Source organism: Escherichia sp. E10V10 (genome assembly GCF_004211985.1).
Lineage (GTDB): Bacteria > Pseudomonadota > Gammaproteobacteria > Enterobacterales > Enterobacteriaceae > Escherichia.
Map to the genome: position 1 here is coordinate 57,672 of NZ_RHJO01000007.1, position 57,671 is coordinate 115,342.

The 57,671-nt window shown below is 53.9% G+C and carries 51 protein-coding genes and 1 pseudogene (2 of these 52 cut by a window edge); 24 read left to right on the top strand and 28 right to left on the bottom strand.

Going from position 1 to position 57,671, the window contains the following annotated elements; genetic code table 11:
* The 7 genes from D9736_RS12855 to D9736_RS12890 form a co-directional block, all read left to right on the top strand.
* On the top strand, positions 1–953 hold the 3' portion of the coding sequence (locus D9736_RS12855) for a LacI family DNA-binding transcriptional regulator (RefSeq protein ID WP_130205808.1). It extends 82 nt beyond the left edge of the window; 953 of the gene's 1,035 nt are visible here — the last part of the coding sequence; its start codon lies beyond the left edge, outside the window; it ends in the stop codon at positions 951–953.
* A 71-nt stretch (positions 954–1,024) separates the two neighbouring features.
* Positions 1,025–2,440: a replicative DNA helicase gene (gene dnaB, locus D9736_RS12860; protein WP_130205810.1), complete on the top strand. Its 1,416-nt coding sequence runs from the start codon at positions 1,025–1,027 to the stop codon at positions 2,438–2,440.
* Between the two features lie 52 nt (positions 2,441–2,492).
* Positions 2,493–3,572: an alanine racemase gene (gene alr / locus D9736_RS12865; protein WP_130258459.1), complete on the top strand. Its 1,080-nt coding sequence runs from the start codon at positions 2,493–2,495 to the stop codon at positions 3,570–3,572.
* Positions 3,573–3,825: 253 nt separating this feature from the next.
* Positions 3,826–5,019, top strand: coding sequence for an aromatic amino acid transaminase (tyrB, locus tag D9736_RS12870; protein ID WP_130224288.1), 1,194 nt, complete (start codon positions 3,826–3,828; stop codon positions 5,017–5,019).
* 339 nt (positions 5,020–5,358) lie between these two features.
* On the top strand, positions 5,359–6,072 hold the full coding sequence (aphA, locus tag D9736_RS12880; RefSeq protein ID WP_130205816.1) for an acid phosphatase AphA: 714 nt from the start codon (positions 5,359–5,361) through the stop codon (positions 6,070–6,072).
* Between the two features lie 110 nt (positions 6,073–6,182).
* Positions 6,183–6,599, top strand: coding sequence for a secondary thiamine-phosphate synthase enzyme YjbQ (locus D9736_RS12885; protein ID WP_130205818.1), 417 nt, complete (start codon positions 6,183–6,185; stop codon positions 6,597–6,599).
* 3 nt (positions 6,600–6,602) lie between these two features.
* Positions 6,603–6,959: an MmcQ/YjbR family DNA-binding protein gene (locus D9736_RS12890; protein WP_130218565.1), complete on the top strand. Its 357-nt coding sequence runs from the start codon at positions 6,603–6,605 to the stop codon at positions 6,957–6,959.
* A 51-nt stretch (positions 6,960–7,010) separates the two neighbouring features.
* Here the strand turns inward: D9736_RS12890 and D9736_RS23755 are convergent.
* Together D9736_RS23755 and uvrA are read right to left on the bottom strand one after the other, a co-directional pair.
* Positions 7,011–7,118 (bottom strand): annotated as a pseudogene (locus D9736_RS23755) (hypothetical protein); the annotation flags it as partial.
* A 48-nt stretch (positions 7,119–7,166) separates the two neighbouring features.
* Complete coding sequence (uvrA, locus tag D9736_RS12895) at positions 7,167–9,989, bottom strand: excinuclease ABC subunit UvrA (RefSeq protein ID WP_130205822.1); 2,823 nt, start codon at positions 9,987–9,989, stop codon at positions 7,167–7,169.
* Between the two features lie 252 nt (positions 9,990–10,241).
* Between uvrA and ssb1 the strand changes: the two genes are divergently transcribed.
* Positions 10,242–10,778 carry a single-stranded DNA-binding protein SSB1 gene (gene ssb1 / locus D9736_RS12900; RefSeq protein WP_000168309.1) on the top strand — a complete coding sequence of 179 codons (537 nt, stop codon included), beginning with the start codon at positions 10,242–10,244 and terminating at the stop codon, positions 10,776–10,778.
* A gap of 98 nt (positions 10,779–10,876) precedes the next feature.
* Here ssb1 and D9736_RS12905 read toward each other — a convergent pair whose 3' ends face one another.
* The gene (locus D9736_RS12905) at positions 10,877–11,158 is read right to left on the bottom strand and encodes a YjcB family protein (protein WP_130258460.1); all 282 of its coding nucleotides are present in this window, start codon (positions 11,156–11,158) and stop codon (positions 10,877–10,879) included.
* 439 nt (positions 11,159–11,597) lie between these two features.
* On the opposite strand from D9736_RS12905, the gene D9736_RS12910 reads away from it, so the two are divergent.
* Positions 11,598–13,184, top strand: coding sequence for an EAL domain-containing protein (locus D9736_RS12910; protein WP_130258461.1), 1,587 nt, complete (start codon positions 11,598–11,600; stop codon positions 13,182–13,184).
* A gap of 2 nt (positions 13,185–13,186) precedes the next feature.
* Here the strand turns inward: D9736_RS12910 and soxS are convergent, their stop codons facing one another.
* A complete protein-coding gene (gene soxS, locus D9736_RS12915; protein ID WP_000019357.1) occupies positions 13,187–13,510 on the bottom strand; it encodes a superoxide response transcriptional regulator SoxS in 324 nt (107 codons plus the stop codon).
* 85 nt (positions 13,511–13,595) lie between these two features.
* On the opposite strand from soxS, the gene soxR reads away from it, so the two are divergent.
* The 3 genes from soxR to D9736_RS12930 all read left to right on the top strand — a co-directional run bounded on the left by soxR (position 13,596) and on the right by D9736_RS12930 (position 17,753).
* On the top strand, positions 13,596–14,060 hold the full coding sequence (soxR, locus tag D9736_RS12920) for a redox-sensitive transcriptional activator SoxR (protein ID WP_000412428.1): 465 nt from the start codon (positions 13,596–13,598) through the stop codon (positions 14,058–14,060).
* 544 nt (positions 14,061–14,604) lie between these two features.
* Entirely contained in the window at positions 14,605–15,954 is a 1,350-nt protein-coding gene (ghxP, locus tag D9736_RS12925) for a guanine/hypoxanthine transporter GhxP (RefSeq protein WP_130205830.1), read from the top strand.
* 149 nt (positions 15,955–16,103) lie between these two features.
* Positions 16,104–17,753, top strand: coding sequence for a Na+/H+ antiporter (locus D9736_RS12930; RefSeq protein WP_130205832.1), 1,650 nt, complete (start codon positions 16,104–16,106; stop codon positions 17,751–17,753).
* A gap of 82 nt (positions 17,754–17,835) precedes the next feature.
* On the opposite strand, the gene actP is transcribed toward D9736_RS12930, so the two are convergent.
* The 3 genes from actP to acs form a co-directional block, all read right to left on the bottom strand.
* Positions 17,836–19,485 (bottom strand): cation/acetate symporter ActP, encoded by a 1,650-nt coding sequence (gene actP / locus D9736_RS12935; protein WP_000832550.1) that lies wholly within the window; start codon positions 19,483–19,485, stop codon positions 17,836–17,838.
* Entirely contained in the window at positions 19,482–19,796 is a 315-nt protein-coding gene (locus D9736_RS12940; RefSeq protein ID WP_001337746.1) for a DUF485 domain-containing protein, read from the bottom strand. The genes actP and D9736_RS12940 overlap by 4 nt, the downstream gene beginning before the upstream one ends.
* A gap of 562 nt (positions 19,797–20,358) precedes the next feature.
* Positions 20,359–22,317 carry an acetate--CoA ligase gene (acs, locus tag D9736_RS12945; protein WP_130258462.1) on the bottom strand — a complete coding sequence of 653 codons (1,959 nt, stop codon included), beginning with the start codon at positions 22,315–22,317 and terminating at the stop codon, positions 20,359–20,361.
* Between the two features lie 393 nt (positions 22,318–22,710).
* On the opposite strand from acs, the gene nrfA reads away from it, so the two are divergent.
* The 8 genes from nrfA to gltP all read left to right on the top strand — a co-directional run bounded on the left by nrfA (position 22,711) and on the right by gltP (position 30,741).
* Complete coding sequence (nrfA, locus tag D9736_RS12955; protein ID WP_000196875.1) at positions 22,711–24,147, top strand: ammonia-forming nitrite reductase cytochrome c552 subunit; 1,437 nt, start codon at positions 22,711–22,713, stop codon at positions 24,145–24,147.
* A gap of 44 nt (positions 24,148–24,191) precedes the next feature.
* A complete protein-coding gene (nrfB, locus tag D9736_RS12960; protein WP_001296647.1) occupies positions 24,192–24,758 on the top strand; it encodes a cytochrome c nitrite reductase pentaheme subunit in 567 nt (188 codons plus the stop codon).
* Positions 24,755–25,426, top strand: a complete 672-nt coding sequence (gene nrfC / locus D9736_RS12965; protein WP_000220281.1) for a cytochrome c nitrite reductase Fe-S protein — start codon at positions 24,755–24,757, stop codon at positions 25,424–25,426. The genes nrfB and nrfC overlap by 4 nt, the downstream gene beginning before the upstream one ends.
* Positions 25,423–26,379, top strand: coding sequence for a cytochrome c nitrite reductase subunit NrfD (gene nrfD / locus D9736_RS12970; RefSeq protein ID WP_130258463.1), 957 nt, complete (start codon positions 25,423–25,425; stop codon positions 26,377–26,379). Before nrfC ends, nrfD begins: the two co-directional genes overlap by 4 nt.
* Positions 26,380–26,398: 19 nt before the next feature.
* Positions 26,399–28,117 carry a heme lyase CcmF/NrfE family subunit gene (locus D9736_RS12975; protein WP_130258464.1) on the top strand — a complete coding sequence of 573 codons (1,719 nt, stop codon included), beginning with the start codon at positions 26,399–26,401 and terminating at the stop codon, positions 28,115–28,117.
* The gene (gene nrfF / locus D9736_RS12980; protein WP_001032547.1) at positions 28,110–28,493 is read left to right on the top strand and encodes a heme lyase NrfEFG subunit NrfF; all 384 of its coding nucleotides are present in this window, start codon (positions 28,110–28,112) and stop codon (positions 28,491–28,493) included. The genes D9736_RS12975 and nrfF overlap by 8 nt, the downstream gene beginning before the upstream one ends.
* Complete coding sequence (nrfG, locus tag D9736_RS12985; protein WP_130258465.1) at positions 28,490–29,086, top strand: heme lyase NrfEFG subunit NrfG; 597 nt, start codon at positions 28,490–28,492, stop codon at positions 29,084–29,086. The genes nrfF and nrfG overlap by 4 nt, the downstream gene beginning before the upstream one ends.
* Before the next feature lie 341 nt (positions 29,087–29,427).
* Positions 29,428–30,741, top strand: a complete 1,314-nt coding sequence (gene gltP / locus D9736_RS12990) for a glutamate/aspartate:proton symporter GltP (protein WP_130218549.1) — start codon at positions 29,428–29,430, stop codon at positions 30,739–30,741.
* A gap of 755 nt (positions 30,742–31,496) precedes the next feature.
* On the opposite strand, the gene yjcO is transcribed toward gltP, so the two are convergent.
* From yjcO to yjcS, 7 genes are all read right to left on the bottom strand, one after another.
* Positions 31,497–32,186, bottom strand: a complete 690-nt coding sequence (yjcO, locus tag D9736_RS12995) for a Sel1 family TPR-like repeat protein YjcO (RefSeq protein ID WP_064525643.1) — start codon at positions 32,184–32,186, stop codon at positions 31,497–31,499.
* A 93-nt stretch (positions 32,187–32,279) separates the two neighbouring features.
* On the bottom strand, positions 32,280–34,427 hold the full coding sequence (fdhF, locus tag D9736_RS13000; protein WP_077629246.1) for a formate dehydrogenase subunit alpha: 2,148 nt from the start codon (positions 34,425–34,427) through the stop codon (positions 32,280–32,282).
* Positions 34,428–34,624: 197 nt separating this feature from the next.
* Positions 34,625–36,091 carry a multidrug efflux transporter outer membrane subunit MdtP gene (gene mdtP, locus D9736_RS13005; protein ID WP_130258466.1) on the bottom strand — a complete coding sequence of 489 codons (1,467 nt, stop codon included), beginning with the start codon at positions 36,089–36,091 and terminating at the stop codon, positions 34,625–34,627.
* Positions 36,088–38,139 (bottom strand): multidrug efflux transporter permease subunit MdtO, encoded by a 2,052-nt coding sequence (mdtO, locus tag D9736_RS13010; RefSeq protein WP_130258467.1) that lies wholly within the window; start codon positions 38,137–38,139, stop codon positions 36,088–36,090. The genes mdtP and mdtO overlap by 4 nt, the downstream gene beginning before the upstream one ends.
* Entirely contained in the window at positions 38,139–39,170 is a 1,032-nt protein-coding gene (gene mdtN / locus D9736_RS13015; RefSeq protein ID WP_000446360.1) for a multidrug efflux transporter periplasmic adaptor subunit MdtN, read from the bottom strand. Before mdtN ends, mdtO begins: the two co-directional genes overlap by 1 nt.
* 18 nt (positions 39,171–39,188) lie before the next feature.
* Complete coding sequence (locus D9736_RS13020) at positions 39,189–39,464, bottom strand: YtcA family lipoprotein (RefSeq protein ID WP_130258468.1); 276 nt, start codon at positions 39,462–39,464, stop codon at positions 39,189–39,191.
* A 208-nt stretch (positions 39,465–39,672) separates the two neighbouring features.
* On the bottom strand, positions 39,673–41,658 hold the full coding sequence (yjcS, locus tag D9736_RS13025) for an alkyl sulfatase YjcS (protein ID WP_130258469.1): 1,986 nt from the start codon (positions 41,656–41,658) through the stop codon (positions 39,673–39,675).
* 290 nt (positions 41,659–41,948) lie between these two features.
* On the opposite strand from yjcS, the gene D9736_RS13030 reads away from it, so the two are divergent.
* On the top strand, positions 41,949–42,656 hold the full coding sequence (locus D9736_RS13030) for a response regulator transcription factor (protein WP_130224323.1): 708 nt from the start codon (positions 41,949–41,951) through the stop codon (positions 42,654–42,656).
* Here the strand turns inward: D9736_RS13030 and D9736_RS13035 are convergent.
* The 6 genes from D9736_RS13035 to D9736_RS13060 are packed head-to-tail and all read right to left on the bottom strand — an operon-like array spanning position 42,653 to position 48,727.
* Positions 42,653–43,654, bottom strand: a complete 1,002-nt coding sequence (locus tag D9736_RS13035) for a carbohydrate kinase family protein (protein WP_130258470.1) — start codon at positions 43,652–43,654, stop codon at positions 42,653–42,655. The two genes, D9736_RS13030 and D9736_RS13035, sit on opposite strands and share 4 nt — an antisense overlap.
* Positions 43,651–44,511: a ketose 1,6-bisphosphate aldolase gene (locus D9736_RS13040; RefSeq protein ID WP_130258471.1), complete on the bottom strand. Its 861-nt coding sequence runs from the start codon at positions 44,509–44,511 to the stop codon at positions 43,651–43,653. Before D9736_RS13040 ends, D9736_RS13035 begins: the two co-directional genes overlap by 4 nt.
* A gap of 14 nt (positions 44,512–44,525) precedes the next feature.
* Positions 44,526–45,209 carry a D-lyxose/D-mannose family sugar isomerase gene (locus D9736_RS13045; protein ID WP_130215628.1) on the bottom strand — a complete coding sequence of 228 codons (684 nt, stop codon included), beginning with the start codon at positions 45,207–45,209 and terminating at the stop codon, positions 44,526–44,528.
* Between the two features lie 54 nt (positions 45,210–45,263).
* Positions 45,264–46,205, bottom strand: a complete 942-nt coding sequence (locus D9736_RS13050) for an ABC transporter substrate-binding protein (protein ID WP_130205867.1) — start codon at positions 46,203–46,205, stop codon at positions 45,264–45,266.
* Between the two features lie 30 nt (positions 46,206–46,235).
* Positions 46,236–47,210 carry a ribose ABC transporter permease gene (locus tag D9736_RS13055; protein WP_130224331.1) on the bottom strand — a complete coding sequence of 325 codons (975 nt, stop codon included), beginning with the start codon at positions 47,208–47,210 and terminating at the stop codon, positions 46,236–46,238.
* Positions 47,207–48,727, bottom strand: coding sequence for a sugar ABC transporter ATP-binding protein (locus tag D9736_RS13060; protein WP_130215632.1), 1,521 nt, complete (start codon positions 48,725–48,727; stop codon positions 47,207–47,209). Before D9736_RS13060 ends, D9736_RS13055 begins: the two co-directional genes overlap by 4 nt.
* A 113-nt stretch (positions 48,728–48,840) precedes the next feature.
* Between D9736_RS13060 and D9736_RS13070 the strand changes: the two genes are divergently transcribed.
* The 3 genes from D9736_RS13070 to yjdP all read left to right on the top strand — a co-directional run bounded on the left by D9736_RS13070 (position 48,841) and on the right by yjdP (position 52,216).
* Positions 48,841–51,105: a hybrid sensor histidine kinase/response regulator gene (locus D9736_RS13070; protein WP_130258472.1), complete on the top strand. Its 2,265-nt coding sequence runs from the start codon at positions 48,841–48,843 to the stop codon at positions 51,103–51,105.
* 80 nt (positions 51,106–51,185) lie between these two features.
* A complete protein-coding gene (locus D9736_RS13075) occupies positions 51,186–51,818 on the top strand; it encodes a GNAT family N-acetyltransferase (protein WP_130258473.1) in 633 nt (210 codons plus the stop codon).
* 68 nt (positions 51,819–51,886) lie between these two features.
* Positions 51,887–52,216 carry a DDRRRQL repeat protein YjdP gene (gene yjdP, locus D9736_RS13080; RefSeq protein ID WP_130215636.1) on the top strand — a complete coding sequence of 110 codons (330 nt, stop codon included), beginning with the start codon at positions 51,887–51,889 and terminating at the stop codon, positions 52,214–52,216.
* Between the two features lie 29 nt (positions 52,217–52,245).
* On the opposite strand, the gene phnP is transcribed toward yjdP, so the two are convergent.
* From phnP to phnI, 8 genes are all read right to left on the bottom strand, one after another.
* Positions 52,246–53,004, bottom strand: coding sequence for a phosphonate metabolism protein PhnP (gene phnP / locus D9736_RS13085; RefSeq protein WP_130258474.1), 759 nt, complete (start codon positions 53,002–53,004; stop codon positions 52,246–52,248).
* A gap of 1 nt (position 53,005) precedes the next feature.
* Positions 53,006–53,440, bottom strand: coding sequence for an aminoalkylphosphonate N-acetyltransferase (phnO, locus tag D9736_RS13090; protein ID WP_001110508.1), 435 nt, complete (start codon positions 53,438–53,440; stop codon positions 53,006–53,008).
* Complete coding sequence (phnN, locus tag D9736_RS13095; RefSeq protein WP_130258475.1) at positions 53,427–53,984, bottom strand: ribose 1,5-bisphosphokinase; 558 nt, start codon at positions 53,982–53,984, stop codon at positions 53,427–53,429. Before phnN ends, phnO begins: the two co-directional genes overlap by 14 nt.
* A complete protein-coding gene (gene phnM, locus D9736_RS13100) occupies positions 53,984–55,120 on the bottom strand; it encodes an alpha-D-ribose 1-methylphosphonate 5-triphosphate diphosphatase (RefSeq protein ID WP_130258476.1) in 1,137 nt (378 codons plus the stop codon). The genes phnN and phnM overlap by 1 nt, the downstream gene beginning before the upstream one ends.
* On the bottom strand, positions 55,117–55,797 hold the full coding sequence (phnL, locus tag D9736_RS13105) for a phosphonate C-P lyase system protein PhnL (RefSeq protein WP_130258477.1): 681 nt from the start codon (positions 55,795–55,797) through the stop codon (positions 55,117–55,119). Before phnL ends, phnM begins: the two co-directional genes overlap by 4 nt.
* 99 nt (positions 55,798–55,896) lie before the next feature.
* Positions 55,897–56,655, bottom strand: coding sequence for a phosphonate C-P lyase system protein PhnK (gene phnK / locus D9736_RS13110; RefSeq protein WP_130258478.1), 759 nt, complete (start codon positions 56,653–56,655; stop codon positions 55,897–55,899).
* Positions 56,652–57,497, bottom strand: coding sequence for an alpha-D-ribose 1-methylphosphonate 5-phosphate C-P-lyase PhnJ (phnJ, locus tag D9736_RS13115; RefSeq protein WP_000002284.1), 846 nt, complete (start codon positions 57,495–57,497; stop codon positions 56,652–56,654). The genes phnK and phnJ overlap by 4 nt, the downstream gene beginning before the upstream one ends.
* Positions 57,490–57,671 carry the final stretch of an alpha-D-ribose 1-methylphosphonate 5-triphosphate synthase subunit PhnI gene (phnI, locus tag D9736_RS13120; protein WP_130258479.1) on the bottom strand. The gene runs 883 nt beyond the window's last position, so 182 of the gene's 1,065 nt are visible here — the last part of the coding sequence; its start codon lies off the right edge, out of view; it ends in the stop codon at positions 57,490–57,492. Before phnI ends, phnJ begins: the two co-directional genes overlap by 8 nt.

Here is a 57,671-nt window from a genome sequence, read left to right on the forward strand (position 1 = left end):
CGCTGGTACTCAACGACAGTCCGCTTATCAAAAAAGAGACGCAACAAAAAGTCCAGCAAGCCATTGAGCAATTAGGCTATGTCTATAACCGTTTTGCTGCCAATCTGCGTTCGCAAAAATCGCTGACTATCGGCGTGGTGATTGATGATTTGACCAACCCTTTTTTCGCTGAATTTACAATGGGCCTTGAGATCACGCTGGCGGAGCACGGTTTTATCACCGTAATGTCCAATACCTCCCAGCGTAGCGATCGGCAAAAACAGGTACTTGATACCTTGCTGGAACACCACGTCGCGGGCATTGTCCTCTGTCCAGTAAACAGCACCTCAGAAGCCGATTTACAGCGTTATGCCAACAGTTCCACACCCTTATTAATCACAATGCGCCCTCTGGACTGGCAACAATTGCCCGTCGATTACGTTGGCGTGGACAGCCACGCAGGCGTCCGGGAAGCTACGGAATATCTCATTCAACAAGGGCACAGAGACATCGTGTTTATTGGGGGACTTACGCACCATATGCGTTATCAGGGATACCTGGAGGCGATGAACCATCATGATTTACAGCCGTGGAGCACTGATGCTTTTTCGCTGCGTGCTGAACCGACTCAGGCCAACGGTTACCAGTTGATGCAACAACTGTTGGATATGCCTTCGCCACCCACAGCGGTGATTTGTTATAACGATTTAATGGCTTTTGGCGCGGAGTCGGCACTAGGCGAAAGAGGATTATTTGCCGGGGAAGATATTTCGTTGATTGGTAATGATGGCGTGGCGGCTTGTGCTTACAGTAACCCGCCGTTAACCACAATTGCGGTAGAACCATTGGCTCTGGGGAAACAGGCGGCGCAGCAAATTTTACGGCGTATTGCGCAGCCAGACGCACCGCTCAGCCATTACGTCTATCGCCCAACCCTGCAAATTCGCGCTTCTACCGGAAGACGGGGGCGTTAAATGCTGTAGCGAGAAACCGTTTCTCGCTATACTCTCTAGTCCTTTTTTAACAGCAGGTAACTCCATTCACTATGGCTGGAAATAAACCCTTCAACAAACAGCAGGCTGAGCTTCGCGAACGCGATCCACAAGTTGCCGGGCTGAAAGTGCCTCCGCACTCGATCGAAGCGGAGCAGTCGGTGTTGGGCGGTTTAATGCTGGATAACGAACGCTGGGACGATGTAGCCGAGCGTGTCGTGGCAGACGATTTCTACACCCGTCCGCACCGCCATATCTTTACCGAAATGGCGCGTTTGCAGGAAGGTGGTAGCCCGATAGACCTGATAACTCTGGCGGAATCGCTGGAGCGCCAGGGGCAACTTGATAGCGTCGGTGGTTTCGCTTATCTGGCAGAGCTGTCAAAAAATACGCCAAGTGCGGCGAACATCAGCGCTTATGCTGACATCGTGCGGGAACGTGCTGTTGTCCGTGAGATGATCTCAGTTGCTAACGAGATTGCCGAAGCTGGTTTTGATCCGCAAGGGCGCACCAGTGAAGACTTGCTCGACCTTGCTGAATCCCGTGTCTTTAAAATTGCCGAAAGTCGTGCCAATAAAGACGAAGGGCCGAAGAACATCGCCGATGTGCTCGACGCTACCGTGGCGCGTATTGAGCAACTGTTCCAGCAGCCGCACGATGGCGTCACCGGGGTAAACACCGGCTATGACGATCTCAACAAAAAAACCGCCGGTTTGCAGCCGTCGGACTTGATTATCGTCGCGGCGCGTCCGTCGATGGGTAAAACGACATTTGCGATGAACCTCGTCGAAAATGCGGCGATGTTGCAGGATAAACCGGTGCTTATCTTCTCGCTGGAGATGCCATCGGAACAGATTATGATGCGTTCTCTGGCATCGCTGTCGCGCGTTGACCAGACCAAAATCCGTACCGGGCAGCTGGATGATGAAGACTGGGCGCGTATTTCCGGCACGATGGGCATTTTGCTCGAGAAACGTAACATCTATATTGATGACTCCTCCGGTCTGACGCCAACGGAAGTGCGCTCGCGCGCGCGTCGTATTGCCCGTGAGCACGGCGGCATCGGGCTTATCATGATCGACTACCTGCAGCTGATGCGTGTGCCGTCACTTTCCGACAACCGTACGCTGGAAATTGCGGAAATCTCCCGCTCGCTGAAAGCGCTGGCAAAAGAACTGAATGTGCCGGTGGTGGCCCTGTCCCAGTTGAACCGTTCTCTGGAACAACGTGCCGACAAACGTCCGGTCAACTCCGACTTGCGTGAATCCGGCTCCATCGAGCAGGATGCGGACTTGATCATGTTTATCTATCGTGATGAGGTTTATCACGAGAACAGTGATTTGAAAGGCATCGCGGAAATTATTATCGGTAAACAACGTAACGGCCCAATCGGGACGGTACGCCTGACCTTTAACGGTCAATGGTCGCGCTTCGACAACTACGCGGGGCCGCAGTACGATGACGAATAATAATTATTTTATGTATTAGGTAATTAAAGCAAACACTTATCAAGGAATACAAATGCAAGCGGCAACTGTAGTGATTAACCGCCGCGCTCTGCGACACAACTTGCAACGTCTGCGTGAACTGGCCCCCGCCAGTAAACTGGTTGCGGTGGTGAAAGCGAACGCTTATGGTCACGGTCTTCTTGAAACCGCGCGAACGCTTCCTGATGCCGACGCCTTTGGCGTAGCCCGTCTCGAAGAAGCCCTGCGGCTTAGAGCAGGGGGCATCACGCAACCTATTTTGTTACTGGAAGGCTTTTTTGAAGCAGACGATCTGCCGACGATCTCCGCTGAACATCTGCATACCGCCGTGCATAACGAAGAACAGCTCGCTGCTCTGGAAGAGGCCAGTCTGGAGGAGCCAGTTACCGTCTGGATGAAACTCGACACCGGTATGCACCGACTGGGCGTTTTACCGGAACAAGCTGAGGCGTTTTATCAACGTCTTACGCAATGTAAAAACGTCCGTCAGCCGGTGAATATTGTCAGCCACTTTGCTCGCGCTGATGAGCCAAAATGCGGCGCGACTGAGAAACAACTCGATATCTTCAATACCTTTTGCGAAGGCAAACCCGGCAAGCGTTCAATCGCCGCATCGGGTGGAATTTTGTTATGGCCGCAGTCGCATTTTGATTGGGTGCGCCCGGGCATCATTCTTTACGGCGTGTCACCGCTGGAAGATGGCTCCACCGGTGCTGATTTCGGTTGCCAGCCTGTGATGTCACTGACCTCCAGCCTGATTGCCGTGCGTGAGCATAAAGTGGGTGAACCGGTAGGCTATGGCGGCACCTGGATTAGCGAGCGCGATACCCGCCTTGGCGTGGTGGCGATGGGCTATGGCGATGGCTACCCGCGCGCCGCGCCGTCCGGTACGCCAGTGCTGGTTAATGGTCGTGAAGTGCCGATTGTCGGTCGCGTGGCGATGGATATGATCTGCGTAGATTTAGGTCCACAGGCGCAGGATAAAGCCGGGGACCAGGTCATTTTATGGGGTGAAGGTTTGCCCGTAGAGCGTATCGCAGAAATAACAAAAGTGAGTGCTTACGAACTTATCACGCGCCTGACGTCAAGGGTCGCGATGAAATACGTGGATTAATCGTTCTGTAATAGTTGATTGTCTGTGCCGGATGCGGCGTGAATGCCTTATCCGGCACGTAATATCTTGTAAATTCAATAAATTGATATTCTCGCATAGGCCTGATAAACGTCATGCTTCTGGTGGTTTTGCGTTTGTCATCAGTCTTACCCTCTGGTTAATTGCCGTTCGTCGCTGAACATCCTCTCGATCTTCGCCATCTTCCGGTTTATTGTGTTTTAACCACCTGCCCGTAAACCTGGAGAACCATCGCGTGTTTCAAAAAGTTGACGCCTATGCTGGCGACCCGATTCTTTCGCTTATGGAGCGTTTTAAAGAAGACACTCGCAGCGACAAAGTGAATTTGAGTATCGGCCTGTACTACAACGAAGACGGGATTATTCCGCAACTAAAAGCTGTCGCGGAAGCGGAAGCGCGTCTGAATGCACAACCTCATGGCGCTTCGCTTTATTTGCCGATGGAAGGGCTGAACAGCTATCGCCATGCCATTTCGCCGCTGCTGTTTGGCGCTGACCATCCGGTGTTACAACAACAGCGTGTGGCGACCATTCAGACGCTCGGTGGTTCGGGGGCATTAAAAGTAGGCGCTGACTTCCTGAAACGCTACTTCCCGGAATCAGGCGTCTGGGTCAGCGATCCCACCTGGGAAAACCATGTGGCAATATTCGCGGGGGCTGGATTCGAAGTGAATACTTACCCCTGGTATGACGAAGCGACTAACGGCGTGCGTTTTAATGACCTGTTGGCGACGCTGAAAACATTACCTGCCCGCAGCATTGTGCTGCTGCATCCTTGTTGTCATAACCCAACGGGCGCCGATCTCACCAACGACCAGTGGGATGCGGTGATTGAAATTCTCAAAGCACGCGAGCTTATCCCATTCCTCGATATTGCCTATCAAGGATTTGGTGCCGGTATGGAAGAAGATGCCTATGCCATTCGCGCGATCGCCAGCGCCGGATTACCTGCTCTGGTGAGCAATTCATTCTCGAAAATTTTCTCCCTTTACGGCGAGCGTGTCGGCGGTCTTTCTGTGGTGTGTGAAGATGCCGAAGCCGCAGGCCGCGTACTGGGGCAGTTGAAAGCAACAGTTCGTCGCAACTACTCCAGCCCGCCAAATTTTGGTGCGCAGGTGGTGGCTACGGTGCTGAATGATGCGGCGTTAAAAGCTAGCTGGCTGGCAGAAGTGGAAGAAATGCGTACCCGTATTCTGGCGATGCGTCAGGAACTGGTGAAGGTATTGAGTAAAGAGATGCCAGAACGCAATTTTGATTATCTGCTTAAGCAGCGCGGCATGTTCAGCTATACCGGTTTAAGCGCTGCTCAGGTTGACCGACTGCGTGAAGAGTTTGGTGTTTACCTGATTGCCAGCGGCCGCATGTGTGTTGCCGGACTTAATGCGCAAAATGTGCATCGCGTGGCGAAGGCGTTTGCAGCCGTGATGTAATGTCGTTAGCAGGTGGTTGAACAGCCGCCTGCTCAATTTTAACTCGTTGATATAATTAGTATCATTGAGAATAGAGAGAAGGAAATATTCTACCCCTCATATAAAGCCGCTCACTTCTGGTAAGCGATATTAACCACGGACTAAATGGATATACCTACTCCACGGCTAGACATTAAGCTATTAAAAAACACGAACTTCTCTCATGTGATCCTGCTCCCTTTCTCTAACAAAACCGCAGATAATCCTTTCTTTCCCCCGCTGCTGGCGTTATGGTCAGATGGTTTTTTCAACAAATCTCACAATAAAAAGTTTTAACTTACTGACTATTTAGGGAAAAATATGCGCAAGATCACACAGGCATTGAGTGCCGTTTGCTTATTGTTCGCTCTAAACAGTTCCGCTGTTGCCCTGGCCTCATCACCTTCACCGCTTAATCCGGGTACTAACGTAGCCAAACTCGCTGAACAGGCGCCAATTCATTGGGTTTCAGTCGCCCAAATTGAAAACAGTCTGGCAGGACGTCCACAGATGGCAGTAGGGTTTGATATTGATGACACTGTTCTGTTTTCCAGCCCTGGATTCTGGCGCGGCAAAAAAACGTTCTCGCCAGAAAGCGAAGATTATCTAAAAAACCCGGCATTCTGGGAAAAGATGAACAACGGTTGGGATGAATTCAGTATTCCAAAAGAGGTCGCGCGTCAGCTAATTGATATGCATGTCCGCCGTGGCGACACCATTTTCTTTGTGACAGGTCGTAGCCCTACGAAAACTGAAACAGTGTCAAAAACGCTGGCTGATGACTTTCACATTCCTGCAACCAGTATGAACCCGGTGATTTTTGCGGGCGATAAAGCAGGACAAAATACAAAAACGCAGTGGCTACAGGATAAAAATATCCGAATTTTTTATGGTGATTCCGATAACGATATTACCGCTGCGCGTGATGTTGGCATCCGTGGCATCCGCATTCTACGAGCCTCTAACTCTACCTACAAACCCTTGCCACAAGCGGGTGCATTCGATGAAGAGGTGATCATCAATTCAGAATACTGATAAGTCGGGAGAGCGCCTGACTCTCCCGAATGCTGTTTTTTTAATCACACCTTTATCCTTTCGCTGTCTTGCTGCAAACTGATTAAGAGAGTTTTATCAAGGAGCAGCACATGTGGTTTCAAAAGACGCTCACGCTTAGCGCTAAATCTCGTGGGTTTCATTTGGTAACGGATGAAATCCTGACTCAACTAGCTGATATGCCGCGTGTTAATGTCGGTTTACTGCACCTGTTGCTGCAACACACTTCCGCCTCTCTGACACTTAATGAGAATTGCGACCCCACAGTACGCTATGACATGGAGCGTTTTTTCCTACGCACCGTTCCCGACAACGGAAACTATGAGCATGACTATGAAGGGGCAGACGATATGCCTTCTCATATCAAATCCTCGATGCTGGGGGTATCGCTCGTATTGCCAGTGCATCAGGGGCGTATTCAGACCGGCACCTGGCAGGGAATATGGCTTGGGGAACATCGCATCCACGGCGGTTCGCGTCGCATTATCGCGACACTACAAGGGGAGTAAAAAATGACCATTTCGGAGTTGCTACAATATTGCATGGCAAAACCAGGCGCAGAACAGAGTGTGCATAGTGACTGGAAAGCAACGCAAATCAAAGTGGAAGATGTGCTGTTTGCGATGGTGAAAGAAGTGGAAAATCGCCCAGCGGTTTCGCTGAAAACCAGCCCTGCGCTGGCCGAGCTTTTGCGACAGCAGCATAGCGATGTTCGTCCCAGTCGGCATCTGAACAAAGCGCACTGGAGCACCGTATATCTCGACGGCTCGTTGCCGGATTCGCAAATCTATTATTTGGTCGATGCGTCGTATCAGCAGGCGGTGAATTTGCTGCCGGAAGAAAAACGTAAATTGCTGGTGCAACTCTGAAAGGAAAAGACCGTTCAGCAAGCGGCCTGAGAATGATGACAAACGCAAAATTGCCTGATGCGCTACGCTTATCAGGCCTACGCAATCCCTGCAATATATTGAAATTGCATGTTTTTGTAGGCCGGATAAGGCGTTCACACCGCATCCGGCAAGAACAAAGCGCACTTTGTTAATAATCTGAGGCCGCTCAGAAAGCGGCCTTAACGATTACAGCATCGGCTTGAGGAAGCGTGCCGTGTGTGATGCTTCGCACTCCGCGACGGTTTCTGGCGTACCGGAGACGAGGATCTCGCCGCCACCGCTACCGCCTTCTGGTCCCAGGTCGACAATCCAGTCGGCGGTTTTGATCACGTCGAGATTGTGCTCAATCACCACAATGGTGTTGCCCTGATCGCGCAGTTTATGCAGCACGTCGAGCAGTTGCTGAATATCGGCGAAGTGCAGACCGGTGGTCGGCTCGTCGAGAATATACAGCGTCTGCCCGGTGCCGCGTTTTGACAGCTCACGCGCCAGCTTCACGCGCTGGGCTTCACCGCCGGAAAGCGTGGTTGCGGACTGCCCGAGGCGGATATACGTCAGGCCAACGTCCATCAACGTTTGCAGCTTACGCGCCAGCGCCGGTACGGCATCGAAGAACTCACGCGCTTCTTCGATGGTCATATCCAACACTTCGTGGATGGTTTTGCCTTTGTACTTAATCTCCAGCGTTTCACGGTTATAGCGTTTACCTTTGCACTGGTCGCACGGTACGTAAATATCCGGCAGGAAGTGCATCTCCACTTTGATCACGCCATCGCCCTGACAGGCTTCGCAACGACCGCCACGGACGTTAAAGCTGAAACGTCCTGGCGTATAACCGCGCGCGCGGGATTCCGGTACGCCCGCAAACAGTTCACGTACAGGCGTAAACACGCCGGTATAGGTCGCCGGGTTAGAACGCGGAGTACGACCAATCGGGCTTTGGTCGATATCGATGACTTTATCGAAATGCTCGAGTCCCTGAATATCGCGATACGGTGCCGGTTCGGCGATGGTCGCACCATTCAACTGACGTTGGGCAATCGGGAACAGTGTGTCGTTAATCAGCGTCGATTTACCGGAACCTGAAACACCTGTAATGCAGGTAAACAGACCGACTGGCAGTGTCAGCGTTACGTCTTTCAGGTTGTTGCCACGCGCGCCTGTCAGCTTCAACACTTTTTCTGGATCCGCCGGAACGCGTTTCTTCGGCACTTCAATCTTGCGTTTGCCGCTCATGTACTGCCCGGTCAACGACTCCGGCACCGCCATAATCGCTTCCAGCGGACCTTCCGCGACCACTTCACCACCGTGTACACCCGCGCCCGGGCCAATGTCGATAACGTGGTCAGCGGCGCGAATCGCGTCTTCATCGTGCTCCACCACAATCACGGTATTACCGAGATCGCGCAGATGGATAAGTGTACCCAGCAGGCGTTCGTTATCGCGCTGGTGCAGGCCGATAGACGGTTCGTCCAGCACGTACATCACACCAACCAGGCCCGCGCCAATCTGGCTCGCCAGACGGATACGCTGGGCTTCACCGCCGGAAAGTGTTTCTGCCGAGCGGGAAAGTGTCAGGTAATTCAGGCCGACGTTAACGAGGAATTTCAGACGATCGCCAATCTCTTTGAGGATTTTTTCCGCAATCTTCGCCCGCTGACCAGCGAGTTTGAGATTGTTGAAAAACTCCATCGCATGACCAATGCTCATGTCGGAGATAGCAGGCAGCGGCGTATTCTCGACATACACGTGGCGCGCTTCCCGACGCAGACGTGTTCCGTCGCAGCTGGTACACGGGCGATTGCTGATAAACTTGGCTAACTCTTCGCGTACCGCGCTGGATTCCGTCTCTTTATAACGGCGCTCCATATTGTGCAGCACGCCTTCGAACGGATGACGACGAATGGAGGTATCGCCACGATCGTTCATGTATTTGAATTCGATGTTTTCTTTGCCAGAACCGTACAGCACCACTTTATGCACGTTCGCGCTCAGGCTGCCCCACGGTGCTTCGACGTCGAACTTATAGTGATCTGCCAACGATTTCAGCATCTGGAAGTAATAGAAGTTGCGGCGATCCCAGCCACGGATCGCACCACCTGCCAGCGACAGTTCCGGGTTTTGGATCACACGGTCAGGATCGAAATATTGCTGTACGCCGAGGCCGTCACAGGTCGGGCAGGCCCCCGCCGGGTTGTTAAACGAAAACAGACGCGGTTCCAGTTCACGCATACTGTAGCCGCAAATCGGACAGGCGAAGTTGGCGGAGAAAAGCAGTTCTTCCGCTTTTGGATCGTCCATATCAGCGACGACCGCCGTACCGCCAGAAAGCTCCAGCGCCGTTTCAAACGATTCGGCCAGACGTTGGGTAAGATCGTCGCGCACTTTGAAACGATCAATAACCACTTCAATGGTGTGTTTCTTTTGCAGTTCCAGTTTCGGGGGATCGGAAAGATCGCAGACTTCGCCATCTATGCGTGCACGGATGTAGCCCTGACTTGCCAGATTCTCCAGTGTTTTCGTGTGTTCGCCTTTGCGCTCTTTAATAATCGGCGCCAGCAGCATCAGACGTTTGCCTTCCGGCTGCGACAGCACGTTATCCACCATCTGGCTGACGGTTTGCGCCGCCAGCGGAACATCGTGGTCCGGGCAGCGCGGCTCACCGACGCGAGCGTACAGCAGACGCAAATAGTCGTGGATTTCGGTGATTGTCCCCACCGTGGAACGTGGGTTATGAGACGTCGATTTCTGTTCAATGGAGATGGCGGGTGAAAGCCCCTCAATATGGTCGACATCCGGCTTTTCCATCAGTGACAGAAATTGCCGCGCGTAGGCGGAAAGGGATTCAACGTAACGACGCTGCCCTTCGGCATATAAGGTGTCGAAAGCGAGCGAGGATTTGCCAGAACCCGAAAGCCCGGTCACGACAATGAGTTTGTCGCGGGGGATAACGAGGTTGATGTTTTTGAGATTATGGGTGCGGGCGCCCCGAACTTCGATCTTATCCATTCACCTTTCCCGGATTAAACGCTTTTTTGCCCGGTGGCATGGTGCTACCGGCGATCACAAACGGTTAATTATGACACAGAATGACCTGAATGAATATACAGTGTTGGAATGCAAAACCCAGAGCGCTATGTAACAATGTTTGACCAGAATTGTTTAGCGGAACCGAGGTCACAACATAGTAAAACCGCTATTGGTAATGCTACAATCGCGCGTTTACACTTATTAGAACGTTTTTTTTCAGGAGACATGAACATGGCCAGCAGAGGCGTAAACAAGGTTATTCTCGTTGGTAATCTGGGTCAGGACCCGGAAGTACGCTACATGCCAAATGGTGGCGCAGTTGCCAACATTACGCTGGCTACTTCCGAATCCTGGCGTGATAAAGCGACCGGCGAGATGAAAGAGCAGACTGAATGGCACCGCGTTGTGCTGTTCGGAAAACTGGCTGAAGTGGCCAGCGAATATCTGCGTAAAGGTTCCCAGGTTTATATCGAAGGTCAGCTGCGTACCCGCAAATGGACCGATCAATCCGGTCAGGATCGCTACACCACGGAAGTGGTGGTGAACGTTGGCGGCACCATGCAGATGCTGGGTGGCCGTCAGGGCGGTGGCGCTCCGGCTGGCGGTAACGTCGGTGGCGGTCAGCCGCAGGGCGGTTGGGGCCAGCCTCAGCAACCGCAGGGGGGTAATCAGTTCAGCGGCGGCGCGCAGTCTCGCCCGCAGCAGTCCGCTCCGGCAGCGCCGTCTAACGAGCCGCCGATGGATTTCGATGACGATATCCCATTCTGATTTTGTTTTAAAACAATAGATTATATTGTTTTAAGGTAGATGTTTAACGCATCTGCCAGGGATAAAAAAGAAGCCTCCATAATGGAGGCTTCTGCATATCACACCAAAATCATCGGCCATTGTGGCGGTGCCTGATTTGTGGCTTCGACCATTACCGACTCAATATTGTGCCAGATTGCGGCAATATCCATCATGGTGATTCCGAGCAGTCCCATCGCGAACCAGCAGGCGGAAACAACGCCCAGGCCACTACTTATCACCGCGAGCCCTACGTAATCAGACCGCCGAAAACGGATGTTGAGCGTGCTTGCCATAAACATCAGTACGGCGCTAAGAAGCTGCCAGCGAAGAAGAACCACGCCAGTGGTGAGGGTAGCCATCGAACATTTCCTCTGAAAATAACCGATGCCCTGGACAGCACGGTGTTGTTCACGGGAGGTGTGATGCACTCTGGCTATCATGGGGCTTACAGAATACCAAAATGAAACAATTAGTATGTTTCATTATTTTTGTGAACTATATCACAATTGGTTGTTTGTTAGCCAGATAGAGTCACTATTTTTATTAGCGTGCTTATTTTGTGGTTTTTCAGTGGCGTCGTGGAAATACAAAATATCGTACATTCCTGACTGACCCGCATTTTTTAGTAAATTCTTTTTGATATCAGCGTGTTATTTTTATTAAAACAACGATTATAAAGGTATCAATTTCAAATCAGGCAAAAGTGCTATTTATACCGTAAGATTTATCTAACGTCGTCGGTGGCCAGGGTTTTCACCTTGCAATGACCAGCTATAACCAGACAGGGAATTGATAGAAATGAGTCATCGTGCACGACACAAGTTGCTGGCGTTGCCGGGCATTATCTTTGTAGCACTTCTTCCCATCATCCTGTCACTATGGATTGCCTTCATTTGGGCAAAATCAGAAGTGAACAATCAGCTTCGTGTCTTTGCCCAACTGGCGCTGGATAAATCCGAGCTGGTCATTCAACAGGCAGATTCAGCGAGCGATGAAGCGGAACGCTATCAGGGGCAAGTTTGCACTCCGGATCATCAGAAGCGAATGTTGAATATTATTCGTGGCTATCTTTATATCAATGAACTGATATATGCCCAGGATAACCGTTTTTTATGTTCTTCACTTATCGCCCCTGTTGACGGATATATGATCGCCCCCGCGGATTATAAGCGCGACCCTGACATTTCTATCTATTATTACCGCGATACCCCTTTTTTCTCCGGTTATAAAATGACTTATATGCAGCGGGGTAATTATGTGGCGGTCATCAATCCTTTATTCTGGAGTGAGGTGATATCTGACGATCCGACGCTGCAATGGGGCGTGTATGATACTGTGACGAAAACCTTTTTTTCGTTAAGTAATCAGGCCTCGGCTGAAACGTTTACTCCGTTAATTCATCTGAATGATTTAACGGTGCAACGAAATGGTCATTTGTATGCAATGGTACATTCGACAAAACGCCCGATAGCGGCCATTGTTGCCATTTCAAATAAACGTCTTATCGCTCATTTTTATAATCATCTTATCTTTGCTTTGCCCGCAGGTATTTTTTGCAGTCTGGTACTCCTGTTACTCTGGTTGCGGATTAGCCAGGAGTACCAGTCACCCAAACGCAAATTGCAACGCGCCCTCGAAAAAAGACAGCTTTGTCTTTATTACCAGCCAATTATCGATATCAAAACAGAAAAATGTATTGGCGCTGAAGCGTTGCTACGTTGGCCAGGTGGCCAGGGGCAAGTGATGAGTCCGGCAGAGTTTATCCCATTGGCGGAAAAAGAGGGGATGATTGAGTTAGTCACTGATTATGTTATTGATAATGTATTCAGCGATCTGGGGGCGTATCTGGCAACACATGCCGATCGCTATGTTTCTATTAACCTGTCGGCCTCCGACTTTCATACATCGCGTTTAATTGCGCGAACCAATCAGAAAATAGAGCAATACGCGGTGCGTCCGCAGCAAATTAAATTTGAAGTCACTGAACATGCGTTTCTTGATGTCACCAAAATGACGCCGATTATTCATGCTTTCCGTCAGGCCGGTTATGAAGTTGCGATTGATGACTTCGGTATTGGCTACTCCAACTTACACAACCTTAATTCATTGAATATCGATATTTTGAAAATCGATAAATCGTTTGTTGAGACGCTGACCACGCACAAAACCAGCCATTTGATTGCGGAACACATCATTGAACTGGCGCACAGTCTGGGGCTAAAAACGATAGCGGAAGGGGTAGAAACATCGGAGCAGGTTAATTGGCTGCGCAAACGCGGCGTGCGTTATTGCCAGGGCTGGTATTTTGCAAAGGCGATGCCGCCGCAAATGTTTATGGAATGGACAGGGAAATTACCCGCACATGAGTTAATGTGCGGGCAATAATTCTAGATACGGTGGCGATAATCGCTGGGAGTGCGATCAAACTGCCGACGGAAAACGCGGGAAAAGGTCTGCTGCGAAACATACCCAAGATCCATTGCGATATCAAAAATAGGGCGCTCGGTGGTGCGCAACTCAACGGCAGCCAGTAACAGGCGGCGTTGACGAATGTAATCACCAAGTGTCTGATGCGTTACCGTGCGGAACATCCGCTGTAAGTACCACTTTGAATAACCTGATTTTTTTGCGACGACATCAATGTTCAGTGGCTGGTCAATATGCTCGTCAATCCATGCGATAAGATCCTGAATAATTTTCTGATGGGACATAAATCTGCCTCTTTTCAGTGTTCAGTTCGTTAATTCATCTGTTGGGGAGTATAATTCCTCAAGTTAACTTGAGGTAAAGCGATTTATGGAAAAGAAATTACCCCGCATTAAAGCCTTGCTCACCCCAGGCGAAGTGGCGAAACGCAGTGGGGTAGCGGTATCTGCACTGCATTTCTATGAGAGCAAAGGGCTGATTACCAGTATTCGAAATAGCGGCAATCAGCGACGATATAAGCGTGATGTGCTGCGATATGTGGCGATTATCAAGATTGCTCAACGTATTGGCATTCCATTGGCGACTATTGGTGAAGCATTTGGTGTGTTGCCTGAAGGGCATACATTAAGCGCCAAAGAGTGGAAGCAGCTTTCTTCTCAATGGCGAGAAGAATTAGATCGGCGCATTCATACCTTAGTGGCTCTGCGAGATGAGCTGGACGGTTGTATTGGCTGCGGCTGCCTTTCGCGTAGCGACTGCCCGTTGCGTAACCCGGGCGACCGCTTAGGGGAAGAAGGTACTGGCGCGCGTTTGCTGGAAGACGAGCAAAACTAAAGCGCCACAAGGGCGCTTTAGTTTGTTTCCGGTCTTTGTCTTTCACTCTATCCCGCTGGTACACAGGAGGGTTTCCCCCGACGTCAACACACCTCATTCGAGCACGTGGTGGAGGTTCCGGTTGGTGTTGATACTTTAATTGTATGCCGCCTCCGTATCTTCGCCAGTGCAAAAAGACGTTTTTTAGCCGCAATATTTTTGCCATCTTGCACGGTTTTTTACTGCAACTCTTCGCTACAAGCTACCTACAAATGCCGTAATTTTGCGCATCGACGATAACGTTTGCGCATCAATTGCCTGGTTTTTCATCGTCAATACAAGAAAAGGGAAAAAAGCAGCAAACTTAGGTTGAAAAAGCCGCTATGATCGCCGGATAATCGTTTGCTTTTTTTTACCACCCGTTTTGTATGCGCGGAGCTAAACGTTTGCTTTTTTGCGACGCCCCACATTGTCGCAAACCTGGAGCAGGAAGATAACGTTTCGCTGGCAGGGGATTGTCCGCCACGCATCTTGACGAAAAATAAACTCTCAGGGGATGTTTTTTATGTCTACGCCATCAGCGCGTACCGGCGGTTCACTCGACGCCTGGTTTAAAATTTCACAACGTGGAAGCACTGTCCGTCAGGAAGTGGTTGCCGGGTTAACAACGTTTCTGGCGATGGTCTACTCGGTCATCGTCGTTCCGGGCATGCTGGGTAAAGCAGGCTTCCCACCAGCAGCAGTTTTTGTTGCGACCTGTCTGGTTGCCGGAATTGGTTCTATCGCGATGGGGCTGTGGGCCAATTTGCCGCTGGCTATCGGTTGCGCTATCTCCCTGACCGCGTTTACTGCATTCAGCCTGGTGCTGGGGCAGCATATTAGCGTTCCGGTCGCGCTGGGCGCCGTGTTCCTGATGGGGGTGCTGTTTACAGTCATTTCTGCAACGGGTATCCGTAGCTGGATTTTGCGCAACTTGCCACACGGTGTGGCGCACGGTACGGGGATTGGTATCGGCCTGTTCCTGCTGCTGATTGCTGCGAATGGTGTTGGCCTGGTCATTAAAAATCCGCTCGACGGTCTGCCGGTTGCGCTGGGTGATTTCGCCACCTTCCCGGTTATTATGTCGCTGGTAGGTCTGGCGGTGATCGTCGGTCTGGAAAAACTGAAAGTGCCGGGCGGCATTCTGCTGACCATTATCGGTATCTCGATTGTGGGCCTGATCTTCGATCCTAACGTTCATTTCTCCGGCGTTTTCGCTATGCCGTCATTGAGCGATGAAAATGGTAACTCGCTGATTGGTAGCCTGGATATTATGGGCGCGCTGAATCCGGTGGTACTGCCGAGCGTACTGGCGCTGGTGATGACGGCGGTCTTTGATGCGACCGGAACCATCCGTGCAGTCGCCGGTCAGGCGAACCTGCTGGATAAAGACGGGCAGATCATTGATGGCGGCAAAGCGCTGACCACCGACTCCCTGAGCAGCGTTTTCTCAGGCCTGGTGGGGGCGGCTCCGGCCGCGGTATACATCGAGTCTGCGGCGGGTACGGCGGCGGGCGGTAAAACCGGTTTGACGGCTATCACCGTTGGCGTGCTGTTCCTGCTGATTCTGTTCCTCTCTCCGCTCTCTTACCTTGTTCCAGGTTACGCAACGGCTCCGGCGCTGATGTATGTTGGCCTGCTGATGTTGAGCAACGTGGCGAAAATCGACTTTGCCGATTTTGTCGATGCGATGGCGGGGCTGGTGACGGCGGTATTCATTGTACTGACCTGTAACATCGTGACCGGCATTATGATCGGTTTCGCTACCCTGGTTATTGGGCGTCTGGTTTCTGGCGAATGGCGTAAGCTGAACATTGGTACGGTTGTTATCGCCGCGGCACTGGTGACCTTCTACGCGGGTGGCTGGGCTATCTAATCTTTAATAAGATTCTGAAAACGGGTGGCAATGGCTGCCCGTTTTTATTTTCTCCGTACATTGTGTGAGCTTTTGCGATATTCTGAAAAAACTGAGAATTCAGGCATAACGCCTTTCTCAAACCATAAAACATCGCAAACAGGGAACGCATGGAAATCTTCTTTACCATACTGATAATGACCCTCGTGGTTTCGCTGTCCGGGGTGGTCACTCGTGTCATGCCCTTTCAGATCCCGCTTCCGCTTATGCAAATCGCCATTGGTGCGCTACTGGCGTGGCCGACGTTTGGTTTGCATGTGGAGTTTGATCCTGAACTCTTTTTAGTTTTGTTTATCCCGCCGCTGCTGTTTGCTGATGGCTGGAAAACGCCGACTCGTGAATTTCTCGAACATGGTCGGGAGATCTTCGGTCTTGCGCTGGCGCTGGTGGTAGTCACCGTAGTCGGCATTGGCTTCCTCATTTATTGGGTGGTGCCAGGCATTCCGCTAATTCCGGCCTTTGCGCTGGCGGCGGTGCTCTCTCCGACCGATGCCGTGGCGCTCTCCGGGATTGTTGGCGAAGGGCGAATACCGAAAAAAATCATGGGCATTTTGCAGGGCGAAGCGTTGATGAATGACGCCTCCGGCCTGGTGTCGCTGAAGTTTGCCGTGGCAGTCGCTATGGGGACCATGATCTTCACTGTTGGCGGTGCGACGGTCGAATTTATGAAAGTCGCGATCGGCGGTATTCTCGCGGGGTTTGTCGTGAGCTGGCTATATGGTCGCTCGCTGCGCTTCCTGAGTCGCTGGGGCGGCGATGAACCTGCGACACAGATAGTCCTGCTGTTCCTGCTGCCGTTCGCCTCTTATCTGATTGCCGAACATATTGGCGTTTCCGGTATCCTTGCGGCAGTTGCTGCCGGGATGACCATCACCCGTTCAGGCGTGATGCGCCGTGCGCCGCTGGCGATGCGTCTGCGTGCGAACAGCACCTGGGCGATGCTGGAGTTTGTCTTTAACGGCATGGTGTTCTTGCTGTTGGGCCTGCAACTGCCAGGCATTCTGGAGACGTCGCTGATGGCGGCAGAGATCGACCCGAACGTCGAAATCTGGATGCTGTTTACCGACATCATCTTGATTTACGCAGCGCTCATGCTGGTCCGTTTCGGCTGGCTGTGGACGATGAAAAAGTTCAGTAACCGCTTCCTGAAGAAGAAACCGATGGAGTTTGGTTCGTGGACCACACGAGAAATTCTTATCGCGTCTTTTGCCGGGGTTCGCGGGGCTATCACCCTGGCTGGTGTGCTCTCTATTCCGCTGCTGTTGCCGGATGGCAACGTCTTCCCGGCGCGTTATGAGCTGGTGTTCCTGGCGGCTGGCGTCATTCTCTTCTCGCTGTTTGTTGGCGTGGTGATGCTGCCTGTTCTGCTGCAACACATTGAAGTCGCAGATCATTCTCAGCAGCTGAAAGAGGAACGCATTGCGCGCGCGGCAACGGCAGAAGTGGCGATTGTGGCGATCCAGAAAATGGAAGAGCGACTGGCGGCGGACACTGAAGAGAATATCGACAACCAGCTGCTTACCGAAGTCAGCTCTCGCGTCATCGGTAACCTGCGCCGTCGCGCCGACGGCCGAAACGACGTTGAAAGTTCTGTCCAGGAAGAGAACCTGGAGCGTCGCTTCCGTCTGGCGGCGTTGCGTTCTGAACGTGCGGAGCTTTATCACCTGCGCGCCACGCGGGAGATCAGCAACGAAACGCTGCAAAAGTTGCTACACGATCTCGATCTGCTGGAAGCGTTGTTGATTGAAGAGAACCAATAACGCTTTGGCGGTGTAATCGGTAAAAAGGTGCAGTACATCGCACCTTTTTACCGTTGGTCAGGTGACCAGAGGCTAGTGGAGATTAATGCGCGCGGCCCTGCTCAACGCCAAAGCCGGTCTGTGAACGGATAAATTGCGCACGGAACAGTTCACGCTCGCGCGCCCCTTCCGCTGAATTATCGGTTGCCGAGAAGAACCAGATGCCGAGGAATGCCACGCTGATTGAGAACAGCGCCGGGTATTCGTACGGGAAGATGGCTTTTTCGTGACCGAGGATCTGTACCCAAATCGTTGGGCCGAGGATCATCAGTACTACCGCAGTAATCAGCCCTAACCAGCCGCCCATCATTGCGCCACGAGTAGTCAACTTCGACCAGTACATGGAAAGCAGAATGATTGGGAAGTTGCAGCTCGCGGCGATGGCAAACGCCAGGCCCACCATGAAGGCGATGTTCTGATTCTCAAACAGCACGCCGAGGATAATGGCAATCACGCCGAGGATCAGCACGGTGATTTTCGAGACTCGCAGCTCTTCACGTTCGGTTGCGCCTTTTTTGAAGACGTTGGCGTACAGGTCGTGAGAAACCGCGGAAGCTCCTGCCAGCGTCAGACCCGCAACTACCGCGAGGATAGTGGCGAAAGCAACCGCTGAAATAAAGCCGAGGAACAGGTTGCCGCCCACCGCATTGGCCAGGTGAACTGCCGCCATGTTGTTACCACCAATCAGATGGCCCGCCGCGTCTTTATATTCCGGATTTGCACCAACCAGCATGATTGCGCCAAAGCCGATAATAAAGGTCAGGATATAGAAGTAGCCCATAAATCCGGTGGCATAGAACACGCTCTTACGTGCTTCGCGGGCATCGCTGACCGTAAAGAAGCGCATCAGAATATGCGGCAAGCCAGCCGTACCAAACATCAGTCCAAGCCCCAGAGAGAGCGCGGAGATCGGATCTTTCACCAGTCCGCCCGGTTTCATGATGTCGACACCTTTTGGGTGTACCGCCATCGCTTCGCTGAACAGATTGTTGAAGCTAAAGCCGACGTGTTTCATCACCATAAAGGCCATAAAGCTGGCACCGAACAGCAACAGAACGGCTTTGATAATCTGTACCCAGGTGGTCGCCAGCATGCCGCCGAACAGGACGTACATCATCATCAGCACGCCGACCAGCACCACGGCAATGTGATAGTTAAGGCCAAACAGCAGCTCGATAAGTTTACCTGCGCCCACCATCTGGGCGATAAGGTAAAGCGCCACCACCACCAGAGAACCACAAGCCGAAAGAATACGAATCGGCCCTTGTTTCAGGCGGTAAGAAGCCACATCCGCAAAGGTATAGCGGCCCAGGTTACGCAGACGTTCAGCAATCAGGAACAGAATGATTGGCCAGCCCACCAGGAAGCCCAGCGAGTAGATCAGCCCGTCATAGCCGGAAGTAAACACCAGCGCGGAGATCCCCAAAAATGAGGCGGCAGACATATAGTCCCCGGCAATCGCCAGCCCGTTCTGGAAGCCAGTGATATTGCCGCCTGCGGTGTAGTAGTCATTACGAGAACGTACGCGTTTTGACGCCCAGTAGGTAATGCCGAGCGTGAACACGACGAAAATCAGGAACATAATAATCGCCTGCCAGTTTGTTGGCTGGCGCTCAACGGCCCCGCTAATAGCATCCGCGGCGTTAGCTGCGAAAGGGAGTGTGGCGGCAAGCGCCGTCAGAACTCTTTTCATGATGCTTGTACCTCATGCAGGACTTCATTATTTAGACGGTCGAATTCGCCGTTCGCCCGCCAGATGTAGATACCAGTGAGAACAAAGGAGATAACAATGACCCCAACGCCAACGGGAATACCGCGTGTAACGCTGGTGTTCGGATTCAGCGGGGTGCCCAGCCAGCCGGGCGCAAAGGCGATCAGTAAAATAAAGCTGATATAAACTGCCAGCATAATAATCGACAGGATGGTGGCAAACCGTTGCCGTTTTTCGACTAACTCCCTGAAATGCGCATTGTCTTCTATCCGCTGATAAATCGTACCATTCATCACAGATTCTCCAGAGGTAATGTAGGGATTGTTTTAATTCCCGCTCCCTTATGGGAGAAGGTTAACGCCCAGGTAAACCTTGCCAAATGTAGGCCGGATAAGGCGTTTACGCCGCATCCGGCAATCAATGCCTGATGCGACGCTGTCGCGTCTTATCAGGCCTACAGCCGTTGCCAGATGTGGGCCGGATAAGGCGTTACGCCGTATCCGGCAACCAGCGCCTGATGCGCCGCTGACGCGTCTTATCAGGCCTACAGCCGTTGCCAAATGTAGGCCGGATAAGGTGCTTGCACCGCATCCGGCAATCAATGCCTGATGCGCCGCTGTCGCGTCTTATCAGGCCTACAACTGTTGCCGAATGTAGGCCGGATAAGGCGTTTACGCCGCATCCGGCAATCAGCGCCTGATGCGCCGCTGTCGCGTCTTATCAGGCCTACAGCCGTTGCCGAATGTAGGCCGGATAAGGCGTTTACGCCGCATCCGGCAATCAACGCCTGATGCGCCGCGGTCGCGTCTTATCAGGCCTACAAACCGTTACCGACTCGCATCGGGCAATTGTGGGTTACGATGGCATCGCGATAGCCTGCTTCTCTTCAAGCAGCTTCTCGACCACGCCAGGATCGGCAAGCGTCGAGGTATCGCCCAGGTTGCTGGTATCGCCCGCCGCAATTTTACGCAGAATACGGCGCATAATTTTGCCGGAGCGGGTTTTAGGCAGGGAGTCGGTCCAGTGCAGCACGTCTGGCGTCGCCAGCGGGCCAATCTCTTTACGCACCCAGTTGCGGACTTCTGCGTACAGTTCTGGTGACGGTTCCTCCCCGTGATTAAGCGTGACGTAGGCGTAGATCGCCTGACCTTTAATATTGTGCGGAATACCGACCACAGCGGCTTCGGCAATTTTCGGATGCGCCACCAGCGCCGACTCAATCTCTGCCGTCCCCAGACGGTGACCAGAGACGTTCAGCACGTCGTCCACGCGCCCGGTGATCCAGTAATAGCCATCTTCATCGCGACGCGCGCCGTCGCCGCTGAAATACATATTTTTGAAGGTGGAGAAGTAGGTCTGTTCAAAACGTTCGTGATCGCCAAACAGCGTACGCGCCTGACCCGGCCAGGAGTCGGTGATCACCAGACTGCCTTCAGCGGCACCTTCTTGTGGATTACCTTCGTTATCCACCAGCGCCGGTTGTACGCCGAAGAACGGACGCGTCGCCGAACCGGCTTTCAGCTCGGTAGCGCCAGGCAGTGGCGTGATCATGAAACCGCCAGTTTCGGTCTGCCACCAGGTGTCGACCACCGGGCATTTCTCATTGCCGATCTTCTTCCAGTACCACTCCCACGCTTCCGGGTTAATTGGCTCGCCCACGGAACCGAGGATACGTAGCGACGAACGGTCGGTGCCTTCAATCGCTTTATCGCCTTCCGCCATCAGCGCGCGAATCGCCGTTGGCGCGGTGTAAAGAATATTGACCTGATGCTTATCCACCACCTGCGCCATACGGGCAGGCGTCGGCCAGTTCGGCACGCCTTCAAACATCAGCGTGGTCGCGCCGCAGGCCAGCGGGCCGTACAGCAAATAACTGTGTCCGGTAACCCAGCCCACATCAGCGGTACACCAGTAGATATCGCCCGAATGATAATCAAAGACATATTTAAAGGTCAGCGCCGCGTACACCAGATAACCGCCGGTAGTGTGCAGCACGCCTTTCGGCTTACCGGTAGAACCGGAGGTATAGAGAATAAACAGCGGATCTTCGGCGTTCATCTCTTCCGCCTGGTGCTGATCGCTGGCTTGCTCAACCAGGTCGTGCCACCACAGGTCGCGCCCTTCCTGCCAGTCAATTTTCCCGCCAGTACGCTTCAGTACCACCACATGTTCAATGCTGGTGACGTTCGGGTTTTTCAGCGCGTCATCAACGTTTTTCTTCAGCGGAATGCTGCGCCCGGCGCGCACACCTTCGTCGGAAGTGATCACCAACCGTGAGTTAGAATCGATGATGCGTCCGGCAACGGCTTCCGGCGAGAAGCCGCCGAAAATTACCGAATGCACCGCGCCAATGCGGGCGCAGGCCAGCATCGCGACTGCGGCTTCCGGCACCATCGGCATATAAATCGCGACTACGTCACCTTTTTTAATGCCCAGCTCGAGCAGGGTATTGGCGAAGCGGCAGACGTCGCGGTGCAGCTCTTTATAGCTGATATGTTTGCTCTGACTGGCGTCATCGCCTTCCCAGATAATAGCGGTACGATCGCCGTTTTCTTGCAAATGGCGGTCAAGGCAGTTTGCCGCCAGATTCAGCGTGCCGTCTTCGTACCATTTAATCGAGACATTACCGGGGGCAAAGGAGGTGTTTTTCACCTTCTGGTACGGTTTGATCCAGTCGAGAATTTTTCCCTGTTCGCCCCAAAAGGTATCTGGTGCGTTAATTGATTGTTGGTACATCGCCTCGTACTGCTGAGGGCTTATCAGGCAATGGTCTGCGATGTTGGCAGGAATGGTGTGTTTGTGTATTTGGCTCATGCTTTTGTTCTCCTTGTAGGATGTTAATAATATGTGTCATAAGCGTTAAATGTAGGGGTATTGGCAGTTTTGTTTAGTATTTGGGCGGCAGATCACGCAAAAGTAGAATTGTGCAAATAAACGACAGGATTATTTTTGAAGGACAGCAACAAAAATTGGCATTTTCTTTCTGGAACATGCAGTTATGCATGTGTTTGAAATGGAGGAAATTATCGACTAACTCTAAAGTGGTATTTCACATGCACTTACAATTGATTAAAGACAACATTCACAGTGTGGTTATTTGTTACACATAGGGGCGAGCAATGTCATGACAGTGTATGTGCGGTTACTGTCATGAAAAAACAATAAAAACTGCCATTGCCTCAATGGCAAAATTTGGATAAAGCCCCTATGACAAGGATAAAAATAAACGCACGCCGTATCTTCAGCTTGTTGATTCCTTTTTTCTTTTTCACTTCTGTTCACGCTGAACAAACGGCCGCTCCCGCGAAACCTGTAACTGTGGAAGCGAAGAATGAAACCTTTGCCCCACAGCATCCCGATCAATATCTCTCCTGGAAAGCTACCTCGGAACAGTCAGAGCGTGTTGACGCGCTGGCGGAAGATCCACGGCTGGTGATCCTGTGGGCGGGGTATCCCTTCTCGCGCGATTACAACAAGCCGCGTGGACATGCTTTTGCTGTGACCGATGTGCGTGAAACCCTGCGTACCGGTGCGCCGAAAAACGCCGAAGATGGTCCGCTACCGATGGCATGCTGGAGTTGTAAAAGCCCGGATGTGGCGCGCCTGATCCAGAAAGACGGCGAAGATGGCTACTTCCACGGTAAATGGGCGCGCGGCGGCCCGGAAATCGTCAACAACTTAGGTTGTGCCGACTGCCATAACACCGCCTCACCAGAGTTCGCCAAAGGTAAGCCGGAGTTAACCCTTTCCCGTCCATATGCGGCGCGTGCAATGGAAGCCATTGGCAAACCTTTTGAGAAAGCTGGACGTTTCGACCAGCAGTCGATGGTTTGCGGTCAGTGTCATGTGGAGTATTACTTCGACGGCAAAAACAAAGCCGTTAAATTCCCGTGGGATGACGGCATGAAAGTCGAAAATATGGAGCAGTATTACGACAAAATTGCCTTCTCTGACTGGACTAACTCCCTGTCGAAAACGCCAATGCTGAAAGCGCAGCACCCGGAATATGAAACCTGGACAGCGGGCATTCACGGCAAAAACAACGTGACCTGTATCGACTGCCATATGCCAAAAGTGCAGAACGCCGAAGGCAAACTCTACACCGACCATAAAATTGGTAATCCGTTTGATAACTTCGCCCAGACTTGTGCGAACTGCCATACCCAGGACAAAGCCGCCTTGCAAAAAGTGGTCGCGGAACGTAAGCAGTCGATTAACGACCTGAAAATCAAGGTTGAAGATCAACTGGTTCACGCTCACTTCGAAGCGAAAGCTGCACTGGATGCAGGCGCGACGGAAGCCGAAATGAAGCCGATTCAGGACGATATCCGTCATGCCCAGTGGCGTTGGGATCTGGCGATCGCTTCCCACGGCATTCATATGCACGCACCGGAAGAAGGTCTGCGGATGCTCGGTACTGCGATGGATAAAGCGGCGGATGCACGCACCAAACTGGCGCGTCTGCTGGCGACCAAAGGCATCACCCATGAAATCCAGATCCCGGATATCTCGACCAAAGAGAAAGCCCAGCAGGCCATTGGCCTGAACATGGAACAAATCAAGGCCGAGAAGCAGGACTTCATCAAAACGGTGATCCCGCAGTGGGAAGAACAGGCACGTAAAAACGGTCTGTTAAGCCAATAACCCCGTTCCGCCTCGCAAGGGGCGGAAAACACAATGGAGTGAATATGAGCGTATTACGTTCGTTATTAACTGCCGGGGTGCTGGCGTCGGGCCTGTTGTGGAGCCTGAACGGAATTACCGCTACCCCTGCGGCGCAGGCATCTGGTGATCGCTACGAAGTTACCCAGCAGCGTAACCCGGATGCCGCCTGTCTGGACTGTCATAAACCAGATACCGAAGGTATGCATGGCAAACATGCTTCCGTTATCAACCCGAATAACAAACTGCCGGTCACCTGCACCAACTGTCACGGCCAGCCATCACCGCAACACCGTGAAGGGGTGAAAGATGTGATGCGCTTTAACGAGCCGATGTACAAGGTTGGTGAGCAGAACAGTGTTTGTATGTCCTGCCATCTGCCGGAACAGTTGCAAAAAGCGTTCTGGCCGCACGATGTTCACGTAACCAAAGTGGCGTGCGCCAGCTGCCATTCCCTGCATCCACAGCAAGATACGATGCAGACGTTAAGTGACAAAGGACGGATTAAGATTTGCGTCGATTGCCACAGCGATCAGCGCACCAATCCGAACTTTAACCCGGCGTCTGTTCCGTTGCTTAAGGAGCAGCCATGACCTGGTCACGTCGCCAGTTTCTCACCGGCGTCGGCGTGCTGGCAGCCGTCAGCGGCACCGCAGGGCGCGTGGTGGCGAAAACGTTGAATATCAATGGGGTGCGTTACGGCATGGTGCATGACGAGTCGTTATGTATCGGCTGTACCGCCTGTATGGATGCTTGTCGGGAAGTGAACAAGGTGCCGGAAGGTGTGTCGCGCCTGACGATTATTCGTAGCGAGCCGCAGGGCGAATTTCCTGATGTGAAATATCGCTTCTTCCGTAAGTCTTGTCAGCACTGCGATCATGCGCCGTGCGTTGACGTCTGCCCGACCGGTGCGTCTTTTCGCGATGCCGCCAGTGGGATTGTCGATGTTAATCCGGATCTCTGCGTCGGTTGTCAGTATTGCATCGCCGCCTGTCCGTACCGCGTGCGCTTTATCCATCCGGTCACGAAGACAGCGGACAAATGCGATTTCTGCCGCAAGACTAATTTGCAGGCCGGTAAGTTACCCGCGTGCGTTGAAGCTTGCCCGACGAAGGCGCTGACGTTTGGCAATCTGGACGATCCCAACAGTGAGATTTCACAACTGCTGCGCCAGAAGCCCACTTACCGCTACAAGCTGGCGCTGGGAACCAAACCGAAGCTGTACCGCGTACCGTTTAAATACGGGGAGGTGAGCCAATGACGCAGACTTCCGCATTTCATTTTGAATCGCTGGTGTGGGACTGGCCGATTGCCATCTACCTGTTTTTGATTGGTATTTCTGCCGGTCTGGTGACGTTGGCCGTGCTGTTACGTCGCGTCTACCCGCAGGCGGGCGGTGCAGACAGTACGTTGCTGCGCACCACGCTGATTGTCGGGCCTGGCGCGGTGATCCTCGGTCTGTTGATCCTCGTCTTCCACCTGACAAAGCCGTGGACCTTCTGGAAGCTGATGTTCCACTACAGTTTTACCTCGGTGATGTCGATGGGGGTGATGCTGTTTCAGCTCTACATGGTGGTGCTGGCGCTGTGGCTGGCGAAAATCTTTGAACATGATTTGCTTGCCCTGCAACAACGCTGGTTGCCGAAGCTGGGGATCGTGCAAAAGGTTCTGAGCCTGCTGACGCCCGTTCATCGCGGACTGGAAACATTGATGCTGGTGTTGGCGGTGCTGCTGGGGGCTTATACCGGTTTTCTGCTGTCGGCGCTGAAATCGTATCCGTTCCTCAATAATCCGATCCTGCCAGTGCTGTTCCTCTTCTCCGGCATCTCGTCCGGTGCGGCGGTGGCGCTGATCGCCATGGCGATACGCCAACGCAGTAACCCGCATTCCACGGAAGCGCACTTTGTACACCGTATGGAAATCCCTGTGGTATGGGGCGAAATCTTCCTGCTGGTGGCGTTTTTTGTCGGTCTGGCGCTGGGCGATGACGGTAAAGTGCGTGCGCTGGTGGCGGCATTGGGCGGCGGTTTCTGGACGTGGTGGTTCTGGCTTGGTGTCGCCGGGCTGGGGCTGATTGTGCCAATGTTGCTCAAACCGTGGGTCAATCGCAGTTCCGGCATTCCTGCCGTGCTGGCGGCGTGTGGGGCCAGCCTGGTCGGCGTGTTGATGCTGCGCTTTTTCATTCTCTACGCCGGACAGTTGACGGTGGCGTAAGCCAGAACAGAGGTGGTTTCTGGACGTATTCCTTCCTGAAGTCGGTTTTCTGGCGTTGTTGTTAAGTCTCGGGGTCAATGTGTTGACTCCGTTGACGGCCTTCGCGGGAGTGCGGTTGCGCTGGCCTGCCATGATGCGACTCACTTGCATCGGCATTCTGGCGCAGTTCGCGCTCCTGCTGCTCTCCTTTGGCGTACTGACGTATTGTTTTCTCATCAGTGATTTCTCGGTCATTTATGTCGCCCAACATAGCTACAGCCTGCTGTCGTGGGATCTCAAACTGGCGGCGGTGTGGGGCGGTCATGAAGGTTCGTTGCTACTTTGGGTGCTGTTGCTTTCCGCCTGGAGCGCGCTGTTTGCCTGGCATTATCGGCAGCAAACCGATCCGCTATTTCCGCTGACGCTAGCCGTTTTATCTCTCATGCTCGCCGCGCTGCTACTGTTTGTGGTGCTGTGGTCCGACCCTTTCGTGCGGATATTCCCCCCAGCAATCGAAGGCCGCGATCTCAATCCGATGCTGCAACATCCCGGTCTTATCTTTCATCCACCGCTGCTTTACCTTGGCTATGGCGGTTTGATGGTGGCGGCGAGCGTGGCGCTGGCGAGTTTACTGCGCGGCGAGTTTGATGCGGCCAGCGCCCGAATTTGCTGGCGTTGGGCGTTACCTGGCTGGAGCGCATTAACGGCGGGGATCATCCTCGGTTCCTGGTGGGCCTACTGCGAACTCGGCTGGGGCGGCTGGTGGTTCTGGGATCCGGTGGAAAACGCCTCTTTATTACCCTGGCTTTCTGCAACCGCGCTGCTGCACAGTTTGTCCCTGACTCGCCAGCGGGGGATTTTCCGTCACTGGTCGCTGCTGCTGGCGATAGTTACTCTGATGCTGTCGCTGCTGGGCACTTTAATTGTCCGTTCTGGCATTCTGGTTTCGGTTCATGCGTTCGCGCTGGATAACGTCCGCGCCGTGCCGTTGTTCAGCCTGTTTGCGCTGATTAGCCTTGCGTCTCTGGCTCTGTATGGCTGGCGAGCGCGGGACGGTGGCCCGGCGGTGCGTTTTTCGGTGTTATCGCGGGAAATGTTAATCCTCGCTACGCTGTTGCTGTTTTGCGCAGTGCTACTGATCGTGCTGGTGGGAACGCTTTATCCGATGATTTACGGCCTGCTGGGCTGGGGACGCCTCTCCGTTGGCGCACCGTATTTTAACCGCGCGACGTTACCGTTTGGTCTGTTGATGCTGGTGGTGATTGTGCTGGCGACGTTTATCTCTGGCAAACGCGCGCAGCTTCCGGCGCTGGTCGCTCATGCGGGCGTGCTGTTATTTGCCGCGGGGATCGTGGTCTCCAGCGTCAGCCGTCAGGAGATCAGCCTGAATTTACAGCCGGGTCAGCAGGTGACGCTGGCAGGATACACCTTCCGTTTTGAGCGCCTCGATCTGCAAGCCAAAGGCAATTACACCAGCGAAAAAGCGATAGTGGCACTGTTTGACCATCAGCAACGTATTGGTGAATTAACGCCGGAGCGGCGTTTTTACGAAGCTCGTCGTCAGCAAATGATGGAGCCGTCAATTCGCTGGAACGGCATCCATGACTGGTATGCGGTCATGGGTGAAAAAACCGGAGCGGATCGTTACGCTTTTCGTTTGTATGTACAAAGCGGTGTGCGCTGGATCTGGGGGGGAGGGTTGTTGATGATTGCAGGCGCATTGTTAAGCGGATGGCGGGGGAGGAAGCGCGATGAATAAAGGGCTTCTCACGCTACTGCTGTTATTTACCTGTTTTGCGCGCGCTCAGGTCGTAGACACCTGGCAATTCGCCAATCCGCAACAACAGCAACAGGCGTTAAATATTGCCAGCCAGTTACGTTGTCCGCAGTGCCAGAATCAAAACTTACTGGAATCCAACGCGCCGGTGGCAGTCAGTATGCGCCATCAGGTTTACAGCATGGTGGAAGAGGGGAAAAGTGAAGTCGAAATCATTGGCTGGATGACCGAACGCTACGGAGATTTTGTTCGCTATAACCCACCGTTAACGGGTCAGACGCTGGTGTTGTGGGCGCTGCCAGTGGTGTTGTTACTGCTGATGGCACTGATCCTCTGGCGAGTGAGGGCGAAGCGATGAAACAGTCACAAATACCGGTGAAAATGCTGACAACACTCACGATTTTGATGGTATTTCTCTGTATCGGCAGTTATCTGTTAAGCCCAAAATGGCAGGCGGTACGTGCGGAGTATCAGCGTCAGCGCGATCCGCTGCATCAGTTTGCCAGCCAGCAAACCCCGGAAGCGCAGCTTCAGGCATTGCAGGATAAAATCCGCGCTAATCCACAAAACAGCGAACAGTGGGCGTTACTGGGCGAGTACTATCTGTGGCAAAACGATTACAGTAATTCGCTGCTGGCGTACCGTCAGGCGTTGCAACTACGTGGTGAGAACGCTGAACTGTATGCGGCGCTGGCGACGGTGCTTTATTACCAGGCCAGCCAGCATATGACCGCCCAGACTCGCGCAATGATCGACAAAGCCCTCGCGCTGGACAGTAATGAAATCACCGCCCTGATGCTGCTGGCTTCAGATGCGTTTATGCAGGCGAACTACGCGCAAGCCATCGAACTATGGCAAAAAGTGATGGATCTCAACTCACCGCGAGTTAACCGAACACAGCTGGTTGAGTCGATTAATATGGCAAAACTGCTACAGCGGCGATCGGATTAATCATCCGGCGTTGGAGATTATGTCATTGAGCTGCATAAAAAATAATCGAATGAACATATGCCAAAAATAATCACTAATCAGTATTATTGCAGATTAAACAAATAAAAATCTTTCCATAACAAATGGTTATTCATTAATCCTGCCATAAACTCGCGTTATTATGCATTAATGCAGCGAAAAGCTCTGTTGTTAAAGGGTTGCGCAACATACCGCGCAAATGATACTGATCATAAGCGTTAAAAAAATCTACAAACCAACGCAACACAATTCATGCCCTGGCAGTATGTCACGTTCTCGCGTTTCTGAACGGGGAACGGCGCTCCATTGAGGAAGTCATTCATATGAAAAATATAAAATTCAGCCTGGCCTGGCAGATTCTGTTTGCTATGGTGCTGGGCATTCTCCTGGGAAGCTACCTGCACTACCATAGCGACAGTCGCGACTGGCTGGTCGTCAATTTGCTCTCTCCAGCGGGTGATATCTTCATCCACCTGATCAAAATGATTGTTGTGCCGATTGTAATTTCCACGCTGGTGGTGGGTATCGCAGGTGTCGGCGACGCCAAACAGCTCGGGCGAATTGGTGCGAAAACCATTATCTACTTCGAGGTGATCACCACCATCGCTATCATTTTGGGGATCACTCTGGCGAACGTCTTCCAGCCCGGTGCCGGGGTGGATATGTCGCAGCTGGCGACCGTCGATATCTCGAAATATCAGAGCACTACGGAAGCAGTCCAAAGCAGTTCCCACGGCATTATGGGCACGATTTTGTCGCTGGTGCCGACGAACATTGTGGCGTCGATGGCGAAAGGCGAAATGCTGCCAATCATCTTCTTCTCGGTACTGTTTGGTTTGGGGCTTTCCTCCCTGCCTGCGTTGCATCGTGAACCGCTGGTGACCGTGTTCCGCTCCATCTCTGAAACCATGTTTAAAGTGACGCACATGGTGATGCGCTATGCCCCAGTGGGTGTGTTTGCGCTGATTGCGGTGACGGTGGCTAACTTTGGTTTCTCTTCTCTGTGGCCACTGGCGAAACTGGTGCTGCTGGTGCATTTCGCCATTCTGTTCTTCGCGCTGGTAGTGCTGGGAATTGTGGCGCGCCTGTGCGGGTTAAGTGTCTGGATCCTGATTCGTATTCTGAAAGATGAGCTGATTCTGGCGTACTCCACTGCCAGCTCAGAAAGCGTACTGCCGCGAATTATTGAGAAGATGGAAGCCTACGGCGCCCCGGCATCGATCACCAGTTTCGTGGTGCCGACCGGTTACTCTTTTAACCTTGATGGTTCGACGCTGTATCAAAGTATTGCCGCTATTTTCATCGCGCAGTTGTATGGTATTGACCTGTCCATCTGGCAGGAAATCATTCTGGTGCTGACGCTGATGGTGACCTCGAAAGGGATTGCTGGCGTGCCGGGCGTGTCGTTTGTGGTGTTGCTGGCAACGCTGGGTAGCGTAGGCATTCCGCTGGAAGGTCTGGCGTTTATTGCCGGTGTTGACCGTATCCTCGACATGGCGCGTACCGCGCTGAACGTGGTAGGTAATGCGCTGGCGGTGCTGGTGATTGCCAAGTGGGAACACAAATTTGACCACAAAAAAGCGATGGCCTACGAGCGTGAAGTGCTGGGCAAATTTGATAAGACTGCGGATCAGTAATTGAAGATTGCCGGGGACATCCACCCGGCAATGTGTGGATGCCTGATGCGACGCTTGCCGCGTTTTATCAGGCCTACGCCAGACAGCGCAATAGCCTGATTTAGCGTGATTTTGTAGGTCGGATAAGGCGTTTACGCCGCATCCGACATCAATGCCTGATGCGACACTTGCCGCGTCTTATCAGGCCTACTCCAGACAGCGCAAAAGCCTGAATTAGCGTGATTTTTGTAGGTCGGATAAGGCGTTTACGCCGCATCCGACATCAACGCCTGATGCGACGCTTGCCGCGTCTTATCAGACCTACGCCAGACAGCGCAATAGCCTGATTTAGCGTGATTTTGTAGGTCGGATAAGGCGTTTACGCCGCATCCGACATCAACGCCTGATGCGACGCTGCCGCGTCTTATCAGGCCTACGCCAGACTGCGCAATAGCCTGATTTAGCGTGATTTTGTAGGTCGGATAAGGCGTTTACGCCGCATCCGACATCAATGCCTGATGCGACGCTGCCGCGTCTTATCAGGCCTACGCCAGACAGCGCAATAGACTGATTTAGCGTGATTTTGTAGGTCGGATAAGGCGTTTACGCCGCATCCGACATCAATGCCTGATGCGACGCTTACCGCGTCTTATCAGGCCTACGCCAGACTGCGCAATAGCCTGATTTGGCGTGATTTTGTAGGTCGGATAAGGCGTTTACGCCGCATCCGACACCAACGCCTGATGCGACGATTACCGCGTTTTATCAGGGCTACCTTAACCATTGGTTAATTTTTCAAACTCTTCACACCCGGTATCAAACCCTTCCATACAGCTCAGGTTCAACCAGTGCAGCGCCTTCTGTTTGTTCTTCTCGATAAAACCTTCTTCACCGTTTAAGAACATCATTCCTGCCCAGTACTCGGAATAACCGGTACGGGAAATCGCAGAGCTACGCTTGAAATACCAGGTCGCTTTCTCATCATCGGCCTTAATGCCTATGCCGTTGGCGTAAATCAAACCAAGCAGCATCTGGGCATCGACGGCGGAGTCGTTCTCCAGATCTTCCGAGGCGTTTTCTAACAGCGAAATCGCCTTCGGATAATCCGGTTTACCTGCCTGAGTATTCACCAGAATATGTGCCAGCGTCACTTCACCTTCTTTACTGCCCGCTTGCGCTGCTTTTTCGGCGAGAATTTTTGCTTGTGGATAGTCCAGACTGACCGGATTGGTGATTTTAATCTGCGCCAGCAGCGCGCAGGCATCGGCATCACCACTGTCGGCGGCTTTCTGTGCCCAATATTCGGCTTTGCTCAAATCGCCGGAGCTAAACCAGCTGTCGGCAAGAAAATATTGTGCGCGTCTGTCTCCGGCCTCTGCCGCCTTTACATACTGGCTGCCAGGCTCGGAGTCATTCGCGTGGGCAAAGAATGTCAAAAACAACATCAATGCGATAATTTTTTTCATTTTGATAATACGATTGGGTAGGGTGTATCCAGTATAAAGAGTTCGAATGGATAAAAAAACAGCCTCCCAGAGGAGGCTGTAGGAGGGACTTATTTACGCCAGTGCCGCTTCGCGTAGGCGAGTTTTCAACTTGTTGTACTCGTCAATCACGTACTGCTCGGCGGCGCGCTGATCGGCGATCGGCTCGACGCGCACGGCGCAGTATTTGTACTCCGGCGTTTTGGTAATTGGGCTTAAGTTCTCGGTAACCAGCTCGTTACAGGCGCCAATCCACCACTGGTAGGTCATGTAAATCGCCCCTTTGTTAGGACGATCGCTGACCTGCGCACGGGTGATAATTTTGCCTTTACGCGAGTGCACCCAAACCAATGCCTCATCTTCAATACCCAGACGTTTGGCGTCTTCGGTATTGATTTGTGCGTAGCCAGGTTCATCAGCCAGCGCCGCCAGTGCCGCACAGTTACCGGTCATCGAACGGCAAGAGTAGTGGCCAACTTCACGCACCGTTGACAGTACCATCGGGTACTCGTCGGTGAGTTTGTCGATTGGCGCTACCCAGTCGCAGGTGAAGAACTGCGCCAGACCGTTCGGGGTATCAAACTTCTCTTTAAACAGATAAGAAGTCCCCTGATCGGCATCTGACGTATCGCGGCAAGGCCACTGAATGAAGCCCAGTTCGCCCATTTTCTCGTAAGTCGCACCGTAGAAATCCGGGCACAGATGACGCAACTCGTCCCAGATCTCCTGGGTGTTGTTGTAGTGCATCGGATAACCCATACGGGTGGCGATTTCACTGATAATCTGCCAGTCCGTTTTCAGATCCCACTTCGGTTCAACCGCCTTGAAGAAACGCTGGAAGCCACGGTCAGCCGCAGTATAGACACCTTCATGCTCGCCCCACGACGTTGACGGTAAAATGACATCCGCCGCCGACGCGGTTTTGGTCATAAAGATGTCCTGAACGATGACCAGTTCCAGATCTTCAAAGGCTTTACGTACTGCCGACAGTTCCGCATCCGTTTGCAGCGGATCTTCGCCCATAATGTACGCGGCACGCACTTCGCCATGCGCTGCGCGGTGCGGCAGCTCGCTGATGCGATAGCCGGTATGAGCAGGCAGGCTTTCCACGCCCCAGGCTTTGGCGAATTTCTCGCGGTTAGCCGGATCTTTCACGTACTGGTATCCCGGATACGTATCCGGCAGCGCGCCCATATCACAGGCGCCCTGCACGTTGTTCTGACCACGAACCGGGTTAACGCCCGCATGCGGCTTACCGAGGTTACCGGTCAGCATCGCGAGGCTGGTCAGAGAACGCACGGTTTCCACGCCCTGATAGAACTGGGTCACACCCATGCCCCACAGAATAGATGCGCTTTCCGCCTGGGCATACATCCGCGCCGCCTGACGAATCTCACTGGCGCTAACGCCGGTGATATCTTCAACCGACTCCGGCGTGTAGCCTTCAACGATTTTACGATACTCTTCAAAGCCTTCCGTACGGGAAGCGACGAACGCTTTGTCGTACAGATTTTCTTCAATAATGACATGACCCATCGCATTCAACAGCGCGATGTTCGAGCCGTTTTTCAATGCGATGTGCATGTCAGCAATGCGCGCGGTTTCAATTTTGCGCGGATCGCAGACGATAATTTTCGCCCCGTTACGTTTAGCGTTAATCACGTGATTCGCCACGATAGGGTGGGAATCCGCCGGGTTGTACCCGAAAACGAACACTAAATCGGTATTATCAATTTCGTTAATGGCATTGCTCATTGCGCCGTTACCGACCGATTGGTGCAGACCTGCAACCGATGGGCCGTGTCAGACGCGAGCGCAGCAGTCAACGTTATTGGTACCAATAACGGCGCGCGCAAATTTTTGCATTACATAGTTGGTTTCGTTACCCGTACCACGCGAGGAGCCTGTCGTCTGGATGGCATCCGGACCGTACTTCTCTTTGATGGCGCTCAGGCGCTCGGCAACGTAATTCAGTGCCTCATCCCAGGAAACAGGTTCGAGTTTGCCGCCACGCTGGCGACGGATCATGGGGGTTTTCAGGCGCGGGGTCAGGATCTGGGTATCGTTAATAAAATCCCAGCCATAATAACCCTTCAGACACAGAGTACCCTGGTTGGTTTTCCCCTGCGCTGCCTCCGCCCGGACGATTTTGCCGTTATCGACGACCAGGTTGATTTTGCAACCTGATGCACAATAGGGGCAAACCGTGACGACTTTTTTCATCAGTCTCGCTCCAGTTAATCAAATCACGCATACGCGCTCTCGACCACAGTATGCATCTTTTATGCCACATTTTATTTGAGGCTATTCCCTGATATTACGGGCACTATTTATTCAAAACTCTGACGAAAAACAGGCTGTCGTCAGTTTTGACGTGACGAAACGAAATACCGCGTGACAGCCATCACGCGGCAGACATTTTATTTTTTCTCAACGACGGGAGCCGCCTGATACCCGCCGCCCAGCGATTTCATCAACTGAATACTTTGAATCACCCGGCGGCTGTCCAGCATCAGTAATGACATCTCTTCGGAAAGCACCGGCAACTGAGCTTCGGTGGCCAGTAAGCGGCTGGTTAGACCGCGTTGGTAGGCGGCGTCGGCGGCACGCTGGGTGAAGCGGGTTGCTTCTACGCGTTCTGCCTGCATCTCCCGCTCGTCGTTGAGCGTTTGCAGACGTGTGCCATTGACTGCAACGTCGCGCACCGCGTTCAGTACTGACTGGTTGTAACGTTCAATCATCATGTTGCTGGCGGCGCGAGTGCCTTCGAGATTGGCATTCAACCGTCCACCGTCAAACAGCGGCAATTTCAGACCCGGGATGAAGTTGAACTGGCGACTGGTTTTTTTGAATAAGGTATCCAGGTGGATGGAGTCCAGACCGAAAAACGCTTTGATATCAAAGCTCGGATAGAACAACGCCCGCGCGGAATCTACCTGATCTAATGACGCCTGAACATACCAGCGCATGGCTTGCAGATCCGGGCGTCTGGCGAGCAACTCATAAGAGAGCGTCGCCGGAATGCCAGTCTGTACTTGCGGTAATGCCACCGGCTTGATCTCCGGCATATCGCTGGCCCCCGCGCCAATCAATGCGCGCAGAGATTCTCGCGTTTCGGTGATTTGCCCTTTGACGGCAGCAATTTGTTTATCGACCGCCAGAATCTGTGCCCGCGCGCCGTGGAAAGGCACTTGCGCTTCCAGGCCGTGCGCCACTTTGCTCTGGTGCGCTCTCACCGCGTAATCAATCACATCGCGAGTTTGCTCTAACAGATCAAGCATCTGATAGCTGGCCTGCATACTGTAATAAAGCTGCGCTACGCCCGTGGTCAGCGATAGCTCTACTGCTGCGGTTTCTGCCAGCGCGGCATTATGCGCGCCAATAGCGGCGGCAACCGCCGAGCGATGTACACCCCAGAAATCGAGATCCAGTCCGGCAAACAAACCTACTGTGGCTTCCGTATAGTATGGCCCGTCCATACCCAGTGCTGGCGCATCCATTGAATAAGGGCTTAAAAAACCGTTCGCCGAGACACGTTGGCGGTTGAGCATCCCTAACGCCGCCACCTGCAATTGTGAACCGGCATCTAACAGGTCGGCCTGTGATTGCGCTTTTTCTTCCCGCAGTTTCGCTTCAGCAAGCGTGTGTGAACCTTGCAGTGTACGCTGGATCAGGGCATCCAGTTGCGGATCGTTAAATTGTTTCCACCACTGCGCCTGCGGCCAGCCGGAACTGGCCAGATGAATATCATCGGCCAGTTTGATTTGTTCCGGTTTGAGCTGTTGATGAGGTGCAGAATCCTTACGTACCAGGGCGCAGCCGGAAATCAGCGTCGTGCTGCCGAGAATGCTGTACAACAGCAGGCGTGAAAGTTGACGATTGATCATTGCGTGGCTCCTTGTGCCTGTTCCGTGGCGGGCGTTAATGCCGGGCCTGTCCAGTCTGGCAAGCGGGCGAAAAGCTGGCAGACGTGTTGCTCCTGTTTTAATAAGGTCGGCAGGATGGCCTGCGAGGCGGGTGTTTCTTCAAGCGTTATTTGAGGAGAACGGCTGAGTGCGGTTGCCAGACCGGCGGCGTATTTCTCCAGTGCGTCGGCAAACTGGCCAGCTCTGTCCGGCTGTAGTGCGTTATCCAGCGCCTGCGCCGAGTTCCAGGTCGCATCCCAGGCGTGAAGAATGTCGCGTCCCTGACGAATAACCGTTTGCGAACGTTCAATCAGTAATGCGCGTTCTTCGCTGTCCAGTTGACGTTCCAGCGCTACGCGTTGGCACATCTCTTCACAGGCATTAAACGCCGCATGCAGACCTATGCGAATTTGCAGATAAGTGCGCAGAGCCGTGGCTTCCTGCTGGCGTGGGATTCGCATTACTTTACTTAACATACCCAGCGCGCCAGCCAGTTTTTGCGGCAGTGTGCGCGCTTCACTTTCAGGCCAGACAAAGGTGTAAATCACCGCGGACACCACGGTACCAATGATGATACCCAGGGCGCGATCGCGAATTTCCACCAGGTCGTACACCGGGCCAAAAACGTTTTCGAGCGTGGCGAGCGCGAAGGTGACCACCATCTGTGTGCCGATATAAGAAGAGCGTTCAGAGCTGGTGGCAATCCATGCGCCCAACAGGAAAATCGGTGCCAGCACAAACAGCAATTCGACAATATTGTCCAGCCAGGGCATGACCAGTAGCGTGAATAACAGCGCCAGAATCGCGCCGCAAAAAGCCCCGCCAAAACGCAGCACCATCTTCTGGTACGACGAACCGACGTTCGGGTTAGCGACGATCACGCAGGTCAGCATACAGGTGTGAATGCCTTCCCAGTCGACGCCGCTGTAGAAGGTGTAACAGATCAAACAGGCGAGCAGCGTTTTTACCGCGTAGCGAATATAGTCTGGATTGGTAAAAGCATCGGCGACCATTGACGGCGGTTTGGCTGCGGGCGTTGGCGGCGTATTCGGGTCCATCTGACCCAGTTGCAACAACGTCTGGCAGATATTCTCCAGGTTACATTCCCGTGCTGCCATCGCTTCACTTTCACTGATCCGCCAGTCGCTTTGCCAGCACCGACCTTCGGCAATGGCATGTTGCAGTTTGTTGATTTCTGAGGCTAATTTTTGCCGAAATTCAATGATTGCCTGAGAATCAGCAAAAGAGGTGGGATCGTAGCGATTCAGCGTCGAGTAAATGTAGGTTACCGTTGCCACGCAGCTTTGCCACCATGCGCTTTGAGTTCGCCAGTTGGCATCGTCCGCGAGACAAAAGACATTGAGTTTTTGCAGCGCCAGCGCCTCTCTTTCAATCCGCGTTTCGGGTAGCGGTGCGAGGCTGTCCGTCAGGTGATTAATGGCATCATCAAGCCGATCATTAAGCGCCTGATGCATTTGCGTGATGGCACGACTGGGAAACCACAGCACGCCGATTAACGTCATCAATAACGTCGGGTAGAGGCCGACAACAATACACCACAGCGTTAAGCGCACGACCACTTCCGGATAGTCGAGCATGGCGGGGAAGGTTTGCCCGTAAATAGCGACAATGGCAACGGCGAAAAAGACCAGCCCCAGCCGATGGGTGCGCATCAAAAACATGCAGCCCATCAGGATCGGTCCGGCGATGATCAATCGGATCAACGGTTCGCCGTATGACCATTTGTAGATCAAAAACAGGCTGGCGATCTCCAGCACCGTGGCGACCACAAATAAGATCGCCACAAATTTGGTGTAAAACGCATTCGACTGAATACCGTAAAACAGCACTGCCAGCGATAACGCCACAAAAGGGATCTCAAAAGTCATCGAGATCAGAATCACCAGCAGGCAGCCTACCCAGAGTTGCACGGTCTGCGGCACGCGGCCAGGTCGCCGCTCGCTTAACTCTTCATGAAAGAACGCCAGCAGCCTGACCACCGGTAATGGCAGGGAGTTGAGCGCGCTCATTATTGCGGCTCAAGATTAGCGACTGCCGAAGCGCCGATGCGGAACATTTCCGGGTCAGGTTTATCAACCATGATTTTGACCGGAAAACGCTGGGCAACGCGGACCCAGTTAATAGATCGTGACACTTTCGGCAGGCCGCCCAGCACCAGGCCGCCGTCATCCGGTAGCACGCCGTAGCCAATCGAATCCACTTTACCCTCGAAGGTTTTGCCGCTGTCGCTCATCAGGCGAATCGTTGCGGGTGTACCTGAGCGAATATTTTTCAGATCGGTTTCGCGGAAGTTGGCGATCACGTACCAGTGACGAGTGTCGATTAGGGTGAAAATAGGGCGCATGGCAGAAGCAAATTGCCCAACCGAGGTTTTGAGGGAAATGACCCGGCCATCAAACGGCGCGCGAACGGTCGCCATTTCCAGATGCAGTTTGGTCAGGGCAATATCCGCTTCGACAGCCGCTCGTTGGGCGACCAGTGCATCGACGCCGCTGACGGCGCTGGCGGCTGACTGCGCCTGTAACAATACGGCATTAAGATCCGCTTCTGCGGCGCGCTGCGCCGTTCTTGCACGGTCAACGTCTTCCGCTGAGACAAAACCTTCTTTCAGTAATGGCTCGGTGCGGCGTAATGTATCGCTGGCCTGTTTTGCAGCGGCACGGGCTTTTTCTACCGTGGCATTAACCGAGTCGGCACCAAACTGTTGCGCGTCAACGCTACGCTGGGTGAGCATAATTTGCTTATCCAGCGCTGCGAGGGAGGCTTCGGCTTTCGCCAGATTGGCCTCGTATGGGCGCGGGTCGATGCGGAACAGCAAATCGCCCTGTTTGACTGCCTGGTTGTCGGTGACCGCCAGTTCTACAATGCGACCGCTGACTTCCGGCACCACATCAATGGTATCTGCTGACGCGTAAGCGTCATTAGTTGATGGCGCACTGTCTACGCGCCAGATAACGAAAACAAGGGCAACCAGCGCCAACGCAACCACTAACAGAGCAGGGAATTTACTGCGAGGAGCTTTTTTCGGCGTACTTTCCATGAGCGCGTCTCAAATAGATTAGAAAAATGCCAGCCAGAACAGCATGGCGTAGAGAGCAAAAAGGGCGGTATAAATAATTCCGACAAATGCCAGATTGATATTTGCCCGCTGAATAATTCGCCTCGTGATGAGCGTCAAAATAAGGCTGGCAATGGCGCAGAAAAACCAGCTGGGATAATAAGCGCCGATCACCGGGATTGCCGGAGATAATGAGCATCCCGAAACCATGAGGACGGGAACTATCCAGGCTGTTTTTTTGAGGTGCATCGCCATGCGAGAGAGAACTGTTGGCATATTAAATACATCCTGTCTGCTGCGAACAATATCTGTAGTGAATATCAATATCCATTGAAGGCGTCAGTATGGCTATTTTCTCGATGAATAAAAATAGCTTTATTCAGCCACCGCATTCATAACTTATATATTTTATGTATTAATTGGTTGTATGTATTTTTATAATAAATACTTTTGGGGGCTTCAGCGCCCCCAAAAGCGAGTGACATTAATTCGGGGTTACGATATTCACCCACAAATCAAAATTATCCAGACAGGCAATAATTTCTTCCAGTTTCGCGCCATTGCCAATAATTTTGGCTTTCTTCGCTTTTACCAGATCCGCCATTTTGGCTTGTCCGGTCAGCACGGCGTGCAGATCTTCACGGCTGATGTAGAAAGAGGCGTTGGCTTGCGGTTGCAGTGTTTTACGGTAGTTAAGCACGCTATCGTTCAGCGTCAGGTTGAGGTTATCGCCGTTGCTCATATTGAAGTTCAGGCTGATATTTTTACCCGCGGCTTTCGCGCTATCGAGGCGAACGGACATAAAGTCGAACAGCATTTCGACCGACATCCCGCGAATGGTGTCCGGGGAACCGGTGGTGCCGTGGCTGAACTTATGCACCCCTTCGCGCAGCTCTTTCGCGCCGGTCAGGTAGAAACCGCGCCATGTGGCGGACTCGGCCTGATAGCCCAGCTGTTCAAAGTTATTCGCTTGCAGATTCTTCGCCACCTGGTCACCCGGGTTGGCGGCAATCACCTGTTTCAGCAACTCTGCGGACCAGCGATAATCACCTTGCTTGTTCGCTTCTTTCGCCAGGTTGATGACACGGGCAGAACCGCCCAGCGCCTGCACATAACGTTTACCCATCTCCACCTGACCATACGGATGCAGGTTAGCCGGGTTACCGTCGTAATAGCCAAGATAGAAGTTATACACCGCGCGGGCGTTGTGGCTGACAGAACCGTAATAACCGCGGCTGGCCCAGTTATTGGCAAGCGCAGGCGGCAGCTTAATCATGTCGCCGATTTCATTCATGGTGTAGCCCTGGTTCGCCAGGTGCAGGGTCTGGTCGTGAATGTACTTGATAGTATCGCGATATTTACCAATATAATCATTGATATGCTTATTGCCCCAGACCGGCCAGGTGTGCGGCATAAACAGGACTTCCGCGTCGTTACCCCACATATCCAGCGTTTCGTTCAGGTACTCGGTCCACTTGCTGGTATCGCGGGTTTTCGCGCCGCGCAGAGTGTAGAAGTTGTGCAGGGTATGCGTGGCGTTCTCGGCGGTACACAGGGCTTTCAGGGCCGGAATATAGAAGTGCATTTCGGCTGGTGCTTCACTACCTGGGGTCATCAGGAAGTCAAACTCCAGGCCGTCGATAATCATCTTCTCGCCAGTTCTGACGATAGTTTTAGTCGGTGCAATAATGCTCGGGTCGCCCGTTGCCAGCGTCACGCCAAGGCCATTACCCACGTTGCCTTGCGCGTTGTGCGGCAGTAACAGACCGTAAGAGTAGAGCGCACGGCGGCTCATGATGTTACCCGCCAGCACGTTTTCACTGATAGCTTCGTCCATAAAGCCAGCCGGAGCGATCACCTGAACTTTGCCGGATTTAACATCAGCTTCAGAGATAATACCTTTCACGCCGCCATAGTGGTCGGTGTGGCTGTGAGTGTAGATAACGGCAACAATCGGTTTTTGCGGCCGATGCTGGAAGTAAAGATCAAGTGCGGCTTTTGCGGCAGGCGGCGTTACCAGCGGGTCGATAACAATAATGCCTTTCTCACCCTCAACGAACGTAATGTTAGAGATATCCTGGCCGCGCACCTGATACATTTTATCGGTGACTTTGAACAGGCCAGAAATACCGTTGATTTGCGACTGACGCCACAGGCTGGGGTTTACGGTTTCCGGCGCAGCGGCATTAATATCAAATTTGTAATCGTCCGCGCGGTAGTAAACTTTACCGTTCGCATCACGCAGAATACCTTCATCCAGCAGCGGGGCGATAAATCCACGCTGGGCATCGTCAAAATCCTGACGATCGCTAAACGGTAATGATTTGGCGTAATTCTGATTAACCTGCTGGGTATATTGAGTGGCGGCTTTCGCTTCCTCTTTCGCGTTAGCGGTATTTACCATCATGCCGCTGACGGCGGTTAAGGCAATAACAATCCTGCTCAAACGGAATAACCGAGAGTTATTCATATAAATCTCCATTTATCATTTATGTCGTAAATATGTAATCCATGCAAAATACGTCATTTAAAGCTGGCGTTATCATAATTGGGAAACGACGAATTGAATAAGCAGAAGTGTGAACAGAATCGACCATTTTATTAGGCATTTGTGCTGAAGAGGGAAAATTACGGCATATTTATTAGTGTCATCAATAATGTGACCTGACTTATGTTTTTATTATATAAATTGCTTTTCTCTTTCACTTCGGCAAGAAGTCCGCACAATGATTAATCAGGTGAATAATTCGGAGTATAACTATGAAACCCGTTGTGCTGGTGGTGGATGATGACACGGCTATCTGCGCACTGTTGCAGGACGTGTTAAGTGAACATGTCTTTACGGTTTCGGTCTGCCATACCGGGCAGGAGGCAATATCACGTGTTGAGGGCGATCCTGATATCGCGCTGGTGGTGCTGGATATGATGCTACCCGATACCAACGGCCTGAGGGTATTGCAACAATTACAGAAAATGCGTCCTGCACTGCCGGTGGTGATGCTGACCGGCCTGGGCAGTGAGTCTGATGTGGTGGTCGGGCTGGAAATGGGCGCAGATGATTACATCTGCAAGCCGTTTACCCCACGGGTCGTGGTTGCGCGACTAAAAGCGGTGCTACGGCGCGTTGGCGCGCTGGCGGTCAATGAGGAGAAAAACGCCGGGCTGTCATTCAATGGCTGGTATCTCGATACCACGCGCTGCCAGTTGCACAATCCGCTACAACAACATGTCGAGCTGACCCAGGGCGAATATGGCTTGTTACTGGCCCTGGCGCAAAACGCTCGTCGGGTGTTAAGCCGCGAGCAGTTGCTGGAGTTCACCCACAGCGACAGCGTGGAGGTGTTTGATCGCACCATCGACGTATTAATCATGCGCTTACGACGCAAAATCGAACTAAACCCGCATCAGCCGATGTTGATTAAAACTCTGCGCGGTCTGGGGTATGTCTTCGCTGCCGACGTGCACTAATCCGACATTTCTGTTTGCAGTTCTTCCAGCGTTTTTGCCCCGTCGATAGCATTGGCGCATAACAGGCTTGCCCGCGCGCAGGCGTGTGCCAGTTTTATGCTCTCGGTAAGCGTCCAGCGTTCATGGCAGCCATATAAAAATCCGGCACAAAATGCATCGCCCGCGCCGACGCTGCCGATAATTTCCCGTTGTTCTAACTTTTGCGAAGGGATCCACACGCCGCCCTGTTCCGGTGTCTCTCCCCAGGCACCTTCCGGACAGTGGATCACCACTCGCTGGCGTACGCCCGCATCTAACAGTTCACGCGCGGCGGCAGCAATATGCACGATATGCGGTTCGCCGTTAGGTAAGCGAATTTCCAGCCCGCTAAACTCCCCGGCCTCCAGTTCGTTAATTACCAGATAATCCAGATGGCGCAATGCGGGCAGCACCATCGGCTGATAACGCGGATCGCCCTTGCGGGAGACAAGATCGAGCGAGGTTTCAAAGCCAGTATCACGCATTTGCGCCAGCAGGCGCGCGCTACGGGTGCCGTAAACATCGTCCGGCATATCCAGGCTATCGAGCAACAGTAAATAGCCGAGATGGAAAATCTTCATGCTGTTATCGAGCTGATCGAACGCCGGAAGATCAAGCAGTCGGTTAGCGCCCGGCGAATGGAAAAACGTCCGCTGCCCGCTTCGGTCGGTCATCACCTGCGACATCGACGTCGGGGCAAAGGTAGTGCGCTGCACATGCTGGCGATTGACGTGATATTGCTCAAGCATTGCCATGATGTAATCGCCGTCGCTGTCCTGACCGATTAGCCCGACCGCCTGTAACGGCAACCCGGTGCGCATTTTCGCCAGCGTCAGCAGGACGTTAAGCGGCGCGCCTCCGGTTGAGCGTTCGCTGTGGGTGATCTCCGCCAGCCAGCCGCGCTCTGGCCACTGGATAATCTGATGGACGTGGTCAACCAGCATATTGCCTGCGGCGATAATCCCTTTACGTTCCATCATGCTTGCCCCGCACTGCCGAAAATACGCATCTGTTGTGCAACCGTATCGCTGATGGCGGCTTCCACTGCCAGCAGTAACTCGGCGAACTCGTCATACATCGGCTGACGGCACGCCATTCGGGCCTCAACGGCTGCCAGCGCCGCTTGCGACATACCCGTGTAGAAATTGATTTTGTGGATACCCAGTTCTATGGCGCGACGGAAATCGGCATCGCTAATCCCTGAGCCGCCGTGTAACACCAGCGGGATAGCCGCCTGCTGGCGGATAGCGTCGAGGCGCGGGAAGTCGAGTTTCGGTTCGCCGCGATATTTGCCGTGTGCATTGCCAATCGCCACGGCCAGCGCGTCAATGCCGGTACGGTCGACAAAATCACGCGCCAGTTGCGGATCGGTAAACAGAGATTCATCGGCATGACCGTAAAGCGCACCGCCTTCGTCGCCACCTACCGCCCCCAGTTCAGCTTCTACCGATACGCCAACGGCATGGCACATTTTCACCACTTCCCGCGTCTGGCGGACATTTTCTTCATACTCCAGCGTGGAGCCGTCAAACATTACCGAGCTGAATCCCAGCCGCAACGCTTGCACCACCGATTCAAAATGCAGCCCGTGATCGAGATTTAACACCACCGGAATGGCATGGCGCGCCGCTTCAAATTTCACGGCTTCGACCAGGGAATCCAGCGAGATATATTTAAAATGTACTTCGGCAATGTTGATAATAAACGGCGAACGTTCTTGTCTGGCCGCAGCGAATAGCGCGCGTAAAAAGTGTGAGTCCAGCACATTAAACGCACCTAACGCATAGTGATGTTCGCGGGCATGAGCCAGCCCTTCAGCGAGAGAAATCAACGGCATAACGTTCTCCTTATTCAGCGGAACTGGCGGTATTCGTTACACAATACCAACTGGGCCGGTTCGTCTTCGTCAATCAGGTTGTAGCGGTCCAGCGGTTGTAAAAAGTGGTTATCGTGGTCATCGTCATTAACAGAAGAGACTTCGCCAACCAGCACATCGCCAAAACCGGCTTCTGCCCAAAAGCTGTGATAAAGGCCTGGCGGCAGGCAGATACTTTCGCCGGGAGACAGGCGCAACTGACTGCCTGCGGTATGTTTCTGGCGGCAGCCGTCGATCACCACCGTAACGTCGCTATCAACCGTTTGCTCGTTGCTATCGGCATTCCACAGTTCAACAATCAAATTTCCGCCGCCGCGATTGATAATGTCCTCACGCTTACGCCAGTGAAAATGCATTGGCGTTACCTGCGCATCGCGCACATGCATGATCTTCTCGGCGTAACATTTCGCATACGGCATTCCTTTTGGCGAACCGTTACGCAGGGTAAACAGCGTCAGTCCCTGTGCAGCAAAGTCGTTGCCACCAAAAGCGGTAACATCCCAGCCGAGTTTGAGATCAAAAACTTCCTCCCACGCGGTGGTGTCGAGTTGTTGCCATTGGGCAGGCGTGAAACTGGCAAAGGGCGGAAGATGCACGTCATGTTGCGAAAAGAATTGCCGTGTATGACCGAGAATGTCGTTTATAGCGGAGCGTTTCATCGAAAGCGTTCTCCTTAGCGGTGGCCGGGCAGCTGCGCCGCCCGGCGTGTGGACTTATTTCACCGTCCAGCCTTTGTAATTGCCGACGTTGTTTTTGTCGATCATCGTCACCGGGATCAGCACCGGCTCTTTCGGCGCGGGTTTGCCCTGCAAAATGTCGTAGCCAATTTCTACCGCTTTCGCTGCCATCACCTGGGGATCTTGCGCAGGGGTGGCGACAAACAACGAGTTCTCACGTTTCAGCGCCTCTTCGGCGTCCGGGCTTCCGTCAACGCCGACAATAAAGAACTCGCTACGTTGTGCCTGTTTGGCTGCCAGATCGGCACCGATCGCGGTGGGATCGTTAATCGCAAATACACCGTCGATCTTCGGATTTGCCGCCAGCAGCCCGGTCATCACCTCCAGCCCGCCTTCACGACTGCCTTTGGCGTTCTGGTTGTCAGAGAGCACCTTGATGTCAGGATGGCGTTTAAATTCAGTCTGGCAGCCTTCAACGCGGTTTTGTACGGCGGACACCGGAGGCCCATTGATGATCACCACATTGCCTTTGCCTTTCAGGCGATCGGTGATGTATTTACAGGCCATTTCGCCCGCCTGGGTGTTATCAGAAGTGATGGTCGCATCGGCGCCTTCTGCCGCCACGTCAACCGCGACGACCACGATCCCGGCGTCTTTTGCCCGTTTCACCGCCGGGCCGATCCCTTTTGAATCGGCAGCGTTAAGGATGATCATATCGACGTTAGCGGCGATAAAGTTGTCTATTTGCGACACCTGCTGGCCCAGATCGTAGCCGCTGGACACCAGCGTAACTTTGACGTTATCGCCCGCCAGTTTGCGCGCTTCCAGCTCCGCGCCTTTGGTGATCTGCACGAAGAATGGGTTTGCCAGATCGCCTACCGTCACGCCTATCGACTTCAGTTCTTTTGCCTGGGCGAACGGTGCTGCGGCCAGCAGCGCGCCTGCACAGAGCGCGGTCACTAAGGGCTTCAATCTCATGCTGTATTCCTCATGTGTAGGGTATTGTTGTTATGCGCTTTGATGATGTCGGGTACGGTATTTATCGATCAGCACCGCAATGATGATCACCGCCCCTTTGATCACCAGTTGCCAGAAGTAAGAGACGCCCATTAGGGTCATGCCGTTGTTTAGCGTGGCGATAATCAGCGCCCCAACCAGCGTGCCGGTGATGGTGCCGATGCCGCCAACGAAACTGGTGCCGCCGAGGATCACCGCCGCAATGGCATCCAGTTCGTACCCCATGCCTAAGTTGCCGTTGGCGCTGTACAGCCGTGAGGCGCTCATAATCCCGCCAAGCCCTGAAAGCAGACCGCTCATGCCATAAACAAACAGCAGTACCAACCAGACCTTAATGCCGGTAAGACGCGCCGCCTGCATATTGCCGCCGACGGCGTAGATATGAACGCCAAGCGTGGTGCGGCGCAGAATAAACCAGCACAGCACAATCACTGCGAGGGCAATCACCACCAGCCACGGGATCGGCCCGAGATAGTTATTACCTATCCACTCGAAATTAATGTTGGAGTTGATGACCGTGGTGCCGTCCGCCAGCAGATACGCCGCCCCGCGTAGCGCCGTATAGGTGCCTAGCGTGACGATAAACGGTGGCAATCCGGCAAAGGCCACCAGCGCGCCGTTGAACAATCCCAGCAGCAGGCCGAGCATCAGCGCCGCTGGAATCGACAGCATGGCGAACTCCGGGCTAAGGGAGACGACCATCGCCGCCACCGCCGTGGTGCCGAGAATTGAACCTACAGAAAGATCGATTCCGCCAGTCAAAATGATGAAGGTCATCCCCGCCGCCAGAACAATGTTGATCGACGCCTGCCGGGTAATATTCAGCAGGTTACTTTCGGTAAAAAAGTTTGGCGCGATAAAGCCAAATACCGCCACGATCAGAATCAAAATGGGCAAAATGCCGACCGTTTGCATCAGATCGCTCATCAGCATTTTTTTGGCAGAGGTCTTTGCAGAGGTCATCATGAGGGCACCGCCTGGGAATGGGCGTCGTTGACGCCAGTCGCTAAGGTCATAATGTTTTCCTGGGTGATGTTTTTGCCGTTTAACTCACCGGCAATGCTGCCTTCGCGCATCACATAAACGCGATCGCTCATGCCGACTATCTCCGGCAGTTCGCTGGAGATCATCAGGATCGCCACGCCCTTGCGCGCCATCTCGTTCATGATCCGGTAGATCTCGCTTTTTGCGCCAACGTCCACGCCACGGGTGGGTTCATCGAGCAGTAAAATGCGCGGGCCAATCGCCACCCAGCGGGAGATCAACAGTTTTTGCTGATTGCCGCCGGAAAGCCCGCCCGCTCGCACCTGGGCATGAGGCACGCGGATGTTGAGCAACTTGATGGCGTCATCGGAGATGGTTTGTGCTTTTTTGCGATTGAGCATTCCCCAGCTGGCATCGCGCTCCAGGGTTGCCATGGTGATGTTTTCGGCTGCCGCCATTTCAAGGAATAAGCCTTGTTCTTTGCGATTTTCGGTGAGAAAACCAATGCCAAGATCGATGGCTTCGCGCGGGGAGTGGATCACCACCGGTTCACCATCGACTTCAATCATTCCGCCCGTCGCTTTATGCACGCCGAAGATCAACTGCGCCAGTTCGGAACGTCCGGCTCCCACTAGTCCGGCGAGGCCGACAATTTCGCCGGAACGCACCAGCAGACTGCTCGGCTGCACTTTGCCACCGTCGGTCAGGTGGTGAACATTCAGGCGGGCTTTGCCGAGCGGGATATCGCGCTCTTTATTGAACAGATCGCTCAGTGGCCTGCCGACCATCATCCGCACCAGTTCAGCGGCGTTGAGATTGTCGCGGGTCAGGCTGCCAACGTATTGCCCGTCGCGCAGCACGCTGACGCGATCGGAAAGCTCATACACTTCCGCCATGCGGTGGCTGATATAGATAATCGCCATCCCTTCATCGCGCAGCCGCATAATCAGTTCAAACAGGCGGTGAGTTTCACGCGAGGAGAGGGCAGCGGTAGGTTCGTCCATCACCAGAATGCGGCTGTTGCGATGCAGCGCGCGGGCGATTTCGACCTGTTGTTGCTCGGCAATGGTCAGCGTCATGACTTTATCGCTGGCGTTAAACTGCGCGCCGAGGCGGTCGATCACTTTTTGCGCCTGCACCAGCATCTCTTTACGCTGCACCAGCCCGCCGTGGGAAAGCTCGCTGCCGAGGAAAATGTTCTCTGCCACCGTCAAATTGGGTGCCAGCTGCATCTCCTGATAAATCAGCGTAATACCGGCGCTTAAAGCATCTTTTGGCGTGCGAATGTGAAAGGGCTTGCCGTCAATCAGGATCTCGCCGCTGGTGGCGGTATAAGCCCCCGCCAGCACCTTCATCAGCGTGCTTTTTCCGGCGCCGTTTTCCCCCATCAGGGCATGGATCTCGCCAGGGTAAACCGTCAAATCCACCCCCTTGAGCGCATAAAATTTGCCGAAGGCTTTGGCAATATTGCGCATCTCCAGAACCGGCGTGCTGTTCATGGCGGACTCCTGCGAGGTTGTCGATATCAGCACTCCATCACAGGAAAGTAAATGCAAAATGTCAGAAGCCGTTCATATTTGTCATATTGCGATTTTTCTTTACGGAGCGTGATATGGCGCACCCCGGACGTCACTTTTTTGCCAGCGCGCGCGGGCGATTGCTGCTTTTGAATTTGCTGGTGGTGGCGGTGACGCTGATGGTCAGCGGCGTGGCGGTAATGGGCTTTCGCCATGCCAGCCAGATGCAGGAGCTGGTGCAGCAGCAAACGGTGGATGATATGACCGGCAGCCTGAATCTGGCGCGCGACACGGCAAACGTGGCGACGGCGGCGGTGCGATTGTCGCAGGTGGTGGGAGCGCTGGAATATAAAGGCGAGGCCGAGCGATTGCAGGAGACACAGCGGGCATTAAAAATCTCGCTTGAGCAACTGGCGAACGCGCCTTTAGCGCAGCAGGACGCCGGGCTGGTGACGCGAATCATCACGCGTAGTAACGAACTGCAAACCAGCGTCGGCGGAATGCTGGAGCGCGGGCAAAGGCGGCATCTGGAGCGTAACGCGCTGTTAAGTTCGCTATATCAAAACTTAAGTTATCTGCGGCATTTGCAAAAAGTCACTCACGCGCAAGATGACATTTTGCTTAACGAGATGAACCGACTGATTGTCGCCGCTATTGCCACGCCCGCGCCACAGGCGATTATTCATCAACTGGTCGGGGTGATGTCTGCGTTGCCGACCCACAGCGATACGCCATTGGTTAATACGTTACTCACTGATTTCAATGATGAACTGCGTAAACTCGCGCCGCTTTCTGCCGCTCTGGAGCAAAGCGATCTGGCAATCAGCTGGTATATGTTTCACATCAAAGCGCTGGTGGCGATCCTCAATGGCGACATCAACCGTTATGCCGAACAGGTGGCGACGCTCTCCGGTCAGCGGGTGGCGCAAAGTTACCAGGATCTGCGCTCCGGCGAGAGGCTGATCATGATTTTCGCCCTGTTAGCGGTGGTGATCACCGCGTTTGCAGGTTGGTATATCTATCGCAATCTCGGCTCTAACCTGACGGCGATCTCCCGCGCCATGAGCCGCCTGGCGCACGGCGAAGCGGACGTCACTTTTCCGGCGTTACAACGGCGCGATGAGCTGGGTGAACTGGCGCGCGCCTTTAACGTCTTCGCCCGCAATACCGCATCACTCGATCGAACGTCACGGCTGTTGAAAGAGAAAACCACGCAGATGGAGATTGCCCAAACCGAGCGGCAGGGGCTGGAAGAGGCGCTATTGCACAGCCAGAAGCTGAAAGCGGTTGGGCAACTGACAGGCGGGCTGGCCCATGATTTTAATAATCTGCTGGCGGTGATCATTGGCAGTCTGGAGCTTGTGAACACGGACTCGCCCGACGCGCCGCGAATACAGCGGGCGCTGCAAGCCGCCGAACGTGGGGCGCTACTGACCCAGCGGCTACTGGCGTTTTCCCGCAAGCAGTCCTTACATCCGCAAGCCGTTGAACTGAAAACACTGCTGGAAGAGTTAAGCGAATTAATGCGCCACTCCTTACCGGCAACGCTGGCGCTGGAGATTGAAGCGCAGTCTCCGGCGTGGCCCGCGTGGATTGACGTCAGCCAGCTGGAAAACGCCATCATCAACCTGGTAGTGAACGCCCGCGATGCGATGGAAGGGCAGACGGGAATCATCAAAATTCGTACCTGGAATCAGCGCGTTACTCGCAGCAGTGGGCAGCGACAGGATATGGTGGCGCTGGAGGTCATCGATCATGGCAGCGGCATGTCGCAGGCGGTGAAAAGCCAGGTGTTCGAGCCGTTCTTTACCACCAAACAGACGGGCAGTGGCAGCGGACTAGGCTTGTCGATGGTCTATGGTTTCGTGCGCCAGTCCGGCGGGCGCGTGGAAATTGAAAGCGCGCCGGGGCAGGGAACAACGGTCAGATTACAGCTTCCCCGCGCGCTGGTGGCGGAGAAAAACGTATTGCCAGCGGTGGTAGAGCAGACAGCTGTCAGCGGCGATAAACTGGTGTTAGTGCTGGAAGATGAAGCCGCGGTGCGCCAGACCATCTGCGAGCAGTTGCACCTGTTGGGCTATTTGACGCTGGAAGCGAGCAGCGGCGAACAGGCGCTGGACCTGCTGGCGGCATCAACGGAAATCGATATTTTTATCAGTGACTTAATGCTCCCCGGCGGTATGAGCGGCGCTGAAGTGGTCAATGCAGCCCGCAAACTTTACCCGCACCTGACGCTGCTACTCATCAGCGGCCAGGATTTACGCCCCAGCCATAACCCCGCGCTGCCCGATGTGGCGCTACTGCGCAAACCTTTTACCCGCGCGCAGTTGGCGCAGGCGCTGGGGCAAATAGAGGGATGATTTTCAGAATTTATCAAGAGGCCTGAAGCAAACGTGCTGCTATTGTGAGCAATTCTGTTCTGAATTGAAGTGATTCACATATGATCGTGATGCCAACCACCTATAGCCCTATGACGGTTGCTCGTTCTTTTCGCGTGGTGGAAGAGATCGAGCTTTCTGGACGTCTGTTACAGGTAATTTATGACAAGCAGACGCCAAGAGCGGCCATCATTGAAGCGGACATTGAAGTTTTTGCAGGCGTGCCGCGTCATCGGGTACTTGCCGCTCTCGATCTGCAGCGTAAAAAAGAGTTCGGCAGCGATATCATTGCCGTTGAACGCTGGTGGGAAGACTCGGATCTGGTACAGGTGGAAGGTATTTGTGTCTCTCCTGGTGAGCGCGATAAGGGGCTGGCAACTCGGCTGTATGAAGCGCTAATTCTGCAATTCGGTATCACGCTAATCAGCGATTTTGATCAATATGATGGCGGGAAGATGCTCTGGCAGAAGATCGCGCGCGAGTCCGATCAGATTTCCGTGTTTGTATTAGACACTGAACAAGGGGCATTTTGGCCTTACGATGGCACGAAAGTGATCTACGATGGCGGTTGCATTCCGGAAGAGCGTATCTGGAGTATTTCACCGGATCAAAAATGTCATGGCATTGTGCTGGTGGCGGAAAATAAACAGCGAGCTAACCAGCTAATGGAAGAGTCTGCGCCTTACCGAATTTGAGATTACTCCGCTACTCCGGTCATTCACACTCAACTAACGTTAAGCCAGTCCATTGCAGAGACTGGCTTATGAAACCTTACTCCACGCTCTTTCTTTTCACCCTGCTCACGCTGTCCACCGTTCCGGCTCAGGCCGATATTATCGACGACACCATTGGCAATATTCAGCAGGCGATTAACGACGCTTATAACCCTGACCGTGGACGAGACTATGAAGATTCGCGCGACGACGGCTGGCAACGTGAAGTGAGCGACGATCGGCGCAGACAATATGACGACCGCCACCGCCAGTTTGAAGATCGTCGCAGGCAGCTGGACGATCGCCAGCGCCAGCTTGATCAGGAGCGTCGGCAACTGGAAGATGAAGAGCGGAGAATGGAAGATGAGTATGAGCGGTGAGGGGGGCAGCGCGCACATGACCAACCCTATCATGCTACCCCAATCTCCATCCCATCAAACCCCGCCTCAAACCCTGACGGCAGCGCGTTCTCCATCAGCCACGCATCAAATTGGTGGCTGATGTGCGTCAGAATCACGCGCGGCGAGCGGATAACCTCATTCAGCGCCAGCACGGTGTTTAAATCGCAGTGATTACGCGGCGCATCCTCGCGCGGCGGATGGCTGCAATCAATCACCATCACTTGCGGCTGGTTATTGCGTAAAAATTTCAGCGTTTTTTCCGGCAGGTCTGCGGTGTCAGACAGCCACGCCACCCGGCTATGCGCCGTTTCCAGTAAATAGCCGAAAGTGAGTTTTGAGTGGTTGAGCGGCAGGGGCGTGACCTGCAACCCCTGCAAATCAAACACCACAAACGGCTCCACCGTGTGGCTGAAATCAAGCAGGCCCGGATGTTTAAACAGATCGTCGCAGCCCTGTTCATCCGGCGGGCCGTAGACCGGGATCGCATCGCCCACGCCCCAGCGTAGCGGGAACAGCCCCTGGACGTGATCCATATGGTAGTGCGTCAGCAAAAACTGCTGGAACGATCCGGGTGACCAGCGATCGGCGAGATCGTGCCGCCCGGCGTCGATCAGGGTGACAGCCTCGTTAAACTTCACCACGCCGCTGCATGGCTGGCGGCGATACTGCGGTGAGCGCCGCGCTCTGACGCAGGCCTCGCACTCACAGCCCCATGCCGGAACGCCCTGTGCGCCGCCAGTGCCGGTGAGCGTGAGAGTCAGGCTCATGTTACAGCGCCTTCGTGAAGCGGAAATGGCTCTGCTCGTAGCCTTCGCGCAGGTAAAAACGGTGCGCGTCGTGGCGCTTGACGTTGGTCGAAAGCTCGGTCATTTCGGCCCCGGCCTGGCGGGCTTCTTCTTCCGCCCACGCCAGCAACTTGCTGCCGACGTTCAAACCGCGCGCCTGCGGCATCACCACCAGTTCCTGAATTTCGCCGATCCAGTTGACATGATGCAGATGAAACTGCAAATGCAGGCCGATCATGCCGACAACTTCGCCATCCAGCAGCGCCAGATGGTAGCGCATGTTTGGGTCGCGCAGGTTGGCGCTAAAGCCCACGCGAAACGCGTGATGGTCAAACTCCGCCTGTTTTAGCTCACATATCAGCGCGTAAACCGCGTCGGTATCGTACTGCGTGGCCGGGCGAAGCTCACAAGCAGGCATGGTGTTTCTCCTTCTGATGGATCAGCGTCAGCAGCGTGTCGACCGACTGGCGCAGGCTGCCGTCATTGTTGAGCGTATGGCAATCCTGTGGAGTATAGCGGGCGGCGCGCGCCAGTCGGGCGTTAATTTCACTGACGTTTTCACGGCCACGGTTTTCCAGGCGCTGGCGCAGGATCTCCGGCGAAACCTGTAAGCAAATGGGCAGCAGCGCCGATTGATAGCGCGCCCGCGCCTGCGGCAGATGCGCGCGTGAGCCGTTGACCACCACGTCGAATCCGGCGTGTAGCCAGAGGTCAATCTCGATGCCGACGCCATAATACAGACCGTTAGCGTGCCAGCTTAAGGCCAGCAGGTTTTGCCCCGCGCGGGTAAAAAACTCCTGCTCACTCAGGGCGATATGGTTTTCACTTCCGGCGCTGGCGTCGCGCGTGATGTAGCGATGCGCCACCAGTAACTGCGTCTGTTCCCGCTGGCGGAGTTCCGCCAGCAGGCTGTCTTTCCCGGAGCCGGACGGCCCCATTAACCAAATCAGTTTTCCCGTCATCAGAACACCCTTTTACCCTGACGCCAGACGTGGTCGATATGAATATGATTGCCCTTGCGATGCGCCAGCACCAGGTCGGCGCGTTTACCCTCGCTAATCACCCCGCGATCCTGGAGATTAAGCGCCTGCGCCGGGTTTTTGGTCACCAGCTTCACCGCCTGCGGCAGCGTAAAGCGGTTGCTCTGGTCATCGGCGACGCGAAATGCCGCATCCAGCAGGCTGGCGGGGTAGTAGTCGGAAGAGAGGATATCCAGCAGGCCAAGCTGTGCCAGTTCACTGGCCGCCACGTTGCCGGAGTGCGAACCGCCGCGCACGATATTCGGCGCGCCCATCAGCACGTTCATGCCGTGCTTGCGCGAGGCTTCCGCCGCTTCAAACGTGGTGGGAAATTCGGCGATCACGCTGCCAAGCTGGTGGGATTCGGCAACGTGCGCGTGCGTGGCGTCATCGTGGCTGGCGAGCGCAATTTGTCGCGCGCGGCACAGGGCGGCGATGGATTCGCGATTCGGCTGCGACCAGCGTGCGGCAAGCGCCAGTTGCTCTTCTTCGTACTGCTGCATCTGCGCATCAGTGAGCGAGTATTTGCCCTGATAATATTCGCGATACTTCTCGCGATTGGCGAACTGGCGCTGGCCCGGTGAGTGGTCCATCAGCGATACCAGCGTCACCGGCTCGCGCTGCACCAGTTTTTCAAACAGCGGCAGTGTGGTGTGATGCGGCAGCTCGCAGCGTAGGTGCAGGCGGTGCTCGGCGCGGTTGACGCCGCGTTTCTGCGTCTCTTCGATGGCATTGATCATCTTCTCCAGATTCTCCAGCCGATCGCCGCCGTCGCGCACATCACCAATCGCCACGGCGTCCAGTACGGTGGTGATGCCGCTCGCCACCATCAGCGCGTCGTGGCTGCTCATCGCCGAGTGGGCAGGCCAGTCCACTTTCGGGCGCGGGGTGAAGAATTTATCGAGGTTGTCGGTATGCAGCTCAATCAGCCCCGGCAGCAGCCAGCCGCCTTCGCCGTCCATCGCGTCCGGCAGGCGGCTCTGGCTTTCGGCAAAGGCGCGGATTTCGCCATCCTGTACTTCCAGCGAACCGTGTACCACCTCGTTTTCCAGCACCAGCTTAACGTTATTGATAATCATGCAGAGGCTCCCATTGGGTGCAGGCGGTCGGCGACGTCATTACGTACGGCTTCGTCATGGAAGATGCCGACGATGGCTGCGCCACGGGCTTTGGCTTCGCGGATCAGCTCGACTACGGCGGCGCTGTTTTTGGCGTCCAGCGAGGCGGTGGGTTCGTCGAGCAGCAGAATGGGGTAGTCGACGATAAAGCCGCGGGCGATGTTGACGCGCTGCTGTTCGCCGCCGGAGAAGGTCGATGGTGCCAGGTACCACAGGCGTTCCGGCACGTTCAGGCGCGTGAGCAGACGCGCGGCTTTAGCGGCGCAGGCTTCACGCGGTACGCCGATATCGAGCAGCGGCTGCATCACCACTTCCAGCGCCGAAATACGCGGGATGACGCGCAGAAACTGGCTCACCCAGCCGACGGTGGTCTTGCGGATTTCCACCACTTTGCGTGCTGGCGCGGTGACCAGGTCTACCCATTCGTCGCCGTGTTTAATCTGGATTTGCCCTTCGTCGGGCAGATAGTTGGCGTACAGCGAGCGCAGCAGGGTTGATTTGCCGCTGCCGGAATGGCCGTGGAGCACCACGCATTCGCCCGCGTTGACGGTGAGCGAGGCGCGTTGTAAGACGGGCAGACGCACGCCGTTTTGCTGGTGCAGGATGAAGGTTTTACTGACGTTTTGTACGTTAATCATTTTTCGCCTCGTGGTTCGGGTGTCGGATGTGTCTTATCCGACCTACGGGGAGCGCATTTGTAGGCCAGATAAGGCGTTTACGCCGCATCCGGCACCGGCTCAATTCTGCAAAACCGATGACACCAGCAATTGGGTATACGGGTGATGCGGGTCGTCGAGCACGCGGTCGGTTAACCCACTCTCCACCACTTGCCCCTGTTTCATCACCAGCAAACGGTCCGCCAGCAGGCGGGCGACGCCTAAATCGTGGGTAACAATTACCACTGCCAGATTCAGCTCCACCACCAGACCGCGCAGCAGATCGAGCAGGCGCGCCTGTACCGACACATCCAGCCCACCGGTTGGCTCGTCCATAAATACCAGCTTCGGATGCGTCACCAGGTTGCGGGCAATCTGCAAACGTTGCTGCATGCCACCGGAAAAGGTGGTCGGCAAGTCGTCGATACGGTTGGCGGGAATCTCCACCTCTTCCAGCCATCTTTGCGCGGTGGCGCGAATGTCGCCGTAATGACGCGCCCCGGTCGCCATCAGCCGCTCGCCGATATTGCCGCCTGCCGACACCTGGCGGCGCAGGCCGTCGAGGGGATGCTGATGCACCACGCCCCATTCGGTGCGCAGCAGGCGACGGCGGTCGGCTTCGCTCATGCCATAGAGGGAACGGTTCTCGTAGTAAATCTCCCCCTGTTGCGGCGTCAGGCGGGCGGAGATTGATTTCAGCAGCGTGGTCTTCCCGGAGCCGGATTCCCCGACAATGCCCAGAACTTCCCCCGGCCATAAATCAAAAGAGACATCGCTAAAGCCTTTGCCCGGCGCGTAAAGGTGGGTCAGGTTATTGACCGAAAGTAACGGTTGATTCATTGGCTTTTCGCCTCGCTCTGTTGGCGGCAATAATCGGTATCGGAGCAGACAAACATGCGGTTTCCGGCGTCATCCAGCACCACTTCATCAAGATAGCTGTGGGTCGATCCGCAGATGGCGCACGGCTCATCCCACTGCTGGACGGTGAACGGGTGATCGTCGAAATCGAGGCTTTCCACGCGGGTAAACGGCGGCACCGCATAGATGCGCTTTTCGCGCCCCGCGCCGAACAGCTGCAGGGCGGGCATCATGTCCATTTTCGGGTTATCGAATTTCGGGATCGGCGATGGGTCCATCACGTAGCGCCCGTTCACTTTCACCGGATAGGCGTAGGTGGTAGCGATATGACCGAAGCGGGCGATATCTTCATACAGTTTCACCTGCATCACGCCGTACTCCTCCAGCGCGTGCATGGTGCGGGTTTCCGTTTCGCGCGGCTCGATAAAGCGCAGCGGTTCGGGGATCGGCACCTGGAAAATAATGATCTGATCTTCGGTCAGCGGCGTTTCGGGGATGCGATGGCGCGTCTGGATAAGTGTCGCATCGTCCGTACGTTCAGTGGTGTTCACCCCGGTCACGCGCTTAAAGAAGTTGCGAATCGACACGGCGTTGGTGGTGTCATCCGCGCCCTGGTCAATCACCTTCAACACGTCGCTTTCGCCAATCACGCTGGCGGTGAGCTGTATGCCGCCGGTTCCCCAGCCGTAGGGCATCGGCATCTCGCGCCCGCCAAACGGCACCTGATAACCGGGGATCGCCACCGCTTTTAAGATGGCGCGGCGGATCATGCGTTTGGTCTGCTCGTCGAGGTACGCAAAGTTGTAGCCGCTCAGATTAGCCATGGTTCTGCTCCTGTTGCAGACGTTTGAGTAGCTCTAGTTCGGCCTGGAAATCGACGTAGTGGGGGAGTTTGAGGTGCGAGACAAAGCCTGCGGCTTCGACGTTGTCGGCATGCGCCAGCACGAACTCTTCATCCTGCGCCGGGCCTGTCGCGTGCTCGCCGTATTCCGGGGCTT

What these genes read in the sequence shown, in the direction of transcription:
- uvrA (WP_130205822.1), bottom strand. Translation starts at nt 9,989, where the DNA reads ATGGATAAGATCGAAGTTCGGGGCGCCCGCACCCATAATCTCAAAAAC.
- phnM (WP_130258476.1), bottom strand. Translation starts at nt 55,120, where the DNA reads ATGATTATCAATAACGTTAAGCTGGTGCTGGAAAACGAGGTGGTACAC.
- nrfG (WP_130258465.1), top strand. Translation starts at nt 28,490, where the DNA reads ATGAAACAGTCACAAATACCGGTGAAAATGCTGACAACACTCACGATT.
- D9736_RS12930 (WP_130205832.1), top strand. Translation starts at nt 16,104, where the DNA reads ATGGAAATCTTCTTTACCATACTGATAATGACCCTCGTGGTTTCGCTG.
- D9736_RS13060 (WP_130215632.1), bottom strand. Translation starts at nt 48,727, where the DNA reads ATGAACAGCACGCCGGTTCTGGAGATGCGCAATATTGCCAAAGCCTTC.
- phnJ (WP_000002284.1), bottom strand. Translation starts at nt 57,497, where the DNA reads ATGGCTAATCTGAGCGGCTACAACTTTGCGTACCTCGACGAGCAGACC.
- mdtN (WP_000446360.1), bottom strand. Translation starts at nt 39,170, where the DNA reads ATGGAAAGTACGCCGAAAAAAGCTCCTCGCAGTAAATTCCCTGCTCTG.
- mdtO (WP_130258467.1), bottom strand. Translation starts at nt 38,139, where the DNA reads ATGAGCGCGCTCAACTCCCTGCCATTACCGGTGGTCAGGCTGCTGGCG.
- nrfA (WP_000196875.1), top strand. Translation starts at nt 22,711, where the DNA reads ATGACAAGGATAAAAATAAACGCACGCCGTATCTTCAGCTTGTTGATT.
- phnL (WP_130258477.1), bottom strand. Translation starts at nt 55,797, where the DNA reads ATGATTAACGTACAAAACGTCAGTAAAACCTTCATCCTGCACCAGCAA.
- phnP (WP_130258474.1), bottom strand. Translation starts at nt 53,004, where the DNA reads ATGAGCCTGACTCTCACGCTCACCGGCACTGGCGGCGCACAGGGCGTT.
- nrfD (WP_130258463.1), top strand. Translation starts at nt 25,423, where the DNA reads ATGACGCAGACTTCCGCATTTCATTTTGAATCGCTGGTGTGGGACTGG.
- acs (WP_130258462.1), bottom strand. Translation starts at nt 22,317, where the DNA reads ATGAGCCAAATACACAAACACACCATTCCTGCCAACATCGCAGACCAT.
- alr (WP_130258459.1), top strand. Translation starts at nt 2,493, where the DNA reads ATGCAAGCGGCAACTGTAGTGATTAACCGCCGCGCTCTGCGACACAAC.
- D9736_RS12910 (WP_130258461.1), top strand. Translation starts at nt 11,598, where the DNA reads ATGAGTCATCGTGCACGACACAAGTTGCTGGCGTTGCCGGGCATTATC.
- D9736_RS13035 (WP_130258470.1), bottom strand. Translation starts at nt 43,654, where the DNA reads ATGATGGAACGTAAAGGGATTATCGCCGCAGGCAATATGCTGGTTGAC.
- D9736_RS13040 (WP_130258471.1), bottom strand. Translation starts at nt 44,511, where the DNA reads ATGCCGTTGATTTCTCTCGCTGAAGGGCTGGCTCATGCCCGCGAACAT.
- phnO (WP_001110508.1), bottom strand. Translation starts at nt 53,440, where the DNA reads ATGCCTGCTTGTGAGCTTCGCCCGGCCACGCAGTACGATACCGACGCG.
- D9736_RS13075 (WP_130258473.1), top strand. Translation starts at nt 51,186, where the DNA reads ATGATCGTGATGCCAACCACCTATAGCCCTATGACGGTTGCTCGTTCT.
- yjcO (WP_064525643.1), bottom strand. Translation starts at nt 32,186, where the DNA reads ATGAAAAAAATTATCGCATTGATGTTGTTTTTGACATTCTTTGCCCAC.
- ssb1 (WP_000168309.1), top strand. Translation starts at nt 10,242, where the DNA reads ATGGCCAGCAGAGGCGTAAACAAGGTTATTCTCGTTGGTAATCTGGGT.
- D9736_RS13045 (WP_130215628.1), bottom strand. Translation starts at nt 45,209, where the DNA reads ATGAAACGCTCCGCTATAAACGACATTCTCGGTCATACACGGCAATTC.
- D9736_RS13050 (WP_130205867.1), bottom strand. Translation starts at nt 46,205, where the DNA reads ATGAGATTGAAGCCCTTAGTGACCGCGCTCTGTGCAGGCGCGCTGCTG.
- phnK (WP_130258478.1), bottom strand. Translation starts at nt 56,655, where the DNA reads ATGAATCAACCGTTACTTTCGGTCAATAACCTGACCCACCTTTACGCG.
- D9736_RS13020 (WP_130258468.1), bottom strand. Translation starts at nt 39,464, where the DNA reads ATGCCAACAGTTCTCTCTCGCATGGCGATGCACCTCAAAAAAACAGCC.
- actP (WP_000832550.1), bottom strand. Translation starts at nt 19,485, where the DNA reads ATGAAAAGAGTTCTGACGGCGCTTGCCGCCACACTCCCTTTCGCAGCT.
- dnaB (WP_130205810.1), top strand. Translation starts at nt 1,025, where the DNA reads ATGGCTGGAAATAAACCCTTCAACAAACAGCAGGCTGAGCTTCGCGAA.
- nrfB (WP_001296647.1), top strand. Translation starts at nt 24,192, where the DNA reads ATGAGCGTATTACGTTCGTTATTAACTGCCGGGGTGCTGGCGTCGGGC.
- gltP (WP_130218549.1), top strand. Translation starts at nt 29,428, where the DNA reads ATGAAAAATATAAAATTCAGCCTGGCCTGGCAGATTCTGTTTGCTATG.
- ghxP (WP_130205830.1), top strand. Translation starts at nt 14,605, where the DNA reads ATGTCTACGCCATCAGCGCGTACCGGCGGTTCACTCGACGCCTGGTTT.
- D9736_RS13055 (WP_130224331.1), bottom strand. Translation starts at nt 47,210, where the DNA reads ATGATGACCTCTGCAAAGACCTCTGCCAAAAAAATGCTGATGAGCGAT.
- soxR (WP_000412428.1), top strand. Translation starts at nt 13,596, where the DNA reads ATGGAAAAGAAATTACCCCGCATTAAAGCCTTGCTCACCCCAGGCGAA.
- nrfF (WP_001032547.1), top strand. Translation starts at nt 28,110, where the DNA reads ATGAATAAAGGGCTTCTCACGCTACTGCTGTTATTTACCTGTTTTGCG.
- aphA (WP_130205816.1), top strand. Translation starts at nt 5,359, where the DNA reads ATGCGCAAGATCACACAGGCATTGAGTGCCGTTTGCTTATTGTTCGCT.
- yjdP (WP_130215636.1), top strand. Translation starts at nt 51,887, where the DNA reads ATGAAACCTTACTCCACGCTCTTTCTTTTCACCCTGCTCACGCTGTCC.
- mdtP (WP_130258466.1), bottom strand. Translation starts at nt 36,091, where the DNA reads ATGATCAATCGTCAACTTTCACGCCTGCTGTTGTACAGCATTCTCGGC.
- D9736_RS13070 (WP_130258472.1), top strand. Translation starts at nt 48,841, where the DNA reads ATGGCGCACCCCGGACGTCACTTTTTTGCCAGCGCGCGCGGGCGATTG.
- yjcS (WP_130258469.1), bottom strand. Translation starts at nt 41,658, where the DNA reads ATGAATAACTCTCGGTTATTCCGTTTGAGCAGGATTGTTATTGCCTTA.
- D9736_RS12940 (WP_001337746.1), bottom strand. Translation starts at nt 19,796, where the DNA reads ATGAATGGTACGATTTATCAGCGGATAGAAGACAATGCGCATTTCAGG.
- D9736_RS12885 (WP_130205818.1), top strand. Translation starts at nt 6,183, where the DNA reads ATGTGGTTTCAAAAGACGCTCACGCTTAGCGCTAAATCTCGTGGGTTT.
- D9736_RS12905 (WP_130258460.1), bottom strand. Translation starts at nt 11,158, where the DNA reads ATGGCTACCCTCACCACTGGCGTGGTTCTTCTTCGCTGGCAGCTTCTT.
- D9736_RS13030 (WP_130224323.1), top strand. Translation starts at nt 41,949, where the DNA reads ATGAAACCCGTTGTGCTGGTGGTGGATGATGACACGGCTATCTGCGCA.
- soxS (WP_000019357.1), bottom strand. Translation starts at nt 13,510, where the DNA reads ATGTCCCATCAGAAAATTATTCAGGATCTTATCGCATGGATTGACGAG.
- nrfC (WP_000220281.1), top strand. Translation starts at nt 24,755, where the DNA reads ATGACCTGGTCACGTCGCCAGTTTCTCACCGGCGTCGGCGTGCTGGCA.
- phnN (WP_130258475.1), bottom strand. Translation starts at nt 53,984, where the DNA reads ATGACGGGAAAACTGATTTGGTTAATGGGGCCGTCCGGCTCCGGGAAA.
- D9736_RS12890 (WP_130218565.1), top strand. Translation starts at nt 6,603, where the DNA reads ATGACCATTTCGGAGTTGCTACAATATTGCATGGCAAAACCAGGCGCA.